Annotated in this window: 37 protein-coding genes and 1 tRNA gene (1 of these 38 running past the window's edge); 22 read left to right on the top strand and 16 right to left on the bottom strand. The window is 66.8% G+C overall.

The features are described from left to right. The first annotated feature begins 35 nt into the window (after positions 1-35). Complete coding sequence (locus ACFWPK_RS21535) at positions 36-599, top strand: ATP-binding cassette domain-containing protein (RefSeq protein ID WP_378918394.1); 564 nt, start codon at positions 36-38, stop codon at positions 597-599. 346 nt (positions 600-945) lie between these two features. Continuing rightward, positions 946-1,422: a DUF420 domain-containing protein gene (locus ACFWPK_RS21530; RefSeq protein WP_378918392.1), complete on the top strand. Its 477-nt coding sequence runs from the start codon at positions 946-948 to the stop codon at positions 1,420-1,422. Between the two features lie 135 nt (positions 1,423-1,557). Here ACFWPK_RS21530 and ACFWPK_RS21525 read toward each other — a convergent pair whose 3' ends face one another. Then, positions 1,558-3,399, bottom strand: a complete 1,842-nt coding sequence (locus tag ACFWPK_RS21525) for a hypothetical protein (protein WP_378918390.1) — start codon at positions 3,397-3,399, stop codon at positions 1,558-1,560. 462 nt (positions 3,400-3,861) lie between these two features. Between ACFWPK_RS21525 and ACFWPK_RS21520 the strand changes: the two genes are divergently transcribed. Then, the gene (locus ACFWPK_RS21520) at positions 3,862-4,830 is read left to right on the top strand and encodes an alpha/beta fold hydrolase (RefSeq protein ID WP_378918389.1); all 969 of its coding nucleotides are present in this window, start codon (positions 3,862-3,864) and stop codon (positions 4,828-4,830) included. Positions 4,831-4,980: 150 nt separating this feature from the next. Continuing rightward, a complete protein-coding gene (locus tag ACFWPK_RS21515) occupies positions 4,981-5,994 on the top strand; it encodes an alpha/beta hydrolase (RefSeq protein WP_378918387.1) in 1,014 nt (337 codons plus the stop codon). A gap of 77 nt (positions 5,995-6,071) precedes the next feature. Here ACFWPK_RS21515 and ACFWPK_RS21510 read toward each other — a convergent pair whose 3' ends face one another. From ACFWPK_RS21510 to ACFWPK_RS21495, 4 genes are all read right to left on the bottom strand, one after another. After that, entirely contained in the window at positions 6,072-7,205 is a 1,134-nt protein-coding gene (locus ACFWPK_RS21510) for a hypothetical protein (RefSeq protein WP_378918385.1), read from the bottom strand. Then, a complete protein-coding gene (locus ACFWPK_RS21505; protein ID WP_378918383.1) occupies positions 7,202-8,053 on the bottom strand; it encodes an SDR family oxidoreductase in 852 nt (283 codons plus the stop codon). The genes ACFWPK_RS21510 and ACFWPK_RS21505 overlap by 4 nt, the downstream gene beginning before the upstream one ends. 106 nt (positions 8,054-8,159) lie before the next feature. Continuing rightward, positions 8,160-8,807: a TetR/AcrR family transcriptional regulator gene (locus ACFWPK_RS21500; protein ID WP_378918381.1), complete on the bottom strand. Its 648-nt coding sequence runs from the start codon at positions 8,805-8,807 to the stop codon at positions 8,160-8,162. A 100-nt stretch (positions 8,808-8,907) separates the two neighbouring features. Then, positions 8,908-9,414: a hypothetical protein gene (locus tag ACFWPK_RS21495; RefSeq protein WP_378918379.1), complete on the bottom strand. Its 507-nt coding sequence runs from the start codon at positions 9,412-9,414 to the stop codon at positions 8,908-8,910. On the opposite strand from ACFWPK_RS21495, the gene ACFWPK_RS21490 reads away from it, so the two are divergent. From ACFWPK_RS21490 to ACFWPK_RS21470, 5 genes are all read left to right on the top strand, one after another. Further along, positions 9,413-10,420, top strand: a complete 1,008-nt coding sequence (locus ACFWPK_RS21490; RefSeq protein ID WP_378918377.1) for a hypothetical protein — start codon at positions 9,413-9,415, stop codon at positions 10,418-10,420. The genes ACFWPK_RS21495 and ACFWPK_RS21490 overlap by 2 nt on opposite strands. A 62-nt stretch (positions 10,421-10,482) precedes the next feature. Continuing rightward, complete coding sequence (locus tag ACFWPK_RS21485; RefSeq protein WP_378918375.1) at positions 10,483-12,069, top strand: hypothetical protein; 1,587 nt, start codon at positions 10,483-10,485, stop codon at positions 12,067-12,069. Between the two features lie 74 nt (positions 12,070-12,143). Beyond that, positions 12,144-12,659, top strand: a complete 516-nt coding sequence (locus tag ACFWPK_RS21480; RefSeq protein WP_378918373.1) for a hypothetical protein — start codon at positions 12,144-12,146, stop codon at positions 12,657-12,659. Between the two features lie 47 nt (positions 12,660-12,706). Next, positions 12,707-13,036, top strand: coding sequence for a hypothetical protein (locus ACFWPK_RS21475; protein ID WP_378918371.1), 330 nt, complete (start codon positions 12,707-12,709; stop codon positions 13,034-13,036). Further along, positions 13,036-13,668 carry a nucleotidyl transferase AbiEii/AbiGii toxin family protein gene (locus ACFWPK_RS21470; RefSeq protein ID WP_378918370.1) on the top strand — a complete coding sequence of 211 codons (633 nt, stop codon included), beginning with the start codon at positions 13,036-13,038 and terminating at the stop codon, positions 13,666-13,668. The genes ACFWPK_RS21475 and ACFWPK_RS21470 overlap by 1 nt, the downstream gene beginning before the upstream one ends. Positions 13,669-13,672: 4 nt before the next feature. Here the strand turns inward: ACFWPK_RS21470 and ACFWPK_RS21465 are convergent, their stop codons facing one another. The 3 genes from ACFWPK_RS21465 to ACFWPK_RS21455 all read right to left on the bottom strand — a co-directional run bounded on the left by ACFWPK_RS21465 (position 13,673) and on the right by ACFWPK_RS21455 (position 15,992). Continuing rightward, positions 13,673-14,728, bottom strand: coding sequence for a tyrosine-type recombinase/integrase (locus ACFWPK_RS21465; protein ID WP_378918368.1), 1,056 nt, complete (start codon positions 14,726-14,728; stop codon positions 13,673-13,675). Positions 14,729-14,731: 3 nt separating this feature from the next. Then, positions 14,732-15,163: a hypothetical protein gene (locus ACFWPK_RS21460; protein WP_378918367.1), complete on the bottom strand. Its 432-nt coding sequence runs from the start codon at positions 15,161-15,163 to the stop codon at positions 14,732-14,734. Positions 15,164-15,377: 214 nt separating this feature from the next. Continuing rightward, positions 15,378-15,992, bottom strand: coding sequence for an AAA family ATPase (locus tag ACFWPK_RS21455; RefSeq protein ID WP_378918366.1), 615 nt, complete (start codon positions 15,990-15,992; stop codon positions 15,378-15,380). Positions 15,993-16,081: 89 nt separating this feature from the next. On the opposite strand from ACFWPK_RS21455, the gene ACFWPK_RS21450 reads away from it, so the two are divergent. From ACFWPK_RS21450 to ACFWPK_RS21440, 3 genes are all read left to right on the top strand, one after another. Beyond that, the gene (locus tag ACFWPK_RS21450) at positions 16,082-16,471 is read left to right on the top strand and encodes a hypothetical protein (RefSeq protein ID WP_378918365.1); all 390 of its coding nucleotides are present in this window, start codon (positions 16,082-16,084) and stop codon (positions 16,469-16,471) included. A gap of 392 nt (positions 16,472-16,863) precedes the next feature. After that, positions 16,864-17,838 carry a type IV toxin-antitoxin system AbiEi family antitoxin domain-containing protein gene (locus ACFWPK_RS21445; RefSeq protein WP_378918363.1) on the top strand — a complete coding sequence of 325 codons (975 nt, stop codon included), beginning with the start codon at positions 16,864-16,866 and terminating at the stop codon, positions 17,836-17,838. A gap of 8 nt (positions 17,839-17,846) precedes the next feature. Further along, positions 17,847-18,764, top strand: coding sequence for a nucleotidyl transferase AbiEii/AbiGii toxin family protein (locus ACFWPK_RS21440; RefSeq protein ID WP_378918406.1), 918 nt, complete (start codon positions 17,847-17,849; stop codon positions 18,762-18,764). A 359-nt stretch (positions 18,765-19,123) separates the two neighbouring features. On the opposite strand, the gene ACFWPK_RS21435 is transcribed toward ACFWPK_RS21440, so the two are convergent. Further along, positions 19,124-19,205 (bottom strand) — tRNA-Leu (locus tag ACFWPK_RS21435). Positions 19,206-19,578: 373 nt separating this feature from the next. On the opposite strand from ACFWPK_RS21435, the gene ACFWPK_RS21430 reads away from it, so the two are divergent. Both ACFWPK_RS21430 and ACFWPK_RS21425 read left to right on the top strand, forming a co-directional pair. After that, on the top strand, positions 19,579-28,902 hold the full coding sequence (locus ACFWPK_RS21430) for a fatty acid synthase subunit beta domain-containing protein (RefSeq protein WP_378918361.1): 9,324 nt from the start codon (positions 19,579-19,581) through the stop codon (positions 28,900-28,902). An 11-nt stretch (positions 28,903-28,913) separates the two neighbouring features. After that, positions 28,914-29,342, top strand: a complete 429-nt coding sequence (locus ACFWPK_RS21425) for a holo-ACP synthase (RefSeq protein ID WP_378918359.1) — start codon at positions 28,914-28,916, stop codon at positions 29,340-29,342. Between the two features lie 13 nt (positions 29,343-29,355). Here the strand turns inward: ACFWPK_RS21425 and ACFWPK_RS21420 are convergent, their stop codons facing one another. Then, complete coding sequence (locus tag ACFWPK_RS21420) at positions 29,356-29,973, bottom strand: TetR family transcriptional regulator (RefSeq protein WP_378918404.1); 618 nt, start codon at positions 29,971-29,973, stop codon at positions 29,356-29,358. 373 nt (positions 29,974-30,346) lie between these two features. Between ACFWPK_RS21420 and tnpB the strand changes: the two genes are divergently transcribed. Then, positions 30,347-31,819, top strand: a complete 1,473-nt coding sequence (tnpB, locus tag ACFWPK_RS21415; RefSeq protein ID WP_378918357.1) for an IS607 family element RNA-guided endonuclease TnpB — start codon at positions 30,347-30,349, stop codon at positions 31,817-31,819. A gap of 50 nt (positions 31,820-31,869) precedes the next feature. Then, complete coding sequence (locus ACFWPK_RS21410) at positions 31,870-33,090, top strand: hypothetical protein (RefSeq protein ID WP_378918355.1); 1,221 nt, start codon at positions 31,870-31,872, stop codon at positions 33,088-33,090. 52 nt (positions 33,091-33,142) lie between these two features. Here the strand turns inward: ACFWPK_RS21410 and ACFWPK_RS21405 are convergent, their stop codons facing one another. Both ACFWPK_RS21405 and ACFWPK_RS21400 read right to left on the bottom strand, forming a co-directional pair. Beyond that, a complete protein-coding gene (locus ACFWPK_RS21405) occupies positions 33,143-33,931 on the bottom strand; it encodes an ABC transporter permease (protein WP_378918353.1) in 789 nt (262 codons plus the stop codon). Between the two features lie 20 nt (positions 33,932-33,951). After that, entirely contained in the window at positions 33,952-34,920 is a 969-nt protein-coding gene (locus ACFWPK_RS21400) for an ATP-binding cassette domain-containing protein (RefSeq protein WP_378918351.1), read from the bottom strand. A 109-nt stretch (positions 34,921-35,029) separates the two neighbouring features. Here ACFWPK_RS21400 and ACFWPK_RS21395 point away from each other — a divergent pair, with 109 nt between their 5' ends. Next, positions 35,030-35,755: a TetR/AcrR family transcriptional regulator gene (locus tag ACFWPK_RS21395; protein WP_378918349.1), complete on the top strand. Its 726-nt coding sequence runs from the start codon at positions 35,030-35,032 to the stop codon at positions 35,753-35,755. Here ACFWPK_RS21395 and bcp read toward each other — a convergent pair whose 3' ends face one another. Beyond that, entirely contained in the window at positions 35,756-36,229 is a 474-nt protein-coding gene (gene bcp, locus ACFWPK_RS21390) for a thioredoxin-dependent thiol peroxidase (protein ID WP_378918347.1), read from the bottom strand. 75 nt (positions 36,230-36,304) lie between these two features. Here bcp and ACFWPK_RS21385 point away from each other — a divergent pair, with 75 nt between their 5' ends. Beyond that, on the top strand, positions 36,305-36,538 hold the full coding sequence (locus ACFWPK_RS21385) for a DUF3618 domain-containing protein (RefSeq protein WP_378918345.1): 234 nt from the start codon (positions 36,305-36,307) through the stop codon (positions 36,536-36,538). A gap of 69 nt (positions 36,539-36,607) precedes the next feature. On the opposite strand, the gene ACFWPK_RS21380 is transcribed toward ACFWPK_RS21385, so the two are convergent. After that, positions 36,608-36,904: an excalibur calcium-binding domain-containing protein gene (locus ACFWPK_RS21380; RefSeq protein WP_101464065.1), complete on the bottom strand. Its 297-nt coding sequence runs from the start codon at positions 36,902-36,904 to the stop codon at positions 36,608-36,610. Positions 36,905-37,039: 135 nt separating this feature from the next. Then, positions 37,040-38,008, bottom strand: a complete 969-nt coding sequence (locus tag ACFWPK_RS21375; protein ID WP_378918343.1) for a pirin family protein — start codon at positions 38,006-38,008, stop codon at positions 37,040-37,042. Between the two features lie 66 nt (positions 38,009-38,074). Between ACFWPK_RS21375 and ACFWPK_RS21370 the strand changes: the two genes are divergently transcribed. From ACFWPK_RS21370 to ACFWPK_RS21360, 3 genes are all read left to right on the top strand, one after another. Continuing rightward, positions 38,075-38,539, top strand: coding sequence for a MarR family winged helix-turn-helix transcriptional regulator (locus tag ACFWPK_RS21370; protein WP_378918341.1), 465 nt, complete (start codon positions 38,075-38,077; stop codon positions 38,537-38,539). A gap of 180 nt (positions 38,540-38,719) precedes the next feature. Continuing rightward, positions 38,720-39,526, top strand: coding sequence for an alpha/beta fold hydrolase (locus ACFWPK_RS21365; RefSeq protein ID WP_378918339.1), 807 nt, complete (start codon positions 38,720-38,722; stop codon positions 39,524-39,526). 23 nt (positions 39,527-39,549) lie between these two features. After that, positions 39,550-39,687 carry a hypothetical protein gene (locus tag ACFWPK_RS21360; protein WP_378918337.1) on the top strand — a complete coding sequence of 46 codons (138 nt, stop codon included), beginning with the start codon at positions 39,550-39,552 and terminating at the stop codon, positions 39,685-39,687. Here the strand turns inward: ACFWPK_RS21360 and ACFWPK_RS21355 are convergent, their stop codons facing one another. After that, on the bottom strand, positions 39,688-40,584 hold the full coding sequence (locus ACFWPK_RS21355; RefSeq protein WP_378918335.1) for a LysR family transcriptional regulator ArgP: 897 nt from the start codon (positions 40,582-40,584) through the stop codon (positions 39,688-39,690). A 71-nt stretch (positions 40,585-40,655) separates the two neighbouring features. Here ACFWPK_RS21355 and ACFWPK_RS21350 point away from each other — a divergent pair, with 71 nt between their 5' ends. Continuing rightward, positions 40,656-41,063: the 5' portion of a LysE/ArgO family amino acid transporter gene (locus ACFWPK_RS21350; protein WP_378918333.1), read on the top strand. 213 nt of this gene lie beyond the right edge of the window; only the first 408 of its 621 coding nucleotides appear in the window; its start codon is at positions 40,656-40,658; its stop codon lies off the right edge, out of view.

Below are 41,063 nucleotides of genomic sequence, written 5' to 3'. Positions count from 1 at the left end.
CTCGGAGATGTGTATAAGAGACAGGTGGTCGCCGCGTGCTCGACATCGGTTCCGCGCATCTGCCCGCCGGTTCGATCACCGCGGTCACCGGTCCCAACGGCGTGGGCAAGAGCACCCTGGCGCGCATCCTGACCGGATTGCAACGGCACGAGGGGACCGTCATGCTCGATGGTCGGCGGTTGACGCGCCGCGATCGGCTACGCGAATCGGCCATCGTGATGCAGGACGTCCAGCGGCAGCTGTTCACCGACAGTGTGACTGCCGAACTCGCTCTCGGAGCCACACCCGAGACGGTGCCGCACATCACGGCGCTGCTGTCGGCGATGGGACTGGACGGGTTGGGCGAGCGTCATCCGTTGGCATTGTCCGGCGGACAACAACAACGCCTGGTCATCTCTGCGGCACGCCTGAGCGGACGCCGGATCGTGGTCTTCGACGAACCGAGTTCCGGCGTCGACGGGCGCCATCTCCATTCGATCACCTCGATTATGCGTGAGCTTGCCGCCGACGGGGTAGTCGTCATGCTGATCAGTCACGACGAACACCTCCTCGCGCTCGCGACCGACCAGCGCCTGTGTCTGCGGTCGCTCGGGGACTGATGCCATCGGTGGCATCGAGACTCCTCACTCGGGCCCGTAACCCCGACACCACCCGCAGCGTCCGAGAAATCGAAGTGCTGCGCCTGGTCGCAGCCGAAACCCGACCGGCGGCCTTCTGAATTCGCAGCTGGTCTCCAGCTGTGCGCGACGGATCCCTGACACCACGGGTATCCATCGAAAGTTTTTCTGCGAGCCCGACTTTCGATAGTCCGTAGCCCTTCTTTGAGGGGACGCGCGAAGGCATTTCGACGACGACGATGATCTCTGGACTCGGTTGAACAACTCGGGTCGACCGTTGACTCCGCGGGGGTCAGGTATGCGGACCTTCTGGTCGGAGGAACACTCAGTGAACGAATTCGGAGGAATCGATGGATTCCTCGGCACCAGAGCATCTCTCATGATGGATGTGCTGATCGTCGTGATGGCAGTGCTGGCATGGAGCGTCTACGAGGTGAAAGGACGCCGACGGTATTCGCTGCACAAGCGGATCCAACTGCCGCTGGGCGCGGCCCTGTCGGTCGCGGTCGTCATCTTCGAACTCGATATTCGCATCAACGGCTGGCAGGACCGCGCGGCGGGCGTCGTCGGCGGTACGGTTTCCAGCGCGGTGTGGGTGGCCCTCGCCGTGCATCTCGTATTCGCGCTGACGACAATCGTGCTGTGGCCGGTCGTCATCGTCCGGGCGATCCGAGGGTTCGGTTCGCGAACACATCCTGGTCCACATAGTCCGTCCCATGTCCGCTGGGCGCGGGTGGCCGCCATCGATCTGATATTCACGGCCGTGACAGGCTGGGCGTTCTATTGGGTGGCCTTTGCAGGGTAGGCGGCGAGTCTTCTCTGAACGCGTCTACGCCGATACTGTCGATGAGAAATTCAGAGCGGGACGTGCCGACACCGCGGAGGCGAATCCGCCGTCGTGCAGGTGCGGCACGCACCGCCTGCGAATGGTCTCAGTAGCTCATCGCGCGCTGGTGCGGAACGGCTCGGACGGGGCGCCGAGATTCGGTGCGCCGAGCAGGGATGGCGCCGACAGCGCGTATATCCCGTCGTTGGTCATCAGCCAGACGATGTTGCGGTCGTATTCGACATACACGCCATGTGTCGGATTGCTGCGCGCCCAGTCCTCGGTCTCCGGACCGAAGGTCGGCGGCGCGAAGTATCCCGCGATCTTCGGATTCTTCGGGTCCGACACGTCGAAGAACTGTGCTCCCGCGTTGTAGAAGTCATAGACCATCAGCCCATCCTTCGGGTCGCCCGGAGAGGTGAAGTACCCACTGCGCTTGGGTCCGAAGCTGCCGCCGCGCTGGCAGAAATCGGTCACCGGCGCTCCCTCCGGCGGTGTCGGCCGCGGTAGCCGGCCGACAATGCGCGGCTGCGCGGGATCGGTGGCATCGACCTGGAAGATGTCCTTGTACGGCTCGTAGCAGTCCTCCGACAGCGGATAACCACTCAAATACACCATGCCGGTCTTCTCGAACTGGGAGACATCGATATTGTCGGCCTCGGTACCCGACACCGACGGCGGGACATCGAGATGGCCGACCTCGCGCAGATTCGTGGGATCGGAGATGTCGATGATCGACATGCCGAATCCGCCCATCGCCGCGAACCCGTACTTGCCGCCTTCCTCTATCGGCGTGGGAATGTAGAGCGGGTTGCGTGAACCCATCCACGATGTCCGGTTGCCGCAGCGCGTATTGGATCGGTAGGCATCCTCCTCACCGCGAACCATGCCCTCACGATGCCAGGTGTCGAGCAGCACCGGTGCGGCCGGATCGGCCATGTCCCACACCTGGAATCCGTTGGCGTAGAGGTAGGTCGGATACTCCTGCATCGACCAGTCGTCGTTGGGCGCCGTCGAGACGAACATGTAGCGACCGCCGTCCCAGTGCGGGACGTCGAGAGATCCCGACCCCTGCTGGGGCTTGCTGAAATCCGGGTCGAGCGGATTGTTCTGAGTGTCGTCGGTGCTCACCGTCGCCAGCAACTCCCAGTCCTGCTTCCGAGGGCCGTTCAGCTTGTAGACCTTGAAGCCTTTGAGCTGGGTGTCCGCGCGAGCAGCGGCCACACCTTCGGGCGCGGCGTACTTGCTCTCTTGCGGCGCGTCGCCCATCCAGAACGGAACCTGACGCCGCATCTCGAAACTCTGGACCATGATGTAGCCGCCGTGCTTCTCGCTCCACTGGATGGTGGAGGCTCCCCAGAAATCGTGGGCGGCCCAATCCTTGCTCGCGACGGCCTCGTTGTTTCCCTCCACCGTTGCGACGTCGTCGCGGGTCAGCGACTCGACGACCTGCACGTTCTCGACATCGGTGATGTCGTAGACGCGGGCTTCGCTGCGGTCGTACTGGAACATGTAGCGTCGACCGTCGAAGTCCACGATGTTCTGCCACGAATGGAACGGATCCGGGGTGAACTGTTTACCGGGGTAGTGCGCCTCGATATTCACGTTGTCACTCTTGTAGGAGTTCGGGTCGTACCCGCCGGTGGCGGGGAACAGGTCTTCCCCACCGCCGGGGAACGGGTGCTGCTCCGATTCGTTCACATAGGTGAGGGAAGGGTGCAGGAAGGACCCGTCGTTCTGCATTCCGTAGCTGCCCGGGTCGACCTTCGACGGCCGCCGGTCTTCGCACGCGATCGCCACGTTGGGGTCCGCGGGTACAGCGTCGGATCGGCTGCGCGCTGCGCGATCGTCCACGGCCCGCGTCACCACGGCCCCACCCGTGCCCGCCCCGACGGCGACACCGACGACGACCAGTCCGGCAAGCCATTTCCCCTGGCGCCTCGACAGATTCACCATTGTCCGATCCTGTCGATCCGACCACATACCTGGACCGATGGGAAGGCCGCTGCTGCGGCGGGCACGCGATTCGATGTCACGGATACTCCTTTGCTCAGTGCTGCGACCGAGTCTTGTCGGCGGCGACACGCTGGAACTCCGCCCACAGGCCGACCCTGCACAGCCGAAAACCGACCGCTGAAGCCTTGCGAGCCAGCTGCTGATCTGCTATTGAGCCGGAGCCTCGACCCGACTCGCCTGAACGTCCATGACACGATCCACCAACGCCCCTTTGGCCAATGACTGGAATGTGTTCACTACCCTGCGACGGCCGTTATTTTGGCGTTTTCGGCCCGTATGGCCTGGTCAAGTTGACCCAATGACTATTGGGAGAAATCACAGTGGTCTGTGATTTGAAACTCGTGTTACCTGAATAACGCTCATTATGTTTGAGGTTTCAGTTCGGAAAGCATGGGGGATATCGTGCCCAATCGGTTCAGATTCGTTGCCGCAATGGCCGGGGCGGTGATCGCACTGGCCATGACCGCGGGGTCAGGATCGGCGCAGGCACCCGAACCCGCGACCGGCCCATTGCCGGTCCCCTTCGACCTGGGTGCGGGCATCCTCCCCGCAGGTTTGTTTCCGGCTCAGGCGCCGCCCGGCGCCAACGACTGGAACTGCAAACCCAGCGCCGAGCACCCGAATCCGGTGATTCTGTCGAACTCCACGTCGACCACGCAGGCGATCGCTTGGCAGGCCGGCGCGCCGTACCTCAAGAACAACGGCTACTGCGTGTACACGTTCAACTACGGCAATATGGCGTGGCTTCCGGGGCAGGTCCCGTTGCAGGCTCTCGGTGACATCCGCGCGTCCGGGCGCGAACTGGCCGCCGTTGTCGACCGCGTGCTCGCTGCCACCGGTGCCGAGAAGGTGGATATCGTCGGCCACTCGCAGGGCGGTGGCATCATGCCGCTGTACTACCTCAATGTGCTCGGCGGTGCGGCCAAGGTGGACAAGATGGTCGGCATCTCACCCAGCAATCACGGCACCACGCTGAGCACCATCGCGTACCTGCGCAGCTTCGTCCCGCCGGTGGGGTGGTGGGTCTACGAGGGCCTCGGCGACATCGCACCGGGCCTGACCCAGCAGGCGATCGGCGACGACCTTTCGCGCGAGGTGTACGGCAACGGCGACACCCGCCCTGGGGTCACGTACACCACCCTGGTAACCAGGTACGACCAGATCGTCACCCCTTACGATCAGCAGTACCTTTCCGGTGAGAACGTCACCAATATCACCCTCCAGGACGGCTGCGTGGTTGACCAGTCCGAGCACCTCGCCACCTTGTACAGCGAACGAGTGTGGCGGTTCGTTCTCAACGCACTCTCACCCGACACGGCCACTCCGGTTCCGTGCTTCCCGGTGAGTCCGTACTTCCCCGGAGTTCGCTGAGGCGCTGGTCAGCCGATCGGGTGCGCGCCATGACCGGCGCCACCTGCGGCTGATCGCCCGCAGGTCGTTCTGTGCAATAATCAGGAACCCGCTATCTGACATCTCAACATGTCAAATCGAGAGCGACTGTCGAACACAAGGGGACCTACAGTGGGCACAGATTCCGCATCCGTCGTATCGGCGCGCCGGACAACAGCGGCGAGTACCGCGCTGATCTCGCATTCTGAGGCCAGCGTGCGTTCGCGCGTCAACTACGTGCTGGCGCGCCTGATCGCCAAGCCCATGTACCGGGTGTGGCCGCTGAACGACACCGGGATCCGCGCGCTGAACCTGCTCGACGGTGCCTTCGCTCTGGTGCCCGCACCGAGCACCGTCGTGCAATCGGTCACCGAACTCGATTCCGTACCCATCGAGCGGTACGTGCCGCAGCGCGACGCCGACGACGCGCTGGCCGGGGCCACCGTGCTCTATCTGCACGGCGGCGGATTCACGTTCTGTGGGGCGGGAACCCATCGCAGGGTCACCAGCAGGCTGGCCGGACTGCTGGCGGTGCCCGTGTACTCGGTGATCTACCGGCAACTGCCGTTCGCGGGGGTCGGCACCGCGGTCCATGACGCCTACGCGGCGTATCGCCGATTACTGGAGATCTGCCCGGACCCGGGCAAGGTGATCGTCGCCGGAGACTCGTCGGGGGCCTTCCTCGCCGCCAAGATCTGCGAGCTCGCCGCGGCCGACGGCATCGCCATGCCCGCGGCCTACATCGGCTACTCGACGCATGTGAACCTCGACGTCGATCTGCGGGACCACGCTGTCATCTGCCGTGACGCCCTGATGCCGGTTTCCGCGTATACGCGGGCCAAGCAGAAGTGGACGCGCGGTCCGGTGGACCTTCGCGGCGCGCGGTCGCTGCTGCAGATCGACCCCGCGGTATTCCCGCCGACGTTCCTGACCGTCGCGGCAAAGGAGATGTTCGAGGCCGACATCGTGGAATTCGCCCAGCTCCTCGGCGACGGCGGACGCGATGTCGAGGCCCATGTGTGGCAGCGACAGGTCCACGCGTTCCCGGTACTGGACGGTTTGCTGCCCGAGAGCCTGCAGGCGGTGGGGTTGACCGCCGAGTTCCTGCGCAGGGTATTAGGCGCGCGAAGCAGTACCGCAGCGTAGTAAACGTCCGCGCCCGCCTATCCGGTTGGATAGGCGGGCGCGAAAGTATCAGCCACGCGGCGGATCTAGGTCACCACTCAGCGCGACGCGCGCTCGGGGACGACGATCGTGCCGTAGTCGAGTCCGCCATGGCTGTGCGTCGGCACCACCGGCCACTGCCGCTTCCACGGCGCGCACTCCGAGGACGGGATGATCTGCAGCCACCGCGAGTCACGCGGGGACGGCGACGCCATCGTCTTCTCCTTGACCATCGAGTCGTACTGGTCGAGCGAGTCCTCGAGGGTGTTCCCGTTGAGCACGACCTCGCGACCGTAGAACGATGCCTGCTGCTTGACGCCCGGAATCTTCGACAACTCGGGCTGCCAGCTGTCGGCGGCCATGCCGTTCTCCGAGGAGACCCACACGCCGTCGGGCGTATTGACCACCAGGGAGTGGTTGCCATCGGTGTGTCCCGGCGTCCACAGCAAACTGACACCGACACCGAGTTCGACGTCACCGTCGAAGATCTCGAGCCGGTCCTGCGGCACACCGTTCATGCCGCCGTCGACGTACCAGGCCCACTGCATCGGGTGCATGGACTCGAACGTGCCGAGTTCCCTGCGGTGCACGAGCAGCTTCGCGTTCGGGAACAGCGGCTTGCGTGGCTCGGTCTCGCCCTCGATGATCTCGTCGCTGCCCATGATCATCCGGACGTCCTGGACGTGGAGATGGTCGAAGCTGATGTAGTCGACGTCTTCGTTGCGCAGTCCGAGCCGGGGCAGCACGGTGTCGGGATCGTTGTAGTACGTGACGAAGAGCTTCTCGGCCTTGAGCTTCTGCGAGACCTGCTGGAGCTTGTGGTAGAACGGCGCCTCCGCGGAACCGGCCGCGACGGTGGGCTCCCAGACCAGGGTCTTGAGTTTGCCGTCGAAGCCTTCGAACTGGATGACGAACATCCGGTTGATGATCGAGATCATCGGGTTGAGGTTCACCGAATAGCCCTGGAAGGCGAATCGCGCGGGATAGGGTGCGGCGGCGATGTCGAAGCTCTTGATCGCCTTGATCTGGCCCTGCGCGATGAAACGCTCGCGGTACCGGGTGGCCGCGTCGCGCACTGCTTCCAGCCGCTTGCCGCGCGGCCAGACGTCGTGCACGCCGTCGAATTCGGGAATCGGGCGCACCAGCTCGGTGGACTGATCGCCCTGCCGGCGACCGTTGGTTTCGGTGGTCACGAGGTGGCTCCTGAGTTGTTGTCGGTGGTGAGTGCGTCTTTTTCGTAGGCCGCGCGCGAATCCTGGTTCGCCTCGACGACCTGGTTCGGCACCATCTTCCGGTACACCAGCACGCGCAGCGCGTCAGGCAGGATCGCGACCGCGCGAGCGAGCGGCCCTACGTAACCCGGGACGGTCACCTCGAATCGGGGCTTGGCGATCGCGCCGACCACCGCCGATGCCACATCCTCCGGGGTCAGCATATCGACCGACCCCGTCGAGGTGCCTGCCGCGAGCGGGGTATCCACGACGGTCGGCATCACGACCGAGAGATTGACACCGCTGCCGCGCAGCTCCTCACGTACCGCGCTCAGATATCCGAAGACACCGTGCTTGGTGGCCGCGTATGTCGCTTCGCCGGGAGGGGCGAGCTTGGAGGCCGCGGAGGCGACGGTCACGATATGGCCGCGGCCGCGGGCGCGCATGCGCGGCGCGGTGAGCCGGACACCGCGGATTACGCCGTGCAGGTTGACCTCGAGCTGGCGGCGGGTGGCCTGCTCGGTCTCCTCGTCGAACGGGCCGACCCACATCACGCCCGCGTTGTTGACCAGCACATCGACCGGCCCCCACTTCGACTCGACCTCGTCGAGGAATCGGGTGAACGAGGACTCGACGGTGACATCGAGCGCGAACCCGGCGGCGGTACCCGGCAGGGTCGCGGCCGCCGCGGCCGCCTGACCGGCGTCCAGGTCGCCGATGGCGACACGCGCGCCGGCCTCGGCGAGTTGCCTGGCGATCGCCAGACCGATGCCCCGCGCAGCACCGGTCACCGCGATCACGCGACCGTCGAAACTCTTGGTCGAGCCCACAAGCCCTCCTTACTAGGGTCAATATTTGACATGCATTCATGTCTGATGTGACCCAGTCTCCCATAAGCGCAGCGAGCAAGGCAATGCTCTACGGCAAAACCGGCAGCTACTCCGCGCGACGGAGAGCGCCGGCCGCGGCGAGGAAAAGCGTCGTGCACACCTCGACCAGTACCTCCACCGACTGCCGCTGACCGGTCATCATCCAGTCCACGAGCAGGTTGTTCACGGCTCCGGACAGCGCGATCGCGGACAACCGAGTGCGCTCGTCATCGGGGTCGATACCGGCCTCCGTCGACCACACCGAGCCGATCAGTTCGCCGAACGCCCGCAGCACTCCGTGCCGCAGTTCCTCGAGCTCTGGCGAAACGCCGACGACCTCGATGAGGACAATACGAGCGCGACGCGGGTCCTCGGTCAGGTATTCGATGAACGCGGCCAAGCCCGCACGCACGACCACCGCCGTTTCGCTGCCTGCCGCCGCAATCGCGGTCTCGGTAGCCTGCCGCATCTCGGCAACGAGCATCGCGTAAACCTGGACCAGCGACGCCTGGCGATCACGGAACGACTCGTAGAAGTACCGTTCGGTCAGCGAGGCCGCGCCGCAGATCTGCTTGACCGAGGTTGCCGCGAACCCAGCTGTGCCGAACCGGTCGAGCGCGGCTTCGAGGAGTGCATCCCGACGGGCGCGAGTTCGCTCTTCGGCAGCCAGGCCGGAGTAGCGGCGGCCGGTACTCGAATTATGTGCCGATGTCATCGTTCCTCCGGTCTGCCGAATGCCTTGGGCTGAGGCCGATCCCTTCATCGAGAATCAGCCCTTGGCCAGCCACTTGCTGACAGCTCGTGCGATGGTCAGCCTATCGGCACGGTGAGCGGGCGATGTCCGTCGGCTGAGCCGGAGGGAGGGCGAGGCTGCCGGTGCCGGCACGCATCGCTTCGACGTGCGCGCTCACCTTCGAGGGGGTTCGACCTCGCGGTGGCATCCCGGCCCGCAGCCACGCCTGTTGTACTGCGGGAGATCTGTGGGCGATCGCGGCTGTGCCTGAGGGTGGGCCACGGCCATCGCGACGAACGTCATGTGGGTGGCACCGACCAGTGTGAGAGACGCTCCGCCGCCGGCGCGTTCGGCCAGCTCTGCCAGCATTCGGTCCAGCGTGGGTTGGGGCTGTGGAAGAGTCATGCGAATCTGTCCCGCCAGGGCGAAAGCAGCGGACCCCAGTCGATAGGTCAGATCCGGCAGGCGCTGGACCCAGTCGTGTGCCTCGAGCGCGGTCGGGATCGCTCCGGGTGGATCGACTCAGTCCCAGTTCGTCGGCTACCTCGGCCGCCGAATAGCCTGATGCGGTGTTCGCGAGGCGCTCCATGATCGCAACCACCCGATCGGCGGGCGGGGACCCGCTCATCCGGTCTTCTTGTTCTGCGGCATCCCTGGTCACCCGGGCCTCCAAGGCGCTGGGCGCCGACCGCATGGATACCCGGGTCGGTCCCTTCCGCATCGACGTCGTCGAAGGATTGCAGCAGCTGCGGGTAGTCCTCGATCCGTCCGAGCAGGCCCCCCACCTCGCTTTCGATCTCAGCTTCACCGCCAACGCCCCGGCACATTTGGAGGCCCGGCACTTCGACCGGCAACTCGGCCGCGTCATGTTCGACACCCAGCGTTTCGTCCAGCCGGGCACCTGGTCGGGCACCCTCACCGTGGACGGCACCGACATCGCCGTCACCGACGAGGGCTGGCGCGGTAACCGCGACCGTTCCTGGGGGGTACGCCCGGTCGGTGAGCCCGAGCCACCCGGGCGCCGGGCCGGCCCCGCGGAGTCGGAAGGCAGCTGCTTCTTCTGGATCTACGCGGTGATGCAGTTCGACGAGTTCATCATCATCACGATCATGCAGGAAGATGCCGACGGGCGACGCATCGTTGAGGACGCCACCCGCGTGTGGCGCGATCCGGAGCGGGCTCCCGAACCGCTCGGCCGACCCGAGCATGCTTTGCGCTTCCACCCCGGAGGTCGTGAGGTTTCTTCCGCCGTCCTCACCTTTCACCGCCCCGCACCCGGCGCAGGCCTGGAGGAGACGCTGCGGGTGCACTGCACTCCGGTGCTGCCCAACTACATCGGGGTCGGCACCGGCTACGGTCTCGAGCAGGATTGGCGTCACGGCATGTGGCAGGGCGAGTCGGTGCTGCAGCAATTGCGTCTGCGGGTGGCCGACATCGAGGACTGGAAGCGCATGTTCTGCCCCGTAGACAACCTCAGCCGCTTCGAACTGACCGAGCACGGCCGCACCATCTGCGGCGAGGGCTTGTTCGAGGTGGGCGTGATCGGTACTTACCCCCGCTACGGATTCCACGACCTCGGTGCCGTCGCGCCCTAGCACACAAACACTTACCACTATCCATTCCTATCCTTGAAACAGCTTGTCGGAAAAGGGAAAACATGAGTACGTTCAGCAGGCTCGGACCCCGCCGCGCCACTGACGCCGGCACCGGATCGCGACTGCGGCCCGCGCCGACCAGCCTGGCGGCGTTCATCTTCACGGCCGCCTTGATCTATCCACTCGCGCCGACGGCGTCGGCGGCTCCCTCAGCCCCGCCCGGTCTCGGTCCCGACGGCACCGCCACGGTGCACGGCGACGCGTACTCCACCGACACGGTGCCCGGAAGCGGCCCCGGACCGGCGCCCGATATCACCGGTCGGCAGACTTTCGCCTCGTGTTCGTCGGTCTTCGTCGGCAACGACGGCATGCCGGTCGCGCTGTGCACGGCGCCGATCGCGACCGAACCGCCGGAACTGCTCGCGCCCACGGTCAAGCTCTTCGACCCGACGACCGGCGGCGAGTTGGCGAGCGTGCAACTGGACAAGGGAGCCCTGCTGGGCGGCGTATACGGCTATCTCGACAACCGGAACCGCGTCATCGTCGCCGACGGCAACCACACGTTGCTCGCAGTCGGCCACTCCCAAGGCGAGGACGGGCGGTGGCGAATGGACGTCGAGCCGCTCGCATCGCTGAACGCCGCCATCCCCGCGGGCGACAACCCCACCGGTCTGGCACCCACCTGGGACGGACAGATCTGGTTCGTCACCACCGGCGGCATCGTCGGCACGGTCCGCCCCGGCACTCCCGGATCCGCGGCGCAGATCCGCACTCTCTCGCTCGAGCCGGGCGAGCAGATCACCAACGGCACCACGATGCGCCCCGGCGGTGCGTCGGTGATCACCAGCCGCGCGCTCTACGAGATCGACCTGGACACCGACGGCACGCCCACGGTGCGGTGGCGGCGCGGATACGACGTGGGGCCCGCCCGTAAGCCCGGCCTGCTCGCCCACGGCTCCGGCACCACACCCACATACTTCGCAGTCGACAACTCGGGCACCCCCGACGACCTGGTGGCCATCACCGACGACGCACCGAAACCCGACCTCATCGTGTACCGCCGCACCGACGGCGCCGAAGTATGTCGCCTATCAGCCTTCGCTACCACCGAGGACCCGTCGAGTGTCGCGCCCGACGGAGTGCTCATCGACGGGCCGGCGGCCACGGAGAACTCGATCATCGCGCACGACGGCGCGCTGGTGCTGGTCAATACGTACGGGTACGAGTACCCGTCGTTCGCGGTGGACTCACCGTCGACGCCCGCGAGCGCGCCCTACCAGGGCGGGGCCACGCGCGTCGACGTCCGCGTCGCGGGGGACGGGACGACGACATGTCAGCGGGTCTGGACCAATCGCGACCGCACCGCGTCGCTACCCAAGCTCACCCGCGACGACGACCTGATCCACACCCTGTCCTACGGCCCGATCGCAGGCAACCCGGTCCAGAAACTCGGCCCGGTGTACTACACAGCCACCTCGCTCGAGACAGGACGCGAGGTACAGCGCGATTTCATCGGCATGGCGCCACTGGACGAGCCCATGGAGCTGACCGGGACACTTGTCGCAGGGGAGGGCGGACGAGCGGTGATGTGGCAGCCCACCGTCACCCGGCTACTGCGGATCGCACCCAATGACACAGCCGGCCAGTAGGTCGTCGCTTCACCGACAGTGACTGCCGACCGGTCCGCGCCGGCGCAAGCGCCGCAATCTGATCGACGGCCGCAGTGGCGCCGGTCAACGCCAACCAGCCCGCCGGCGCGCGACATGCCAGGCCGGCGCTCCTGCCACCGCAATTCAACGACAATTCCAAGCGGCGAATCGTGGTCGAGGATCTGCTGCCAGAGGTCATGCAATGGCTAGAGCAGGATGCGGATCGGCGTGATGCTGCGAAGGAATCGGCCAGGCTTCGACAGATTGCCGAGGCGGAACGTCAGCGCGAAGCGGCGCGTCTCGCCGAGATCCAACACAAAGAGAACCTGAAGGCCGAGGAACTGCGAAAGCAGGCATCTCAATGGGCCGAGGCAGGAACGATCCGGCGTTACTTGGTTGCGATGGCGGCTCGGGTCCAGGTGATCCAGGACGAGGAGCAGCGAACGGCGGCGACCTTATGGCTTGAATGGTGCAGGGCCCACGTCGAGAGACTTGATCCGCTGACCGGTGTCCCGGGTCCGCCGCGGAATCGGTACATGACGGGGAGGAACGAATGGATCACGCGCCGTAGTGCCAAGACCGGCCGCTAGACCGTGCCGCGGTTTACCTACCTCGAGCTGTCGGGCAGACTGGTGGTATGTCCGATCATCCCGGTACGCCGTTCAGTTTTGCCGAGGTCAAGCCGTATGAGGTCGTTGATTCCTTGGCGGATCTGCGTGGGCCTGAACATGGGGTGTTGCGGCTGCCGACGGAGTTGGCGTGGGGTGGTCGAACCGAGTTCGACCTGGACGATTCATACGATCGCACTGCGGTGTACAAGATCGTCTTGGAAGAGGGCACCGGACGTCACCTGCGGGAACTGGTCAGTGGGCGCCTACTTGCCGTGATCTGGGCGCAAATGCGTCCGGCGCGACAAGTGCGCGCGCTGTGGGAGCAGCAGTTCCCGCAGTTGCGCGCAGCTGCCTGATGGATCAGCGACAACTCGAGCTGGCCCGCATTGCACTTCGCACCGTTGGTAACCGTGGGTTCGTGCTCGGTGGTGGTCATGCGGTGGCGTTGCACGGGATGGGTTCGCGGCCGTCCGAGGACGTCGATCTGTTCTCAGATCGGCGAGGAAGCCCGGGCGAGGTCGCCGATGACGTCGCCGCGGCCTTCCTCGAGGCGGGTCTCGATGTTTCGTTTGTGCGCCGAACACCTGACCTAGTGCAGTTGACGGTTTCTTTCGCCGAGGGGTACGTAGCCAAGGTGGATCTCGGAGTGTTCTGGCGGTCCAAATCACCCGTTCTGCTCGAAGTCGGGCCGGTCTTGCATCCCGATGACGCGGTGGCCGGCAAGATGGATGCGCTGTTCAATCGCTGGGCTCCGCGTGACTACCTCGATATCGACGCCATCTTGGTCAGTGAACGCTACACGCGTCAGACCCTCCTTATCGTTGCGTCCGAACATAATCCAGGCTTCGACCGGAACATGTTCGCCGAATCACTGTCTTACCTCCGCCAGATCCCCGACCGCGACTTCACGCCCTACGGCGTCGCCGTCGCTGACATCGCTGCGATGCGGGATCGCTTCGCCGACTGGGAATCTGATCTGCCGTCCTGACGAGTTACCGCCTGATGCCAAGGTCGATGTTGTTGTCGGCGAGCAGAAGTGGGTGTGCTTCCTGTGTCAGGGCTGACAGGGCGGTGGCGATTTCGAATAGGTCGGCTTTGACGTAGGTCGCGGTGGTGTCGTGTCGGTGGGTGTGGTGGCCGGCGTAGGCGCGTGCGGTGGCGTAGCCGAAGGTTCGTTCGACCCAGGTGAGGGTGGTGTGGCGTAGCCAGTGGGTGGTGATGTGCTGGGTGGTGACCCAGGGCAGGTGGGTGCCCAGGCGTGTCCAGAGGTGGTCGTAGCGGCGGGTGGTGATCGGTGTGCCGCGCCGATACCGCAGCAGCTGGCCCCCGGGTGGGCTGCTGCGGTGTTCGGCATGGTCGGTGAGATGCCACATCAGCGTGGGCGAGATCGGTTGCCACCGATCGCGGCCGCCCTTCTCTCGGAGCAGGACGAGGCAGAGGTCGGTGTCGAGGTCGTCGGGGCGCAACCGGAGGGCGCCTTCGCGGCGGCAGGCGGTTTCGATGTGGAGTCGCAGGATGAGGCTGTCGAGTTCGCGGTCGTTTCCGGTGACGGCGGCGACGTGGCAGATCTCGGCCAGGTGAGCAGACGGGATCGCGCGCCGGTGTGAGGGTTGTCGGGTGGGGATCGTCAGCTGGCGGGCGGGGTTTCGGTGGGGCTGGATCCAGTTGTTGTGCTCGGCGTAGCGGTAGAGGCTGCGGGCGGCGTTGACGAAGTGTTCTCGTGCGCCGGAGCCGTCGCGGCTGCTGCGGTTGATCCTGCTGGTCGTTTGCACGTCGTGGGCTTGCCGGTCGAGGTCGGCGACGGTCACCTGGTCGAGTCGTTGGTTGGGCCAGGTGTTTTCGAGTCTGTCGAGGTGGACGCGGTAGGTGCGCAGGGTGCCTGGGCTGAGGGTGGATCGTAGTTGCGGAATGGTTTGGGCGAAGGTGGGGCATTCCGGAATCGTTGCCAGCAGGTCCGACGGTGTGATTCCGATCCGGGACAGCAGGACTCGGGTCGCCTCGATCGCGGCGGGATCGGCGGCCGGGTGGCGGTGTGTCATCGGAGGCATCGGTCACGCCTCCAGAAGACGTCGGTGGTTGCCGAAGAACACATGGAGCGCTCGGGGTGGGTAGATCACGAGGTGGCCGGGCGTGAGGTGCGCGACGAGTAGGACCCTGTCACCGATGTGCAGTTCTGCTCGGCGTCGCTGCCGGAACGGGACCCGGAAGTAGCGGTTGGTGCTGATTTCGGTGAGGCCGTGCTCGGCCTGGGCGACGAGCAGGACTCCGTCGTAGACGCAGCGGATACCGAGCCGGGTTGTCGGGGGCCAGTCGAGTGCGTCGAGGAGTGCTCGGTCGTGGATGCGTCCGGCGGCGCCGACGGTGCACATTCCGTAGGCGATGTCGCTGACAGTGGTGGTGGTCGCTGTGCGGGCGGTGCCGCGTAGGCCTTCGATGAGTTCGTCGAGCGAGGTCGAAGGCGGCACGATCGGCGCGATCAGCATGACCGGCACCCCCGTGCAGGGGTGCGAAGGTAGCGGGTGCCGTCGATGGCGTGGTGGTTCACGGTGTCTCCGGTGTCGAGGCACTCGACCGCACGGCTCGGGTGCGATCAGCCAGACGCCGGGTGCGCGTGGATGGTTCGAGGCATTCGATCAGGCGGTTGAATGCATATCGAGACCAGCGGCCGCGGGCTACTCGGGAGGCGCCAGAGCTGGGTCAGTTCGTGGTGAGGTAGTCCGCGACGGCGGGCCCGGTGCGGGCCAGACCGGAGTCAAGGACACCGCTGCGGTAGGTCTCCCAGTCGTCGAGCTTGGGCTGATCACGCTCGGCGCCACGGAGAGCCATGCGTTCCCGGATTCGGGTGGTGTCAGTGCCGACCCAGACCGTCCGGATAGCCGTCTCGCCGCCGGCGATCGTGCGGATGTAGTCACTGAGCCGCTGGCTCTGCTCGCTGGCGGCGGTGATGTAGCCGAGGAACGGGGCATCGACGAGGACTGGGCAGCGGCGGGCGATCGTGACGGCCTGCCCGACCAGTGCGGTGTAGAGGTGTGGGGAGACGACGCGGCGGTAGAGGTCGCTGTCGCGGTCGTGCGGGTTGCACGTCAGCTCGGCCATCACCGACTCCTCGAGCCGGGGTGCGAAGGTGTCCTTGTCGAGCACTACCGGATCCACCAGATCGGCCAGCAGCCGAGTGGCGGTGGTTTTTCCTGCTGCGGGGAACCCACACAGGATGGTCACTCCGGTGCCTGAGTGGACGGCCAGGTCACGCAGTGCTTGGTGCGCGGTCGGCGAAAACGGTAGGGGTGGATCGAGTTTCGCGCCAGCGGTCATCTGTTCATTCTGCCCAGAGCGCCGGCCCGGGACAGGCAGTTCGGCGTAGCGTGAACGGAGTCGGCGAGGCCACGCGGAGGGGGATCCAGATGAACGGCATGGAGGACGAGTTCCTGGACCTATTGGCGGAGTTGAAACGGGTCGGGCCCGGCCCCGATCGCCGGCGCCTGGAGCAGATACGTGAGGAACTCGATGTTCTGGTCGAGCGGCTGCAGACGCGGGTACCCCGCGGCGAGCGCTATGACCGCCTGGCGAGGCTCAGCGACGAGGTCACCGAGTTCCTCGGCGCTGCGATCGAGCGCATGCGGATCGCCGCGAACGTCGACCGGGCCAAGCAGGAGCGAGAGTCCTACGACGCGGCGCACCCAACGATCCTGAGTCCGCAGCGCAGCGCTCTCGCCGACTGGAATCCCCGCGACGGGAACGCCATCGCCAGGTCCCTACGCGAGAATCAGCGCGGCTACGAACGCGGCCGCTGACAGCTCGAGAATGCAGGCAGGGCCCATGATTCCTGCGTCCCGCGACGTACGATTTCGGTGTCGCGCTACAGAACGCCTCTGTTCATGTCCGTCACCAGGCATTTTCGGAGCGGTCTCCGTGGGACGGACCACCACGTACACACCAGGTAGACCGTCTCAGGAACCCGGCCACGGGATTCGTCATCGACGCGCCTGGACATTGCCCTGGCGGTACCGCCGCCAGGGCAATGGGCTAGCGGGCGTCATTGACCGTGACGATCGAGATCCTCCACGCACGGTGTGTGTTCTACGCCACTACATAGCCGACTCGCGCGCCGCGATACTGTCACTGTGGCGCCCGAAAGTTGCGTACTGAATGAAATTATTGTGTGCGCACGCGCTACTATTGGGTCATGCTCAACGGTCCGCTTCTGGAACTAGCCTCCCTCGGGGAGGAACAGTGGGGCCTGTTCACCACTAGGCAGGCCGCGGTGGAGCGCGGGGTCACACCCCTGCAGCTGAAACGGCTGACCGACCACGGCCACCTGATCCGGATCCAGCACGGTGTGTACCGGGTCGCCGGCGCACCGGACTCCCCACACGACGCGATCCGCAGCGCGTGGCTGGCACTCGAACCAGCTCGCACCGCCGGTGATCGCCTCGGTGACCCGGTGCCCCTCGGCGTCGTGTCGCACAGATCTGCCGCCGTGCTGCAGCAACTCGGCGACCTCGACGCCGACATCCACCAATTCACCGTCGGCAAACCGCGGCGCAGCCGTAGCTCCGAGGTCACCTTCATCGTCGCCGCCCTCACCCCGACCGAATGGCACCGCGTCGACGGGCTTCCTGTCACTCGTCCCCTGCGCACGGTCACCGACTTGGCCGCCGCCGACACTGACGGTGGCCACTTGGCGAGTGTCGTGCGCGACACGATCATGACCGGGGACACCACGTCGGCTGAGCTCGCCGAAGCCTTGCGTCCTTACGCCCACAACTACGGAGCTCACCCTGGAGACGGCGCCGAAGTCGTCAGGACCTTCATCCACACCGCGGGAGTGCCCGCCTCAGCGGTAGAACTCGCGCAGGCTGACGAGCTCGACGGCGGTCGCGAGATCGAGTTCTCACCGGAAATGATTGCCGTCATCAGGCAGTCGGTTCGGGAGGTGCTATCCAGCAGCGGTTTCGACAAGGTACTGCGTGACGCCGTGGCCGCCAGCTTGCCTCCCGAGCTCCTCTCGCAGCAACTCGCTGCGATGGTCGAGCCGATCGCTACGGCAATCCAGCCCGCCCTCTCCCTCGTCACCTCGGATGAAGCGTTCGCGTCGAATGAAGTGCAGATCGCCCTCCAGGGCCTGCATGATGCCGTAGTCAGCCCAACCCAAGACTAGGAGCCACACTGACCTCAACACCCCGCCGATCTGCCTCAGCGTTCCAGAGCTCGTTCAAGTCCAAAGCCAGAACGCTCTCAACCCGTACCGGTCGCCCCTCCGACCAGATCCAGCGCGAGATATACCTGTTCAGATTCCTCGCCCGGGTCTTCGTCGACCCCGACAGCCCTTGGGTCCTCAAAGGTGGCGGTGGCCTGTTGGTGCGCATCACCGACGGCGCGCGCCACAGCCGCGACGCCGATCTGATGCGCACCGACGTCACCGCCGAGGAAGCGATCATCGAACTTCAGGCTCTCCTGGATCGACCAACCGACCTCGATCCCCTTTCCTTCCAGGTCAAACGCAGCAAATCTAACCCGGGAGGTCCGGACGCTGCACAGCTGACGGCCGATGTGTACTACGGAGCCACACTGCTCTACACATTCCCCATCGACCTGTCGATACGGACTACTCTCGCCGCGGCGACCGATCAAGTCGTACCTGTCTCCATGATCGACATCGACGGCTTCGCTGAGCTCCCACCGTTCACAGTGATGTCGCTGGCCGACCAGATCGGTGACAAAGTCGCCGCGATGTATCAGCTGTACGGAGCCAGGAACAACACCCCATCGACTCGCTACCACGACCTGGTCGATCTGCACCTGATCATCGCCCGCTTCCCCATCGACGCCGCGAGCACCGCAGCGGCTCTGCAACTTCAACAACATCGGCGGCCTAATCTCACGCTCCCTGCGGCAGTACGAAGCCCTGGCCCCCAGTGGACTGCGGGCTATCCGAAGGAAGCACGTGCGGCCAAACTCGCGGCGCGCTTGCATACGCTCGATGAGGCCTTCGCCGTGCTGGCGGAGTTCCTCGATCCGCTTCTCGACGGCACCAGAACCTCCGGCATCTGGGAGCCGTTGCGCCAGAGCTGGTCTGACTTGTAGGGCGGATGGACGCCGGATCGGCTACGCCACGCATGATCTGGGGACAGGTTCGAGGCATTCGAGTAGGGGATCGCGGGCACCCCGACTGCGACCGTGTGAACAGGTTCTCTCCGCCCTGGCTGGAGGCCGTCGGCCAGGCCTGAACCCGGTGGAACGGCTATCTACCCGCGAATATTCGATGTCGGTTCGACCACGCCCGTGTGGAGTGGAACGTGGCGGTGCGCGTGCAAGAGAGGTGTCTCGTGTACCGCTCTACCACGTTTTCGCGTCACATCTGTCGCATCTACGTGCTCAAGTGGTGCGATGGAGGCTCTCCACCACGTTTTGCGTCATATCTGACGCAAAAACGTGCAAGAGAGTGCGCGAGAGGGGACTTGAACCCCTACGTCCGTGGACACCAGAACCTAAATCTGGCGCGTCTGCCAATTTCGCCACTCGCGCTTGGATGTGTACGACCGTCCAAACTCTACCGGGCGAATCGGGCTGCGCGAAGCGTTGGGGCGGCGTGGCGTACTCGTGGGTAACACTACCTGGGATTATAACGATTCGGTAAACCTCAATGTGAGGGGCACTCATGTTTGAGAATCCCGGTAACAGGCTGGACCTGCGTGTTCAAACATGAGGCTGTGTCATGTTTCAGATGATTCTGGTACGGACATACGGAAATACTGGGCGGTAGCCATTGGTGGGGTCGGAAACGTGAGGCTTTCCTCATGATTTTGTGCGATTGTGGCTCTCAACAGGCCCGAGGGGCTGCCGGATACGTGTGCGTGCCGTCGGTGGGCGACACGCCAGGAGAAGGAAGTCGAGCGTCTTGACGATCAACGAGAGCACCGAAATCGGCACGGAAGCGACCATGAAGACGAATGGTCGTGGCCCGGCGAGAGGTGTCCGCGCGGCGCTGCTGGAGCAGCTGCGCAACGGGGCGGGATACGCGTTGGCGTTCGGTGGACAGGGTGCGCAGTGGCTGCGCGAGCTCGAGGAGATCGGGCGCGACAGTGCGCTGGAGCCCGAGCTGACCGCGCTGGTCAATGACGCGTCCGCGCTGATCGAGCCGGTTGCGACACAGTTGCTGGTGGTGCGCCCCGGTGGTTTCGATCCGATGGGCTGGGTGCTCGAGAGCGAGCTCGACGAGCCGGAGGAGCCCTCCTCGGCACCCGCGGACTCGGTGCTGCGCTCGGTGGCCGTTTCCATGCCGGGTGTGCTGCTGGCCCAGCTCGCCGCGACCAGGGCGTTGCGGTTGCAGGGTCTCGACATGGCCGAGCACGCGCCTGTCGCGATCGTCGGACATTCGCAGGGGCTGTTCGCCGCCGCCGCGGTCGAAGCGGGCGGCACGCGTGACGCGGAGCTGCTGGCCATCGCCCAGCTCGTCGGTGCGGCCGCCGGACTCGTCGCGCGCAGGCGTGGACTGATGCCGGTGGGCGAGCGCTCGCCGATGGTCGCGGTGTCGAATGTGGACCCGGAACAGCTGCGGGCGATCGTCACCGAGGTGGCGGAAGGAGTCGACCCCGCGACCGCCGCGGTCGTGTCGATCCGCAACGGACGTCGGCGTGTCGTGCTCTCGGGTGCGCCCGCGCAGATCGATCGGGTGCGCACGCGTTGCGCGCAGCTGCACGACGAGCAGACCCGTGAGCGCGAGAGCAAGGCCCGCGGTGGCGCGGTGTTCGCGCCCGTGTTCGAGGACATCTCCGTCGACGTCGCCTTCCATCACCCGGCGCTGGCCGAGACCGTCGAACTGGTCGCGGGCTGGGCCCGCCAGTGCGAGATCGACGCCGACCTCGCCGCCGCCCTGACCCAGCAGGTACTCGTCGACCCGATCGACTGGGTCGCCACCGTCGACGCCGTGGTCGACGCGGGCGCGCAGTGGATCCTCGACCTCGGCCCCGGCGACCTGCTCTCGCGGGTGACCGGCGGTTCGCTCAAGGGCACCGGTGTCGGCGTGATCGCCGCAGCCACCCGCGCCGGTCAGCGCAGCCTGCTCACCCCGGGCGCCGCGCCAGAGCCGTCGACGCCGTGGTCGGCCTTCGCGCCGAAGCCGGTGCGCCTGCCCAACGGCCGCATCGTCGTCGAGACTTCCTTCACCAAGCTCACCGGCCGCTCGCCGATCCTGCTGGCGGGCATGACCCCGACCACCGTCGACGCGAAAATCGTCGCGGCCGCGGCCAATGCGGGGCACTGGGCCGAGCTGGCCGGTGGCGGACAGGTGACCGAGCAGATCTTCGCCGACCGGATGACCGAGCTGCGTCAGCTGCTCCAGCCGGGTCGCGCGGTGCAGTTCAACTCGCTGTTCCTCGATCCCTACCTGTGGAAGTTGCAGCTGGGCGGCAAGCGGCTGGTGCAGAAGGCGCGGGCGGCGGGTGCGCCGATCGACGGCGTGATCGTCACCGCGGGCATTCCCGAACTCGACGAAGCCGTCGCACTGATCGGTGAGCTGTCCGAGGCCGGTATCAGCCACGTCGCGTTCAAGCCGGGCACCGTCGCCCAGATCAAGGCCGTTCTGCGCATCGCCGACGCGGTCCCGGACTATCCGGTGATCATGCACATCGAAGGCGGCAAGGCCGGCGGGCACCACTCCTGGGAAGACCTCGACGACCTGCTGCTGGCCACCTACGCCCAGCTGCGCGGCCACGCCAACGTGGTGATCTGCGTCGGCGGCGGCATCGGTACCCCCGAGCGCGCCACCGACTACCTCACCGGCACCTGGTCCACCGGCTACGGCTACCCGCTCATGCCGCTCGACGGTGTGCTCGTCGGCACCGCGGCCATGGCCACCCTCGAAGCGACCACCGCGCCCGAGGTGAAGCAGCTGCTCGTCGACACCCCCGGCACCCCCGACTGGGTCGGTGCGGGTACCGCCAGTGGCGGAATGGCCTCCGGGCGAAGCCAACTGGGCGCCGATATCCACGAGATCGACAATGCCGCCTCGCGCACCGGCCGCCTGCTCGACGAGGTCGCCGGCGATGCCGACGCCGTGGCGAGCCGCCGCGCCGAGATCATCGCGGCGCTCGACGCCACCGCCAAGCCCTACTTCGGCGACATCGCCACCATGACCTACCAGCAGTGGCTGGAACGCTATGTCTCCCTCGCTGTGACGAGTGAGGTGCCGATCTCGTTCGATTGCGGCAGCGATATCGGTGACGCGATCCGCGACGCCACCCGCTCGGACTGGCTCGACATCAGCTGGCGCGACCGGTTCGCGGAGATGATGCGCCGCACCGAGTCCCGGCTCAACCCGGCCGACAGCGGCGAGATCGAAACCCTGTTCGCCGACGACGAAGCCTTCGAGCACCCGGTGCAGGCGCTGTGCGCGCTGAAGAAGCAGTACCCGACCGTCGCCGACACCGTGCTGCACCCGGCCGACGTGCCGTTCTTCGTCTCGCTGTGCAAGACACCGGGCAAGCCGGTGAACTTCGTGCCTGTCGTCGACGCCGATGTGCGGCGCTGGTGGCGTTCGGATTCGCTGTGGCAGGCCCATGATCCGCGCTACTCGGCCGATCAGGTGTGCGTCATTCCCGGCACCGTCGCCGTCGCCGGTATCACCCGGGTGGACGAGCCGGTCGGCGAGCTGCTCGACCGCTTCGAACAGGACACCGCGTACAGCCTGGTCAGGGCCGGTGTCGTGCCCGAGCCGGTGGACGCGCGTCGCGCCGCGGGCGTCGTCGCGGGTCCGATCGACACCGTGCTCGCCGCCCCCGACGTGCAGTGGGCCGGGCGTACCACCGTCAACCCGGTGCACCGCCTCGGCGAGATCTCCGAGTGGACCATCGAGCAGGGGAGTGCGGTGCACCACGGCACCGGCGCCACCCTGACCGAAACCACCGGTCCCGAAGCCGAATTCAGCTATGTGGAACTGACGGTGCCGTTGGCCCGCGACAACGTCCGGATCCGCATCACCGTGCCCGCGAGCGTGTATTCCGGTGGCGCGCCGGTGATCACCGAGGCCGATGCCGAAATCGCGATGTCGGCACTGCTCGGCGTGGCCGCCGGGAAGGCGCTGCCCGAGGTGAAAGCCGGTGTGGCACACCTCAACCTGGCGTGGATGCCGGATCTGATCGCCGACCATGCCGGGGTCACCGGCTCGGGTCTTCCAGACACCCTCAGCACCCTCGGCCGCACCGCCCCTGATGTGCTGGTCGGTGCCTGCTGGCCTGCGGTGTTCGGCGTGCTCGGTGCGGCCCGCACCCCGGTGGGCGGTTCCGTCATCGAGGGCATGCTCGACCTGGTCCACCTGGACCATCAGATCGACCTGCTCGACGAACTGCCTTCGGAGACAAGCATTCTCGTCGTCCGTGCCGAGGGCGGCGCGGTGGTCGACACCGACATGGGCCGTGTGGTCGAGGTCGTGGTGCACGTCGGACTGATCCTCGACCAGGGACTCGACGCCACCCCGCTGGCCCGCCTCGTCGAACGGTTCGCCATCCGCGGCCGCAACGGTGCGGGCGAGCTCACCGATCCGCCGCGCGCGGCCGGTGCGGTCTCCGACGACGCCACCGACACCCCGCGTCGCCGTCGCCGCGATGTCAGCATGGCCGCCCCGCGCGCCATGCACGCCTTCGCCGCGGTCTCCGGCGACCACAACCCGATCCACACCTCCGATGCCGCCGCCAAGCTGGCAGGTCTCGGCAGCCCGATCGTGCACGGCATGTGGCTCTCGGCCGCCGCCCAGCACGCGGTGGTCGCGGTGGATCCCGAAAGCTCCGTTCCCGCACGCACTCTCACGGCATGGACCACCCGGTTCCTCGGCATGGTGCGCCCCGGCGCGACCGTGGACGTGCGGGTGGAGCGGATCGCGGTGGACGCGGGCGCCGAGATCGTCGAGGTCTCCTGCCGCGTCGACGGTGACCTGGTCATGACCGCGACCGGGCGCACCGCCGCCCCGAAGACCGTGTACGCCTTCCCGGGCCAGGGCATCCAGCGCAAGGGGATGGGCCTGGACGCGCTGACCCGCTCGAAGGCGGCCAAGCGGGTGTGGGAGCGTGCCGACGCGCACACCCGCGAAGCCCTCGGTTTCTCGATCCTGGCGGTGGTGCGCGACAACCCGACCTACCTCAAGGCGCGCGGCGTCGAACACCGGCACCCGGACGGCGTGCTGCACCTGACCCAGTTCACCCAGGTCGCCATGGCCACCCTGGGCGTTGCCCAGGTCGCCGAGCTGCGTGAAGCGGGCGCGTTCGTCGAAGGCGCGATGCTGGCCGGTCACTCGGTCGGTGAGTACAACGCCCTCGCCGCCGTCGCCGGTGTGCTGCCCCTGGAGGCGGTGCTCGAGGTGGTGTTCCAGCGTGGCTCGGCCATGCACGAGCTGGTCCCGCGTGACGCGCAGGGCCGCAGCGACTACCGGATGGCCGCCATCCGCCCGTCGCAGATCGGGCTGCCCGACGCCGAGGTGATCGACTTCGTCAACGGCATCGGCGCCCAGACCGGTGAGTTCCTCGAGGTGGTGAACCTGAACCTGCGCGGCTCCCAGTACGCCATCGCGGGCACGGTCGCCGGGCTTGAGGCGCTCGAGACCGAAATCGACCGCCGCCGTGCCGAATTCGGTGGCAAGCGGGCCTTCATCCTGGTGCCCGGCATCGACGTGCCGTTCCACTCCTCGGTGCTGCGCGACGGTGTGCCGGAGTTCCGCCACAAGCTCGAGCAGCTGCTGCCCGCCGAGGTGCACCCGGAAGTCCTGGTCGGACGCTATATCCCGAACCTGGTGCCCCGGCCGTTCTCCCTCGACCGCGCGTTCCTCACCGAGATCGCCGAACTCGTGCCGTCGGAGCCCCTCGTGGCCGTGCTGGCCGATTTCGACAGCTGGGCGCAGCGCGATGCCGAGCTGTGCCGCGTGGTGCTGATCGAGCTGCTGGCATGGCAGTTCGCCAGCCCGGTGCGCTGGATCGAGACCCAGGACCTGCTCTTCACCGACACCGCGCACGGTGGTCTCGGGGTCGAGCGGTTCGTCGAGATCGGCCTCGGCGCCACCCCGACCGTGGCGAACCTGGCCTCGCAGACGCTGAAGCTGCCCGCGTTCGGCGGGGCGACCGTGGAGGTCGTCAACGTCGAACGTGACGCGGCGGTCGTCTACTCCACCGACACCGATCCGGCGCCGGTCGAGGACATCGACGACACCCCCGTCGAGGCCACGGCCGCGCCGGCCGCGGCACCTGTTGCCGCCGCCGCTCCGGTCTCCACCGGCGGCCCGCGCCCCGACGACATCGCCTTCAGCGCCGCCGACGCCACCCGCGTGCTCATCGCGCTGTGGACCAAGCTGCGCATGGACCAGATCGGCCCGGTCGACACCATCGAGGGCCTCTGCGACGGTGTCTCCTCGCGGCGTAACCAGCTGCTGGTCGACCTCGGTGCCGAACTCTCCCTCGGTGCCATAGACGGTGCCGCCGACGCCGACATGGGCGCACTGGCCGCCACCGTCGAACGCCTGGCCCGCACCTACAAGCCCTTCGGCACCGTGCTCACCGACGCCATCGGCGACCACCTGCGCAAGGTCTTCGGCCCGTCGGGCAAGCGGCCCGCCGCCATCGCCGACCGGGTCAAGAAGGTCTGGGAACTCGGCGACGGCTGGGCCAGCCACGTCACCGCCGAGGTCTCGCTCGGCACCCGTGAAGGTGCCAGCGTGCGCGGCGGCGACCTCGGCGGTCTCGCCGCCGGTGCGCTCAGCGACGCGGCGTCGGTAGACGCGGCCATCGACGCGGCCGTGCAGGCCGTGGCCGCACGACGCGGTGTCGCGGTCTCGATGCCCTCGGCGGGTGGCGCGGCAGGCGGCACCGTCGACGCGGCGGCGCTCGGCGAGTTCACCGAACAGATCACCGGACGCGACGGCGTGCTCGCCACCGCGGCGCGGGTGGTGCTCGAACAGCTCGGCCTCAGTGAGAAGGTGAGCGCTCCCGAAGCGACTCCGGACACGCTCGTCGACCTCGTCTCGGCCGAATTGGGTTCGGACTGGCCGCGTTTGGTCGCGCCCGCGTTCGATGCCCGCAAGGCCGTTCTCATCGACGACCGCTGGGCCACCGCCCGCGAGGACCTCGCGAAGATGTGGCTCGGCGACGACGCCACCACCGCGGAGCAGTCGATCGACGGTTTCGCCGGTGCCGGTGACGCTGTTGCCGCCCAGGCGAACTGGTGGCGGCAGCGGGCCATGCACGAGGCCCGTTCGGTGCTGGCCGGGGTGTACGCCCAGATCGCGAAGGCCGCCCTCGACACCACCGAGCCGGGTTTGTGGTCCGACGACCTCGCCGTGATCACCGGTGCCAGCAAGGGTTCCATCGCCGCGGCGGTCACCGGCAAGCTCCTCTCCGGCGGCGCGACCGTGGTGGTCACCACCTCCGGGCTCAACGACGAGCGGTTGCGGTTCTACCGCTCGCTCTACCGCGACAACGCCCGCCACGGTGCGGCGCTGTGGGTGGTCCCGGCCAATATGGCCTCCTACCAGGACCTCGACGCGCTGATCGAGTGGGTCGGCACCGAACAGGTCGATAACGCCGGTGGCGCCAAGATCAAGGTCAAGGACGCCATGACCCCGACGATGCTGCTGCCGTTCGCGGCACCGCGCGTCGCCGGTGACCTCGCCGACGCGGGCGCCCGCGCCGAAATGGAAATGCGCGTGCTGCTCTGGTCGGTGGAACGGCTGATCGGCGGCCTGTCCGCGATCGGCGCCGACCACGACGTCGACGCGAAACTGCATGTGGTGCTGCCGGGTTCGCCCAACCGCGGCCTCTTCGGCGGCGACGGCGCCTACGGCGAGTCCAAGGCCGCGCTCGACGCGGTGGTCTTGAAGTGGAAGGCCGAGAAGTCCTGGGCCGCCCGGGTGACGCTGGTGCACGCGCTGATCGGCTGGGTGCGCGGCACCGGGCTGATGGGCCACAACGACCCCATGGTCGAGGCCGTGGAGAAGGCGGGCGTGCACACCTGGTCGACCACCGAGATGGCCGACGAACTGCTCAAGTGGTGCACCTCGCGTGCTCGCCAGGTGACGATCACCGCCCCGCAGCAGATCGACCTCACCGGTGGGCTGGCGCGTGCCAAGCTCGACCTGTCCGCGCTCGCCAAGCAGGCGCAGGAGGCCGCGGCCGAGCAGATCGAGGAAGCCTCGACCGCCGCGACCATCGCCGCGCTGCCCGCACCGCCCACCCTGAGTTCGGCACTGCCCGTGCCGGAGTGGGGTCAGGTCACCGCGGATCTCAGCGACATGATCGTCATCGTCGGCGCGGGTGAGCTCGGCCCGTACGGCTCCTCGCGCACCCGCTTCGAGATGGAGGTCGAAGACAAGCTCTCGGCCGCAGGCGTGCTCGAACTGGCCTGGACCACGGGTCTGATCCGCTGGGAGAACGAACCAAAGCCCGGCTGGTACGACACCGAGTCCGGTGACTTCGTGCCCGAAGCCGAGGTCGCGGAGCGTTACCACGACACCGTCGTCGAACGCTGCGGTGTGCGCCGCTACGAAGACGACGGCGCCATGCTCGACAACGCGGCCCCGCTGCTCACCTCGGTGTTCCTCGATCAGGACCTGTCGTTCACCGTCGCGGGTGAGGCGGAGGCGCGGGCCTTCCATACCGCCGATCCCGAGCACACCGTCATCGCGCCGGTCGCCGATTCCAGCGACTGGACCGTGACCCGGCAGGCGGGCACCGAGATCCGGGTGCCGCGCAAGGCGAAGCTGTCGCGCGTGGTCGGTGGCCAGATCCCGACCGGCTGGGACCCCACCATCTGGGGCGTCTCGGCCGACATGGCCGCTTCGATCGACCGGGTCGCGCTGTGGAACATCGTCTGCACCGTCGACGCGTTCGTCGGCGCGGGCTTCAGCCCCGACGAGCTGATGAGCTGGGTGCACCCGAGCCTGGTGGCCAACACCCAGGGCACCGGCATGGGCGGCATGTCCTCGATGCGCTCGCTCTACGTCGACAACCTGCTCGGCGAACCGCGCCCGAACGACATCCTGCAGGAGGCACTGCCCAACGTCGCCCTGGCGCACGTGGTGCAGTCCTACGTGGGCAGCTACGGCGCCATGGTGCACCCGGTCGCGGCCTGCGCCACGGCGGCGGTGTCGGTGGAGGAAGCCGTCGACAAGATCCGGCTCGGCAAGGCCGAGGTCGTGGTCGCCGGTGGTTTCGACGACCTCGGTATCGAAGGCATCGTCGGCTTCGGTGACATGTCGGCCACCGCCGACTCGGCGAGCATGCGCGCCAAGGGAATCAGCGACCGCTACTTCTCCCGCGCCAACGATCGCCGGCGCGGTGGGTTCGTCGAATCCCAGGGCGGCGGCACCGTGCTGCTGGCCCGCGGTGACGTGGCCGTGGAGATGGGTCTGCCGGTGCTCGGCGTCATCGCCTTCGCCCAGTCCTTCGCCGACGGCGTGCACACCTCCATCCCGGCACCGGGCCTCGGCGCACTGGGTGCGGGGCGTGGCGGCAGCGAGTCGCGACTGGCGGCCGAACTGCGCAAGCTCGGCGTGACCCCCGACGACATCGCGGTGATCTCCAAGCACGACACCTCCACCGCGGCCAACGATCCCAACGAGTCGGAGCTGCACGAGCGGCTCGCGGGCGCGCTGGGCCGTACCGACGGCGCACCGCTGTTCGTGGTCTCGCAGAAGAGCCTCACCGGCCATGCGAAGGGCGGCGCGGCGGCGTTCCAGCTCATCGGCCTGTGCCAGGTGCTGGAAAACGGTGTGGTGCCGCCGAACCGGAGTCTGGACTGCGTCGACGAGAAGATGGCCGACTACCCGCACCTGGTGTGGGCGCGCGAGCCGCTGCGCTTCGGTGAGAAGTTCGCGCTGAAGGCGGGTCTGGTGACCTCGCTCGGCTTCGGTCACGTGTCCGGTCTGCTCGCGGTGGTCCATCCGCAGGCGTTCCTGGCCGCGATCGAACCGGCCGCGCGCGCCGAGTACCAGGAGCGGGCGCAGACGCGTCAGCTCGCGGGCAGGCAGCGGTTCGCCGAGGCCATGTGCGGCGGGTCGGCACTGTACGAGAAGCCGGCCGATCGCCGGCTTGGTGCCGACGGCACGCCGGCCAAGCAGATTCGTCAGCTCGAGGCCGACATGCTGCTCTCGCCGCAGGCACGCCTGGACAGCGACGGTGTCTACAGCGCGAACGGATGGGGTTGCGGCACCGGCCAAATCGCTCCGCAGCCGACCGAAGCGTCGTAGGCTGCCGCTTCGTGACGATTCTCGGTATCGGCTTGGACTTGGTAACCATCTCCGAGTTCTCCGAACAGCTGCAACGGCCCGGGTCGACCATGCTCAGGGAGACATTCACCGCTGGTGAACGTCGCTACTGCCAGAGCAAGCAAACCGACCCGGACCGCAGCTTCGCCGCACGCTGGGCCGCGAAGGAGGCGGTGCTCAAAGCCTGGGCATCGTCTCGCTTCGCCCGCAGCCCACAGATCGGCGACAACCCCTACCCGCTCATCGAAGTCGTCAACGACGCGTGGGGCAGACCGAGCATCAAACTCCACGGCCTCGCCGCGGAGTTCCTGCCCCGCGTGCGCGTGCACCTGTCCCTGACCCACGACGGTGACACCGCCGCGGCGATGGTGGTGCTGGAGGACCCGGGCGAACTGGCCGATCTGATCGACGGCCGGGGCTAGAAATCGCGAACCGCTACTCCTCGGCGGTTCGCGATTCTTTTTCGGCGACGAGCAAATAGGCCACCATCAGCCGCTTGAGTTCGGCGACGGCGTCGGTGTTCGATTGATCTTCCTGCACCGAGAAATTCAGCATCGAATACACGACGTGCACCAGCACCTCGGCCATCATCGTGCGCCGGGCGCGCGGGGTGCGCGGGGTCAGCGGCCGCAGCATCTGCGAGACGACCGCGGCGAATTCTTTCTCGTGCAGCGCGCCCGTGGCCCGCGTGGACGGGGTCGACTGCATCGCCAGCCACACTTCGCGCCGTGACGGGTCGGTGGTCCACAGGTTCGCCATGTGGTCGACGAACTGATTCATGTGCCGCAACCAGTCCAGCGAGGGCACTTCACCGTGGAAGTCGGCCAGCTCGCGGGAAACCGCAACCAGGTCTTGTCGATTGAGCTCGCAGACGATCACGTACTTGTTGGCGAAGAACTGGTACAGGGTGCCGATCGGCACCTCGGCGCGCTGGGCGACCTCTTCACAGGTGAACGATTCGAACCCCACCTCGACCAGCAGCTCGCGCGAAGACGCCAGCAGGGCGTCGAATTTGCGCTTGCTGCGCTCCTGCGTCGGCCGCTTGCGCGGCATCAACTCCTGCGGGTCGTCCTGCAATTCCAGCGCAGGGTCCGGACGGCTCTGCGGTGACCGGGCCTGCGCGTGTACTTCCACCCATCCAGGCTAGCGGTATACACACATCCGCGACACGCCTCTACCGACAGCGTGTCAACAACTAGCTGAAATCCCGACCCATCCATGCCCTGACCGGTGACGAATCATCAGATAAGTGTGCGTCTATCTGCACGCTTATTCGCGGTGATCTTCTTGCCGTACCCGATCTCGAACGGCTGGGGACTGACGGCGGCTTGGTTCGCTGTCACGGTTCGGAACTGGCCAGATCGCTCTGGCGTGGTGGCGTGTGTTGGTGACTGACGACGAAACCTGGGGAAGGAGTTGATTGCTGGTGGCTAGGTTCGACATCCCCGACGGATGGACAGTGCAGGCCTACCGATTCGCGATCGACCCGACCCAGCAACAACACACGATGCTCCGATCTCATTGCGGGGCAGCCAGGTTCGCGTTCAACCACATGCTCACCCTCGTCACAGCGGTGATGGATCAACGCGCCGCGGAACGCAGCTACGGCATAGCTGACACTGATTTGACCCCGTCGATCGGCTGGTCACTACCCAAGCTCCGCAAAATCTGGAACCAGCGCAAACACGAGCACGCGCCGTGGTGGGCCGAGAACTCGAAAGAGGCCTACAACACCGGACTCGACGCCCTCGCACGGTCCCTGGACAACTGGGCTATCTCCCGAACCGGTCGGCGGGCAGGTAAACCGGTCGGGTTCCCGAGATTCAAGACTGCGGTCCGGTCCCGACCATCGGTCCGGTTCACCACCGGAACGATCCGGGTCGAACCGGACCGCCGCCACATCGTCTTGCCACGGCTCGGGCGGCTCAGAACACACGAGTCCACCCGAAAGCTCGCCCGCCGTGTCGAGGCGGGGTCCGCGCGAATCCTGTCTGCGACTCTGTCGCAGGACTCACGTTGCCGCTGGTATGTGTCGTTCCAGACACTCATCGCGAGCAAGATCCGTCCCGTGCATGCGCGGCGGTCACCTGACCCAGTGGTCGGCGTGGATGTCGGTGTCAAAGCCGACGCCCTGCTCGTGGTCGCGGCTCCCGACGGTCGTGAGTTGTGGCGGGTTCCGGCCCCGAAACCGTTGGCGGCGTCGCGGGCCCGGCTGAGGGCGTTGCAACGCCGGGCTGCACGTCAACACGGCCCGTACGACTCGGTCACGAAAACAAGGCGGCTGCCGTCGAAGCGGTGGCAAGCCACCACCGCTCGGACAGGCCGTACTCACGGGCGTGCCGCCGCGATCCGTCGGGATGTTCTACACAAGGCGACCACGACCTTGGCCCAGCAACATCAGGTCATCACCGTGGAGACGTTGAACGCGGCCGGGATGCGATCGGCGGGTGGTGCCCGGAAGAAGGGTATGAACCGAGCGCTCGCTGATGCGGCGTTGGCGCAGATCCGGCAGATGCTCTCGTATAAGACCAGATGGTATGGGTCGGACCTGGTGGAAGCTGATCGGTGGTTTCCGAGTTCGAAGACGTGTTCGGGGTGTGGTGGGCGAAAGCCAAACCTGACCCTCGCCGACCGCGTCTATGAGTGTGAACACTGCGGTGTTTCGATCGATCGTGATCGCAATGCCGCGATCAACCTCGCCCGACTCGGCGACACCCAGTCAAGCGTGGGTGAACAGGGTCCCGCCGACAGTGGGTCGGCGGCAGGACGTGGAGCCAGGCAGGAGACCGATCCTACGCAAGTAGGAGACGCGGCCGGCTGTGAAGCGTCCACCCGGCTCTACACCACCAGTGGTGGTGGTAAGGCCGGGACCGTCGCCTCGGAAGGGATGGCTGCCTGATGGGCGCGCACACGCATTTGCTCACCAAAAGGTAACGGAAGGCAAGACTTGTGGCAGCAGGATCTGTGGTAACCCTCGGCGTCAGCACCGAACGGGGAGCCGTGCACGCGGTGGCGTTCGCCGAATCGGGCGTCACCCTCACGGATCGGATGCTGCTGCGGCGCACCGTCCGTGCCAATGGCGACGGTAAGTCCGAAGTGGCGGTGGCGGTACACACCGCACTCGACGCGATCGCCGCCGAACTCGATGACGAGCACGAGATCGCCGGGGTGGCGGTGAGTTACCGCGACGCGAACGAGCGCCGCGCGATCGTCACCCGGCTGGCGGAGACCGAATGGCGCACGGCCTCGCTGGTTTCGGCGAAGTCGGCGCATCTGTTCGTCGCGGGCGCGATGACCTGGCTCGACGAGTTCGAGAATCTACTCGTCTTCGAGGCGGTGCCCGGCTACCAGGCGATGACACTGATCGACCCCGGTCGCCATCGTGTGCTCGCCGCCTACTCGCAGACCGGTGCGCCCACGCCCGACGCGCTGCGCACCGGTGTGTCCGCGGCGTGGGACCAGTTCGAGGCGGCGTCGGTGAAGCCCGGCGCGGTGGTGCTGGTGGGTTCGTCGTCGGACGCGCCCGCGGTGCGCGACGCGGTCGCCGGATTCGGGGTGCCGGTGCTGCCCTGCCGGCTGGCGCCGTTCGCGCCCGCCGCCGGAGCCGCGCTGGTCGCGCTCGGCGACACGGTCGTGGTGCCGATCCAGACCGGCTCGCGATCCAAGCGGGGGACCGCGATGGTCGCCGCGGCCGCCAGTGTGCTCGCGGGCGGGCTCGTCGCGGGTGGTTCGTATGCGGTGATGAACGGCGGGACGCCTGCGGTCGACAACACCGCCGTGTCGTCGGAGCCCGGCGTCGCGTCGGCGCCGATGATTCCGCAAGCCCCCCAGACACACGAAGCCGCCTCGGTGGAGACCGGGTCGAGCGGCGGGGTGGGTTCCGGCAGCGATTTGCAGGTGAGTCCGGCGGAGGAGTCGGCCACCTCGCCGTACGAGACGGTGTCGCCGAACCCGCAACTGGTGAACCCGGGCGAGTTCCCGCTCGACTACCCGACCCAGCTGTACGGCGATGCACCAGAGGAGGATCCGCTGCCGCTCGAACCGGTCGCGCCTTCGGTGCCGCAGATCCCCGCCGCGGCACCGACGCTGCCCGGAACCGGCATCCCGCTCACCATGCAGCCTGCGCAGGGTATTACGCCGGAGGGCCCGTACACGGCATCGGCCGACTGATAGTTCCCGCAGTGAGGGGGGCAGCGCCTGTGCGCTGCCCCCCTCACTGTTTTCAGACGCTGGTGCGACGCCGGAACAGAACTCCCGCCGCGACGTACCCGCCCAGCGCGATACCCGCGCACCACAGCACCGCGAGCAACCCGCTGTCGCCGATCGGCGTGCCCATCAACAACCCGCGTATCGTCTCGATGACCGGGGTCACCGGCTGATTCTCGGCGAACCAGTGCAGCGAGACCGGCATCGACTCGGTCGGGACGAACGCGCTGCTCACATAGGGCAGGAACATGAACACGAACGTGAAGCCGTTCGCCGCCTCGGGGTTTCGGGCGAGTAGACCGAGTGCCGCGGACAACCACGACAACGCGAACACGAACATCGCGAGCACCCCGACGACGCCCAGCCAGCGCAACGGGTCGGTGGTCGGCCGGAAGCCGAGGGCGATCGCGAGCCCGATCACGATTCCCGAGGTGAGCAGATTGCGGATCACGCTCTCGGCGACGTGGCCGGTGAGCATCGCCGAGCGGGCGATGGCCATGGCACGGAACCGGTCGATGATGCCGTCGGCCAGATCGGTGGACAGCGCGACCGCGGTCGTCGACGCACCGAATCCCGCGCACAGCAGGATGATTCCGGGCACCACATAGTCGATGTAGGCGCCGGGGCCGACGTCCATCGCCCCACCGAAGACATAGACGAACATCAGCAGGATGATCACGGGCAGCGCGATCGTCATGATCATCGTGTCGGGACTGCGCAGGGTGTGCCGGATATTGCGGTCCAGCATCGTGGCCGAATCCTGGACTGTGCGCAGCGTGCGCCGGCTGGGCGACAAAGTGGACATGGTGTGTCTCGTTTCGATGTTCAGGCGACCGAGGCGGCGCTGCGGGGTTGACCGGTCAAGGCGAAGAAGACGTCATCGAGGTCGGGGGTGTGCACGGTGAGCTGCTCGATCGCGATGCCGAGGTCGGCGAAGCGGTCGAGCAGCTGCTTCATCTCGCTCGCGCTGCCGTCCGAGGGCACCTGCAGGGTCAGTTGCTCGGGATCGACCTGGGTGCCCGCGGCGGACGCGGTGTCGACAGCCTTCGCGGCGGACGCGAGCTGGTGGTGATCGGCGAAGCTCAGCCGGATGTGCCCGCCGGGGACCAGACGCTTGAGTTCGGGTGGGGTGCCGTCGGCGACGACGCGGCCGTTGTCGAGCACGGCGATCCGGTCGGCCAGCTGATCGGCCTCCTCGAGATACTGCGTGGTGAGGAAGATCGTCGTCCCGTTGGACGCGAGTTCCCTGATCCCCGTCCACAGGTCGCGGCGGCTGCGCGGATCGAGGCCGGTGGTCGGCTCGTCGAGGAAGACGATGCGCGGTCGGCCCATCAAGCTCATCGCCAGATCCAGCCGACGCCGCATACCGCCGGAATAGCCGTTCACCGGTCGTTCGGCGGCGTCGGCGAGTTCGAAACGGTCGAGAAGCTCCGCGGTGCGGCGCCTGGTCTCGGCCGCCCCCAGATGCAGCAGTCGGCCGGTCAGGCGCAGGTTCTCGGTTCCGGTCAGCACGAGGTCGACGGCGGCGTACTGGCCGGTGACACCGATCAGCCTGCGCACGGTGTCCCCGGCGTGGACGGGGTCGTGGCCGAAGACGCGCACCTGGCCGCCATCGGGTCGGATCAGGGTGGCCAGGATGCGGACCAGTGTCGTCTTGCCCGCGCCGTTCGGGCCGAGCAGCGAGAAGACCGTCCCCGCCGGAATGTCGAGGTCGAGGTTGTCGAGGACGACGTGGGTGCCGTAGGTCTTTCGCAACCGGCTGACGGTGAGGGCGGGCACGGAATCGGGTGCCATGATTTCTCCGATCGAGAAACTGTTTATGCTGTAGAGACAGTTTATACTGTAATCAGTTCCTTGGCGCAAGAGCGTGCACCGCTAGAGTCGACGCGAGCGGAGGAGGACGATGACGACACCCGGCGATCCGGGGCTGCCGAAAGCGGTCCAGTTGATGTGGGGCCTGCACGAACCGGGCGGTCGTGGACCCAAGCGGGCACTGACCCTCGACCAGATCCTGGACGCCGCCATCGAGGTGGCCGATGCGGAGGGCTATGCGGCACTGTCGATGAACCGGGTCGCCAAGCAACTCGGTTTCACCGCCATGTCGCTGTACCGCTACGTCGACAGCAAGACCATGCTGGTGAATCTGCTGGTCGACCGGGTCGTCGGGCAGCCACCCGCCGTGGTGGGCGGCTCGACGTGGCGGGAGGGTTTGCGGCAGTGGGCGCTGGCAGAGTTCGAGATCATCGGTATCCACGAGTGGTGGGTGGATATCCCGCAGAGTGGACCGCCGATGGGTCCGAACAGTATTGCCTGGCTCGATGCCGGTCTACAGGCACTCCGTGCGCAACCCCTGCCGGAACCGATCAAACTCCAGTTGGTGATGAACCTGTCGATGTTCGTGGTCGGCAGGCGACGGGCGGCCCGCGACTTGCGTATCGGCGAGGGGGCCGCCTTCACCACGATCATGGCCACGATGGTCGATCCCGTCCGCTTTCCCGCGATGTCGGCCGCCCTCGCCGGTGCGGCCTTCGATAACGAGGAAATCAATTGGGAACAGGCCGATTTCGAATTCGGCCTGGCCCGACTGCTCGACGGTTACGAGGTGTTCATCGCCACGTTCGGCGACTGACTACACCGACAGATCGCGGCGCAACTTGGCGACGTGGCCGGTGGCCCGGACGTTGTACTGGGCGACCTCGATCTTGCCCTTCTCGTCGACCACGAAGGTCGAGCGGATCACGCCCGTCACGGTCTTGCCGTACATCATCTTCTCGCCGAACGCGCCCCATTCTTTGAGCACCTCGCGCTCGGGGTCGGAGAGCAACGGGAAGGTCAGGCCCTCGTTGTCGCGGAACTTGGCCAGCTTGGCGGGCTTGTCGGGCGAGATGCCGATGACCTCGAGGCCGGCGCCGCCGAGCTCGGTCAGGTTGTCGCGGAAATCGCAGGCCTGCTTGGTGCAGCCGGGGGTACTGGCGGCCGGGTAGAAATAGACGATCACCTTGCGGCCGCGGTAGTCCGACAGCGACACGTCGTTGCCGTCGGCGTCGGGCAGCGTGAATTCGGGAGCGGTGTCTCCGGGGGAGAGGCGATGGTTGTCGGTCACCACCGCACGGTAACCGACCGGGCCGGTCGAGGGCATGGATAGACTCGGTGCCGAGCAGTAGACATATACCTGGAGGTGACGGTGGCCAAGGACGACACCGACCGGATCGAACGCGAGATCGAGATCGCGCGTACCCGGTTGGCGACCACGCTCGACGAACTGGCGGTGCGCGCCGATCCGCAACGGATCGCGGACGACACCAAAAATATGGTGGTCGCCAAGTTGAACGAGCCGAAGGTCAAATACACGCTGATCGGAGCGGGCGCCCTCGTGGCCGGCCTGGTCCTGATCAAGATCTTCCGCCGCTGAATCAGCCGGCCGGACAACAAAAAACACCCGATGTGCCAACGAGTCACATCGGGTGTTTTTTTGTGCTTTTTACTGCGTGGGGCAGGCCAGGCCGTCGCCATCGGGATCGAGGTGCGGCGAGTAGCCCGCCTCACCGCGGAACAGCGGCGCGCGGCCCGCGGCCATCGCATCGTCGCAGCTACGGAACGCCCCACCGGCCGAACCGGACTGGACCAGGTTGGCCGAGCCGGTGGCTCCGAGAATGGAGTCGAAGCTGGACGAACCGGTGCCCGCCGAGCCCGCGAACGGGTTGGCGTGGGCGACGGGTGCGGCGATCAGGGCGAGCCCTACGGCGGCAAGGCTGACGGTGAGCCGGCGAACGTTCATGAATTCCTCTATGTCTGCTGCGGTTCGGGTGTGGTCACGGCCACGATGATGGCCGGTAGGCCCCGTCCACCTTGATGACGGGGCGTCCGATTGTCAACCGCACGGGGAGGGGGATTCGCCGCGAGTCGTGGTCGGTTATTCGCCCAGGCGGTGTCCGGTCAGGTGTTCGGCCGGGATGGTGCCCATTCGGCCCGCGTTGAAATCCTCCATCGCGTCGATGATTTCCTGGCGAGTGTTCATGACGAACGGACCGTATTGAATCACCGGTTCGCGCAAGGGAGTTCCGCCGAGGAGCAGTACCTCGAGATCGCCGGTGGTGCTGCGCTGGGTGAGGTCGGCGGTCAGGGTGATGGCGTCGCCCTTGCCGAAGACCACCAGCTGCCCGGCGCTGATCGGCCTGCGATCGACGCCGACCGTGCCGCTGCCCGACAGCACATAGGCCATCGCGGTGAAGTCCTTCGGCCATGGTGTTTCCAGCTGGGCGCCGGGCACGAGCGAGGCGTGGGCGTAGGCGATCGGGGTGTAGGTGGAACCGGGACCCGCGAATCCGGCGACCTCACCGGCGATGACGCGCACGAGCGCACCGCCGTCGTGCGAGCTGACCAGGGTCAGTTCACTCGCGCGCAGGTCCTGGTAGCGCGGGGTGGCGAACTTGTTCGATCGTGGCAGGTTCACCCACAGCTGGATTCCGTGAAACGTGCCGCCGGAGATCACGAGCTTCTCCTCGGGCAGTTCGTCGTGCAGCATGCCGGAGCCCGCGGTCATCCACTGTGTGTCGCCCTCGCCGATCACACCGCCACCACCTTGGGAATCGTGGTGCACCATGGTGCCGTCGAGCATGTACGTGACGGTTTCGAAGCCGCGGTGCGGATGCCACGGCGCGCCCTTGGCCTCGTACGGCTCGTAGGCCACCGGGCCCATCTGGTCGAGCAGGATGAACGGGTCGGCCGAGCGCAGGTCGACGCTGGGGAACGGCCGGGTCACCTCGAATCCGGCACCTTCCTGCTGGCGCGCGGCGGTGACGACCTGTCGAACCGGACGCTGGGTCTCGGTGACATCGGGACGGGGCAGCACCATGATGTCGTCGACGGTGATAGCTGGCATGGGGTGCCTCCTGGGTGCTACGTAGTTGGTTTCCATGTCAACCAACTACGTCCTAGAATCATTCCCGTGCCCCGATGGTTGTCCGAAGAAGAGCAGCAGACCTGGCAGTCCTACATCCTGATGCGCCAGCGACTGGACGCCGTCCTGGCCGCGGGCCTGGCCGAACACGGACTGTCGATGGCCGACTACGAGCTGTTGGTGCCGCTGTCGGCGACACCCGAAGGATGCCTGCGGGCCAAGGAGCTCGCCGCAAAGGTCTGCTGGGACAAGTCCCGGTTGTCCAAGCAGCTGGCCCGGATGGCCACGCGTGGACTCGTCGCTCGGGTGCCCGCAGCGGACGACGCGCGCGGAATCGTCGTCTCGCTGACCGAGGCCGGACGCGAGGTGTTGCGCGAAGCCGCGCCCGAGCACGTCGAATTGGTGCGGGAGTTGTTCATCGACCGGATGACCGATGCGGAAAGCGCGGCGATCCGCTCACTGGCCGCGAAGGTGACAGCGGCAGGCGAGGCCCGAAGCGATTCGGCCGGTTAACGATTCAGGCCCACGGCCCGATGCGCAGTAGACAGAGCTCGAACTTCGCACGCAGGGGCGGTGGCATGAAGGCAGCCGGGTTCATCGTTTCAGTGGGCATGCTGTGCGCGGTGTCGGTCAGATGATGCTGCGTGGTTGTCCTCGCTGCCGATCCCGCCCCCGGTGGCGGTAGGTTGAGATATGCCCATCGCCTCGCTCAACGGCATTCAGCTCAACTACGACGTCACCGGTTCGGGACCGCTTGTCCTGCTCGTGATGGGTAGTGGGAGTCCTGGACGTGTCTGGCGCAACTATCAGGTGCCTGCCCTGGTCGAGGCGGGTTTCACCGTCGCGACTGTCGACAATCGGGGGATCGCGCCGTCGTCGGAGTCGGCCGGCGGAATCACCATGGCGCAACTGGTCGGTGACACCGCCGCGCTGATCGAACACCTCGGTGCCCCAGCGCATGTGGTCGGTACCTCGATGGGATCGCGGATTGTCGCCGAGCTCGCGTTGGTTCGGCCGGAGCTGCTGCGCAAGGCCGTGATGTTCGCGGCCACCGCGCGTCCGCATCCGGTGACGAGCGCCCTCAGCAAGGGGGAGCAGGCGTTGTTCGACAAGGGGATCCAGTTGCCGCCGGAGTACGCGGCCGCGGTCAAGGCGATGATCAATCTGTCGCCGCACACCCTGGCCGATCCGGCCAAGGCGCAGGAGTGGCTCGATATCTTCGAATTCACCTCGGGGAAGGGAACTCCCGGTACTCGGGCGCAAGCGGGGATGGATCGGTCGCAGGATCGGCGGGCGGCGTATCGGGGGATCTCGGTGCCCAGCTTGGTTGTCGGGTTCGCCGATGATCAGATGGTGCCGCCCCAGTTCTGCCGGGAGGTCGCCGAGGCGATCCCGACGGCCACCTACACCGAGATCGAACGGTGTGGGCACTACGGGTATCTGGAGCGGCCCGATGAGGTCAATCGCCTCCTGATCGAATTCCTCTCCGCTGCTCGATAATTCACCACTCACAAGGATCTGTCATGCGTGATTCCTCGAACTGCCCCGCCTGCGACTACGAGTACACCTATCGGGAGATGAACGGAACGTGGGTGTGTACCGGCTGTGCCAATCAGTGGGGGCTGAGCGTGGTTCCGGATCTCGACGATACGGTTCGGTAGCTAACCCGGCGTCGTGAGCGCGGATGCCGCGGCCGCGGCGATCGCGGTGGCGACGGCGGTGAGCGCGGGGGAGTGGAGTTTCCACTGCTGCCAGTACAGCGGGACGTCGATGTGGGAGTCGCCCTCGATGTTCACCAAAGTGCCTGCGGTGCGATCCTTCTCGGTTTGCAGATCGGGCAGCATGCCCCAGCCGAGTCCGAGCCGCACCGCATTTGCGAACGCGCTCGACGACGGCACGTAATGACCCGGCGGATCGACCTGGCGACGGGTGCGGCGGCGTAGCTGGCGGAATTGCAGATCGTCTTTGCGGTCGAAGTGCACGACGGGCGCGTGGGTGTAGGCGGCCGGGGTCGGGCCGTCGGGAAACCAGGTGCGGACGAACCGCGGGGTCGCCGTCGGGCGATAGCGCATCGCGCCCAGCGGGGTCACGGTGCAGCCCTGTACCGGCGTCGCGGTCGCGGTGATCGCGGCTGTCACTGTGCCGTCGCGGAGCAACTGGGTGGTGTGTTCCTCGTCTTCGCGGTGCAGGTCGAAGGAGATCCCGGCGGGCACGCTCGCGAGCGCGGGCATCACCCACGATTCGAGTGAGTCGGCGTTCACGGCGATCGGGATGCGGATCGGTCGGTCGGCGGGGCGGTCGGCATCGCCGAGTTCGCGCGCGGTGTCGCCGGCGAGCAATTCCACCTGCCTGGCCAATCGCAGCACCGCGAGCCCGGATTCGGTGGGGCGCACCGGTTTCGAGCGTTGCACCAGCACCCTTCCGGCTGATTCCTCCAGTGCCTTGATGCGCTGGCTGATCGCCGACGGAGTGAGGTTGAGCCGGCGCGCGGCCGCGTCGAAGGTGCCCTCGGTGAGCACTGCGTTGAGCGCGCGCAACTGGTCCAGCTGGAGATCCACATAAGCAACTCTAATGGTTGTGAAGAATCATTAGCTGGACTGAAAATTGACGCTCTCTTAACGTCGAGGGAGTGACGGCATCATCGGCGGCGCTGGCCGCCCTCTCCGGATTGGGCTTCGGGCTCTCGCTCATCGTGGCGATCGGCGCGCAGAACGCGTTCGTGCTGCGCCAAGGGGTGCGTGGGCAGCACGTGTTGCCGGTGATCGCGGTGTGCGCGGTGTCCGACATCGTGTTGATCGGCGCGGGGGTGGCCGGCTTCGGGACGATCGTCGAGTCGTTTCCGGCGGTGCTGACCGTTGCCCGGTACGCGGGGGCGGCCTTCCTGGTCGGCTACGCGCTGCTGGCGGCTCGGCGCGCCCTCGGTTCGTCGGCCTTGATCGCCGAAGCGGCGGGCGCCTCGGTGGCCGTCGGCGCGTCCGTGCTCACCGGCCTGGCTCTGACCTGGCTCAATCCGCACGTGTATCTCGACACGCTGGTC

The organism is Nocardia sp. NPDC058519, assembly GCF_042719755.1.
In the GTDB taxonomy this organism is placed as follows: domain Bacteria; phylum Actinomycetota; class Actinomycetes; order Mycobacteriales; family Mycobacteriaceae; genus Nocardia.
The sequence above is the reverse complement of the archived record's forward strand: the minus strand, read 5'-3'. Positions and strand labels throughout refer to the sequence as shown.

Excerpts from the sequence above, each read along its gene's own strand:
- ACFWPK_RS21525 (WP_378918390.1), bottom strand. The coding sequence starts at position 3,399 with ATGGTGAATCTGTCGAGGCGCCAGGGGAAATGGCTTGCCGGACTGGTC.
- ACFWPK_RS21500 (WP_378918381.1), bottom strand. The coding sequence starts at position 8,807 with ATGACATCGGCACATAATTCGAGTACCGGCCGCCGCTACTCCGGCCTG.
- ACFWPK_RS21490 (WP_378918377.1), top strand. The coding sequence starts at position 9,413 with ATGATCGCAACCACCCGATCGGCGGGCGGGGACCCGCTCATCCGGTCT.
- ACFWPK_RS21495 (WP_378918379.1), bottom strand. The coding sequence starts at position 9,414 with ATGGAGCGCCTCGCGAACACCGCATCAGGCTATTCGGCGGCCGAGGTA.
- ACFWPK_RS21485 (WP_378918375.1), top strand. The coding sequence starts at position 10,483 with ATGAGTACGTTCAGCAGGCTCGGACCCCGCCGCGCCACTGACGCCGGC.
- ACFWPK_RS21475 (WP_378918371.1), top strand. The coding sequence starts at position 12,707 with ATGTCCGATCATCCCGGTACGCCGTTCAGTTTTGCCGAGGTCAAGCCG.
- ACFWPK_RS21470 (WP_378918370.1), top strand. The coding sequence starts at position 13,036 with ATGGATCAGCGACAACTCGAGCTGGCCCGCATTGCACTTCGCACCGTT.
- ACFWPK_RS21465 (WP_378918368.1), bottom strand. The coding sequence starts at position 14,728 with ATGCCTCCGATGACACACCGCCACCCGGCCGCCGATCCCGCCGCGATC.
- ACFWPK_RS21460 (WP_378918367.1), bottom strand. The coding sequence starts at position 15,163 with ATGCTGATCGCGCCGATCGTGCCGCCTTCGACCTCGCTCGACGAACTC.
- ACFWPK_RS21455 (WP_378918366.1), bottom strand. The coding sequence starts at position 15,992 with ATGACCGCTGGCGCGAAACTCGATCCACCCCTACCGTTTTCGCCGACC.
- ACFWPK_RS21450 (WP_378918365.1), top strand. The coding sequence starts at position 16,082 with ATGAACGGCATGGAGGACGAGTTCCTGGACCTATTGGCGGAGTTGAAA.
- ACFWPK_RS21445 (WP_378918363.1), top strand. The coding sequence starts at position 16,864 with ATGCTCAACGGTCCGCTTCTGGAACTAGCCTCCCTCGGGGAGGAACAG.
- ACFWPK_RS21420 (WP_378918404.1), bottom strand. The coding sequence starts at position 29,973 with ATGCCGCGCAAGCGGCCGACGCAGGAGCGCAGCAAGCGCAAATTCGAC.
- ACFWPK_RS21405 (WP_378918353.1), bottom strand. The coding sequence starts at position 33,931 with ATGTCCACTTTGTCGCCCAGCCGGCGCACGCTGCGCACAGTCCAGGAT.
- ACFWPK_RS21400 (WP_378918351.1), bottom strand. The coding sequence starts at position 34,920 with ATGGCACCCGATTCCGTGCCCGCCCTCACCGTCAGCCGGTTGCGAAAG.
- ACFWPK_RS21395 (WP_378918349.1), top strand. The coding sequence starts at position 35,030 with ATGACGACACCCGGCGATCCGGGGCTGCCGAAAGCGGTCCAGTTGATG.
- ACFWPK_RS21380 (WP_101464065.1), bottom strand. The coding sequence starts at position 36,904 with ATGAACGTTCGCCGGCTCACCGTCAGCCTTGCCGCCGTAGGGCTCGCC.
- ACFWPK_RS21375 (WP_378918343.1), bottom strand. The coding sequence starts at position 38,008 with ATGCCAGCTATCACCGTCGACGACATCATGGTGCTGCCCCGTCCCGAT.
- ACFWPK_RS21365 (WP_378918339.1), top strand. The coding sequence starts at position 38,720 with ATGCCCATCGCCTCGCTCAACGGCATTCAGCTCAACTACGACGTCACC.
- ACFWPK_RS21360 (WP_378918337.1), top strand. The coding sequence starts at position 39,550 with ATGCGTGATTCCTCGAACTGCCCCGCCTGCGACTACGAGTACACCTAT.